60 protein-coding genes, 1 other RNA gene and 1 riboswitch (1 of these 62 only partly in view) are annotated in these 53,946 nt (G+C 71.6%); of the genes, 21 read left to right on the top strand and 40 right to left on the bottom strand.

Going from position 1 to position 53,946, the window contains the following annotated elements; all coding sequences use genetic code 11:
• Together Q1B24_RS19960 and Q1B24_RS19955 are read left to right on the top strand one after the other, a co-directional pair.
• Positions 1-487 carry the final stretch of an alkaline phosphatase family protein gene (locus tag Q1B24_RS19960; protein WP_299931980.1) on the top strand. It extends 563 nt beyond the left edge of the window, so 487 of the gene's 1,050 nt are visible here — the last part of the coding sequence; its start codon lies off the left edge, out of view; it ends in the stop codon at positions 485-487.
• A gap of 33 nt (positions 488-520) precedes the next feature.
• A complete protein-coding gene (locus tag Q1B24_RS19955; protein ID WP_299931978.1) occupies positions 521-2,080 on the top strand; it encodes a CotH kinase family protein in 1,560 nt (519 codons plus the stop codon).
• 19 nt (positions 2,081-2,099) lie between these two features.
• Here Q1B24_RS19955 and Q1B24_RS19950 read toward each other — a convergent pair whose 3' ends face one another.
• On the bottom strand, positions 2,100-2,741 hold the full coding sequence (locus Q1B24_RS19950) for a DUF3152 domain-containing protein (protein WP_299931976.1): 642 nt from the start codon (positions 2,739-2,741) through the stop codon (positions 2,100-2,102).
• Positions 2,742-2,772: 31 nt separating this feature from the next.
• Positions 2,773-3,720 carry a PLP-dependent cysteine synthase family protein gene (locus Q1B24_RS19945; protein WP_299931974.1) on the bottom strand — a complete coding sequence of 316 codons (948 nt, stop codon included), beginning with the start codon at positions 3,718-3,720 and terminating at the stop codon, positions 2,773-2,775.
• Positions 3,721-3,809: 89 nt separating this feature from the next.
• Between Q1B24_RS19945 and Q1B24_RS19940 the strand changes: the two genes are divergently transcribed.
• From Q1B24_RS19940 to Q1B24_RS19925, 4 genes are read left to right on the top strand one after another with little or no spacing between them, the layout of a single operon-like run.
• Complete coding sequence (locus Q1B24_RS19940) at positions 3,810-4,757, top strand: ABC transporter ATP-binding protein (protein ID WP_299931972.1); 948 nt, start codon at positions 3,810-3,812, stop codon at positions 4,755-4,757.
• A complete protein-coding gene (locus Q1B24_RS19935) occupies positions 4,754-5,503 on the top strand; it encodes an ABC transporter permease (protein WP_299931970.1) in 750 nt (249 codons plus the stop codon). Before Q1B24_RS19940 ends, Q1B24_RS19935 begins: the two co-directional genes overlap by 4 nt.
• A 28-nt stretch (positions 5,504-5,531) precedes the next feature.
• On the top strand, positions 5,532-6,683 hold the full coding sequence (locus Q1B24_RS19930) for a sensor histidine kinase (RefSeq protein WP_299931968.1): 1,152 nt from the start codon (positions 5,532-5,534) through the stop codon (positions 6,681-6,683).
• Positions 6,680-7,306, top strand: a complete 627-nt coding sequence (locus tag Q1B24_RS19925) for a response regulator transcription factor (RefSeq protein ID WP_299931965.1) — start codon at positions 6,680-6,682, stop codon at positions 7,304-7,306. The genes Q1B24_RS19930 and Q1B24_RS19925 overlap by 4 nt, the downstream gene beginning before the upstream one ends.
• Before the next feature lie 9 nt (positions 7,307-7,315).
• Here the strand turns inward: Q1B24_RS19925 and Q1B24_RS19920 are convergent, their stop codons facing one another.
• Both Q1B24_RS19920 and Q1B24_RS19915 read right to left on the bottom strand, forming a co-directional pair.
• Positions 7,316-7,606: a MoaD/ThiS family protein gene (locus tag Q1B24_RS19920; protein ID WP_299931963.1), complete on the bottom strand. Its 291-nt coding sequence runs from the start codon at positions 7,604-7,606 to the stop codon at positions 7,316-7,318.
• Complete coding sequence (locus Q1B24_RS19915) at positions 7,606-8,055, bottom strand: M67 family metallopeptidase (RefSeq protein WP_299931961.1); 450 nt, start codon at positions 8,053-8,055, stop codon at positions 7,606-7,608. The genes Q1B24_RS19920 and Q1B24_RS19915 overlap by 1 nt, the downstream gene beginning before the upstream one ends.
• Positions 8,056-8,142: 87 nt before the next feature.
• Between Q1B24_RS19915 and Q1B24_RS19910 the strand changes: the two genes are divergently transcribed.
• Complete coding sequence (locus Q1B24_RS19910; protein WP_299931959.1) at positions 8,143-9,396, top strand: MFS transporter; 1,254 nt, start codon at positions 8,143-8,145, stop codon at positions 9,394-9,396.
• A 1-nt stretch (position 9,397) separates the two neighbouring features.
• On the opposite strand, the gene Q1B24_RS19905 is transcribed toward Q1B24_RS19910, so the two are convergent.
• Genes Q1B24_RS19905 through clpS form a run of 3 tightly spaced genes read right to left on the bottom strand, consistent with a single transcriptional unit; the run spans position 9,398 to position 11,503 of the window.
• Complete coding sequence (locus tag Q1B24_RS19905) at positions 9,398-10,606, bottom strand: DUF429 domain-containing protein (RefSeq protein ID WP_299931957.1); 1,209 nt, start codon at positions 10,604-10,606, stop codon at positions 9,398-9,400.
• Positions 10,603-11,196 carry a DUF2017 domain-containing protein gene (locus Q1B24_RS19900; RefSeq protein ID WP_299931955.1) on the bottom strand — a complete coding sequence of 198 codons (594 nt, stop codon included), beginning with the start codon at positions 11,194-11,196 and terminating at the stop codon, positions 10,603-10,605. Before Q1B24_RS19900 ends, Q1B24_RS19905 begins: the two co-directional genes overlap by 4 nt.
• A 1-nt stretch (position 11,197) precedes the next feature.
• Positions 11,198-11,503 (bottom strand): ATP-dependent Clp protease adapter ClpS, encoded by a 306-nt coding sequence (gene clpS, locus Q1B24_RS19895; protein WP_299931953.1) that lies wholly within the window; start codon positions 11,501-11,503, stop codon positions 11,198-11,200.
• 18 nt (positions 11,504-11,521) lie between these two features.
• Here clpS and Q1B24_RS19890 point away from each other — a divergent pair, with 18 nt between their 5' ends.
• A complete protein-coding gene (locus tag Q1B24_RS19890) occupies positions 11,522-12,823 on the top strand; it encodes a nicotinate phosphoribosyltransferase (protein ID WP_299931952.1) in 1,302 nt (433 codons plus the stop codon).
• Positions 12,824-12,851: 28 nt separating this feature from the next.
• Positions 12,852-13,427 carry a nicotinamidase gene (locus tag Q1B24_RS19885; RefSeq protein ID WP_299931950.1) on the top strand — a complete coding sequence of 192 codons (576 nt, stop codon included), beginning with the start codon at positions 12,852-12,854 and terminating at the stop codon, positions 13,425-13,427.
• A gap of 21 nt (positions 13,428-13,448) precedes the next feature.
• On the opposite strand, the gene Q1B24_RS19880 is transcribed toward Q1B24_RS19885, so the two are convergent.
• Positions 13,449-13,985 (bottom strand): DUF1697 domain-containing protein, encoded by a 537-nt coding sequence (locus tag Q1B24_RS19880; protein WP_299931948.1) that lies wholly within the window; start codon positions 13,983-13,985, stop codon positions 13,449-13,451.
• Positions 13,986-14,037: 52 nt separating this feature from the next.
• Between Q1B24_RS19880 and Q1B24_RS19875 the strand changes: the two genes are divergently transcribed.
• Genes Q1B24_RS19875 through Q1B24_RS19865 form a run of 3 tightly spaced genes read left to right on the top strand, consistent with a single transcriptional unit; the run spans position 14,038 to position 16,423 of the window.
• Positions 14,038-14,823, top strand: a complete 786-nt coding sequence (locus Q1B24_RS19875; RefSeq protein WP_299931946.1) for a transporter substrate-binding domain-containing protein — start codon at positions 14,038-14,040, stop codon at positions 14,821-14,823.
• A gap of 38 nt (positions 14,824-14,861) precedes the next feature.
• The gene (locus tag Q1B24_RS19870) at positions 14,862-15,653 is read left to right on the top strand and encodes an amino acid ABC transporter permease (RefSeq protein ID WP_299931944.1); all 792 of its coding nucleotides are present in this window, start codon (positions 14,862-14,864) and stop codon (positions 15,651-15,653) included.
• Positions 15,653-16,423, top strand: coding sequence for an amino acid ABC transporter ATP-binding protein (locus Q1B24_RS19865; RefSeq protein ID WP_299931942.1), 771 nt, complete (start codon positions 15,653-15,655; stop codon positions 16,421-16,423). The genes Q1B24_RS19870 and Q1B24_RS19865 overlap by 1 nt, the downstream gene beginning before the upstream one ends.
• A gap of 22 nt (positions 16,424-16,445) precedes the next feature.
• Here the strand turns inward: Q1B24_RS19865 and Q1B24_RS19860 are convergent, their stop codons facing one another.
• On the bottom strand, positions 16,446-17,252 hold the full coding sequence (locus Q1B24_RS19860) for a hypothetical protein (RefSeq protein ID WP_299931940.1): 807 nt from the start codon (positions 17,250-17,252) through the stop codon (positions 16,446-16,448).
• A 120-nt stretch (positions 17,253-17,372) separates the two neighbouring features.
• On the bottom strand, positions 17,373-18,284 hold the full coding sequence (locus tag Q1B24_RS19855) for a LysR family transcriptional regulator ArgP (protein WP_299931938.1): 912 nt from the start codon (positions 18,282-18,284) through the stop codon (positions 17,373-17,375).
• Between the two features lie 72 nt (positions 18,285-18,356).
• Here Q1B24_RS19855 and Q1B24_RS19850 point away from each other — a divergent pair, with 72 nt between their 5' ends.
• Positions 18,357-18,956: a LysE/ArgO family amino acid transporter gene (locus Q1B24_RS19850; protein ID WP_299931936.1), complete on the top strand. Its 600-nt coding sequence runs from the start codon at positions 18,357-18,359 to the stop codon at positions 18,954-18,956.
• A 10-nt stretch (positions 18,957-18,966) separates the two neighbouring features.
• Here Q1B24_RS19850 and Q1B24_RS19845 read toward each other — a convergent pair whose 3' ends face one another.
• The 4 genes from Q1B24_RS19845 to hppD form a co-directional block, all read right to left on the bottom strand.
• On the bottom strand, positions 18,967-19,764 hold the full coding sequence (locus Q1B24_RS19845) for a hypothetical protein (protein WP_299931934.1): 798 nt from the start codon (positions 19,762-19,764) through the stop codon (positions 18,967-18,969).
• 13 nt (positions 19,765-19,777) lie between these two features.
• Complete coding sequence (locus Q1B24_RS19840; RefSeq protein ID WP_299932021.1) at positions 19,778-19,951, bottom strand: helix-turn-helix transcriptional regulator; 174 nt, start codon at positions 19,949-19,951, stop codon at positions 19,778-19,780.
• 80 nt (positions 19,952-20,031) lie between these two features.
• Positions 20,032-20,622 carry a DUF2975 domain-containing protein gene (locus Q1B24_RS19835; RefSeq protein WP_299931932.1) on the bottom strand — a complete coding sequence of 197 codons (591 nt, stop codon included), beginning with the start codon at positions 20,620-20,622 and terminating at the stop codon, positions 20,032-20,034.
• Positions 20,623-20,798: 176 nt separating this feature from the next.
• Positions 20,799-22,031 (bottom strand): 4-hydroxyphenylpyruvate dioxygenase, encoded by a 1,233-nt coding sequence (gene hppD / locus Q1B24_RS19830; protein WP_299931930.1) that lies wholly within the window; start codon positions 22,029-22,031, stop codon positions 20,799-20,801.
• A gap of 81 nt (positions 22,032-22,112) precedes the next feature.
• Here hppD and Q1B24_RS19825 point away from each other — a divergent pair, with 81 nt between their 5' ends.
• Complete coding sequence (locus tag Q1B24_RS19825) at positions 22,113-22,586, top strand: Lrp/AsnC family transcriptional regulator (protein WP_299931928.1); 474 nt, start codon at positions 22,113-22,115, stop codon at positions 22,584-22,586.
• Between the two features lie 10 nt (positions 22,587-22,596).
• Here the strand turns inward: Q1B24_RS19825 and Q1B24_RS19820 are convergent, their stop codons facing one another.
• The 4 genes from Q1B24_RS19820 to Q1B24_RS19805 are packed head-to-tail and all read right to left on the bottom strand — an operon-like array spanning position 22,597 to position 25,900.
• Positions 22,597-23,232, bottom strand: a complete 636-nt coding sequence (locus tag Q1B24_RS19820; RefSeq protein WP_299931926.1) for a helix-turn-helix domain-containing protein — start codon at positions 23,230-23,232, stop codon at positions 22,597-22,599.
• Between the two features lie 21 nt (positions 23,233-23,253).
• Positions 23,254-25,008, bottom strand: a complete 1,755-nt coding sequence (locus Q1B24_RS19815; RefSeq protein WP_299932019.1) for a DEAD/DEAH box helicase — start codon at positions 25,006-25,008, stop codon at positions 23,254-23,256.
• Positions 25,009-25,028: 20 nt separating this feature from the next.
• A complete protein-coding gene (locus tag Q1B24_RS19810) occupies positions 25,029-25,322 on the bottom strand; it encodes a DUF3039 domain-containing protein (protein WP_299931924.1) in 294 nt (97 codons plus the stop codon).
• 23 nt (positions 25,323-25,345) lie between these two features.
• The gene (locus Q1B24_RS19805; RefSeq protein ID WP_299931922.1) at positions 25,346-25,900 is read right to left on the bottom strand and encodes a YqgE/AlgH family protein; all 555 of its coding nucleotides are present in this window, start codon (positions 25,898-25,900) and stop codon (positions 25,346-25,348) included.
• A gap of 86 nt (positions 25,901-25,986) precedes the next feature.
• Between Q1B24_RS19805 and Q1B24_RS19800 the strand changes: the two genes are divergently transcribed.
• The gene (locus Q1B24_RS19800; protein ID WP_299931920.1) at positions 25,987-26,664 is read left to right on the top strand and encodes a TetR/AcrR family transcriptional regulator; all 678 of its coding nucleotides are present in this window, start codon (positions 25,987-25,989) and stop codon (positions 26,662-26,664) included.
• Here the strand turns inward: Q1B24_RS19800 and Q1B24_RS19795 are convergent.
• The 3 genes from Q1B24_RS19795 to fabG form a co-directional block, all read right to left on the bottom strand.
• On the bottom strand, positions 26,648-27,670 hold the full coding sequence (locus tag Q1B24_RS19795) for a DUF3048 domain-containing protein (RefSeq protein WP_299931918.1): 1,023 nt from the start codon (positions 27,668-27,670) through the stop codon (positions 26,648-26,650). The genes Q1B24_RS19800 and Q1B24_RS19795 overlap by 17 nt on opposite strands.
• A 141-nt stretch (positions 27,671-27,811) precedes the next feature.
• On the bottom strand, positions 27,812-28,366 hold the full coding sequence (locus tag Q1B24_RS19790) for a C40 family peptidase (RefSeq protein WP_299931916.1): 555 nt from the start codon (positions 28,364-28,366) through the stop codon (positions 27,812-27,814).
• 3 nt (positions 28,367-28,369) lie between these two features.
• Positions 28,370-28,574: riboswitch (cyclic di-AMP (ydaO/yuaA leader) on the bottom strand.
• A 64-nt stretch (positions 28,575-28,638) separates the two neighbouring features.
• A complete protein-coding gene (fabG, locus tag Q1B24_RS19785; protein WP_299931914.1) occupies positions 28,639-29,406 on the bottom strand; it encodes an SDR family NAD(P)-dependent oxidoreductase in 768 nt (255 codons plus the stop codon).
• 136 nt (positions 29,407-29,542) lie between these two features.
• Here fabG and Q1B24_RS19780 point away from each other — a divergent pair, with 136 nt between their 5' ends.
• A complete protein-coding gene (locus Q1B24_RS19780; protein WP_299931912.1) occupies positions 29,543-30,595 on the top strand; it encodes a phosphatase PAP2 family protein in 1,053 nt (350 codons plus the stop codon).
• 21 nt (positions 30,596-30,616) lie between these two features.
• On the opposite strand, the gene Q1B24_RS19775 is transcribed toward Q1B24_RS19780, so the two are convergent.
• Positions 30,617-31,033, bottom strand: coding sequence for an HIT family protein (locus tag Q1B24_RS19775; RefSeq protein WP_299931910.1), 417 nt, complete (start codon positions 31,031-31,033; stop codon positions 30,617-30,619).
• 152 nt (positions 31,034-31,185) lie between these two features.
• Between Q1B24_RS19775 and Q1B24_RS19770 the strand changes: the two genes are divergently transcribed.
• Positions 31,186-31,908 carry an excalibur calcium-binding domain-containing protein gene (locus Q1B24_RS19770; protein ID WP_299931908.1) on the top strand — a complete coding sequence of 241 codons (723 nt, stop codon included), beginning with the start codon at positions 31,186-31,188 and terminating at the stop codon, positions 31,906-31,908.
• 33 nt (positions 31,909-31,941) lie between these two features.
• Positions 31,942-32,814 (top strand): cobalamin-binding protein, encoded by an 873-nt coding sequence (locus Q1B24_RS19765; protein WP_299931906.1) that lies wholly within the window; start codon positions 31,942-31,944, stop codon positions 32,812-32,814.
• Here the strand turns inward: Q1B24_RS19765 and Q1B24_RS19760 are convergent.
• Entirely contained in the window at positions 32,805-33,311 is a 507-nt protein-coding gene (locus tag Q1B24_RS19760) for a GNAT family protein (protein ID WP_299931904.1), read from the bottom strand. The genes Q1B24_RS19765 and Q1B24_RS19760 overlap by 10 nt on opposite strands.
• A gap of 58 nt (positions 33,312-33,369) precedes the next feature.
• On the opposite strand from Q1B24_RS19760, the gene Q1B24_RS19755 reads away from it, so the two are divergent.
• Positions 33,370-33,939: a TerD family protein gene (locus tag Q1B24_RS19755; protein WP_299931902.1), complete on the top strand. Its 570-nt coding sequence runs from the start codon at positions 33,370-33,372 to the stop codon at positions 33,937-33,939.
• Positions 33,940-34,006: 67 nt separating this feature from the next.
• Here the strand turns inward: Q1B24_RS19755 and Q1B24_RS19750 are convergent, their stop codons facing one another.
• A complete protein-coding gene (locus Q1B24_RS19750) occupies positions 34,007-34,804 on the bottom strand; it encodes a MerR family transcriptional regulator (RefSeq protein WP_299931900.1) in 798 nt (265 codons plus the stop codon).
• 79 nt (positions 34,805-34,883) lie between these two features.
• On the opposite strand from Q1B24_RS19750, the gene Q1B24_RS19745 reads away from it, so the two are divergent.
• Complete coding sequence (locus Q1B24_RS19745) at positions 34,884-35,234, top strand: nuclear transport factor 2 family protein (protein ID WP_299931898.1); 351 nt, start codon at positions 34,884-34,886, stop codon at positions 35,232-35,234.
• Between the two features lie 18 nt (positions 35,235-35,252).
• Here the strand turns inward: Q1B24_RS19745 and Q1B24_RS19740 are convergent, their stop codons facing one another.
• Together Q1B24_RS19740 and Q1B24_RS19735 are read right to left on the bottom strand one after the other, a co-directional pair.
• Positions 35,253-35,762 carry an RDD family protein gene (locus Q1B24_RS19740; protein ID WP_299931896.1) on the bottom strand — a complete coding sequence of 170 codons (510 nt, stop codon included), beginning with the start codon at positions 35,760-35,762 and terminating at the stop codon, positions 35,253-35,255.
• Positions 35,759-36,439, bottom strand: a complete 681-nt coding sequence (locus Q1B24_RS19735) for a hypothetical protein (protein ID WP_299931894.1) — start codon at positions 36,437-36,439, stop codon at positions 35,759-35,761. The genes Q1B24_RS19740 and Q1B24_RS19735 overlap by 4 nt, the downstream gene beginning before the upstream one ends.
• Here Q1B24_RS19735 and Q1B24_RS19730 point away from each other — a divergent pair.
• The gene (locus Q1B24_RS19730) at positions 36,419-36,625 is read left to right on the top strand and encodes a hypothetical protein (RefSeq protein WP_299931892.1); all 207 of its coding nucleotides are present in this window, start codon (positions 36,419-36,421) and stop codon (positions 36,623-36,625) included. The genes Q1B24_RS19735 and Q1B24_RS19730 overlap by 21 nt on opposite strands.
• A gap of 19 nt (positions 36,626-36,644) precedes the next feature.
• On the opposite strand, the gene Q1B24_RS19725 is transcribed toward Q1B24_RS19730, so the two are convergent.
• From Q1B24_RS19725 to glgX, 14 genes are all read right to left on the bottom strand, one after another.
• Entirely contained in the window at positions 36,645-37,343 is a 699-nt protein-coding gene (locus Q1B24_RS19725) for a type 1 glutamine amidotransferase domain-containing protein (RefSeq protein WP_299931890.1), read from the bottom strand.
• 156 nt (positions 37,344-37,499) lie between these two features.
• Positions 37,500-37,870, bottom strand: a transfer-messenger RNA (tmRNA) gene (gene ssrA / locus Q1B24_RS19720).
• A gap of 69 nt (positions 37,871-37,939) precedes the next feature.
• Complete coding sequence (locus Q1B24_RS19715) at positions 37,940-39,304, bottom strand: hemolysin family protein (protein WP_299931888.1); 1,365 nt, start codon at positions 39,302-39,304, stop codon at positions 37,940-37,942.
• A 56-nt stretch (positions 39,305-39,360) separates the two neighbouring features.
• Complete coding sequence (locus Q1B24_RS19710) at positions 39,361-40,527, bottom strand: amidohydrolase family protein (RefSeq protein ID WP_299931886.1); 1,167 nt, start codon at positions 40,525-40,527, stop codon at positions 39,361-39,363.
• 124 nt (positions 40,528-40,651) lie between these two features.
• Entirely contained in the window at positions 40,652-41,527 is an 876-nt protein-coding gene (locus tag Q1B24_RS19705; RefSeq protein WP_299931884.1) for an amidohydrolase family protein, read from the bottom strand.
• Between the two features lie 43 nt (positions 41,528-41,570).
• Positions 41,571-42,050 (bottom strand): SsrA-binding protein SmpB, encoded by a 480-nt coding sequence (gene smpB, locus Q1B24_RS19700; RefSeq protein ID WP_299931882.1) that lies wholly within the window; start codon positions 42,048-42,050, stop codon positions 41,571-41,573.
• 31 nt (positions 42,051-42,081) lie between these two features.
• Entirely contained in the window at positions 42,082-43,326 is a 1,245-nt protein-coding gene (locus Q1B24_RS19695; protein ID WP_299931880.1) for a M23 family metallopeptidase, read from the bottom strand.
• Positions 43,327-43,448: 122 nt separating this feature from the next.
• Positions 43,449-44,357 carry a permease-like cell division protein FtsX gene (gene ftsX, locus Q1B24_RS19690; protein WP_299931878.1) on the bottom strand — a complete coding sequence of 303 codons (909 nt, stop codon included), beginning with the start codon at positions 44,355-44,357 and terminating at the stop codon, positions 43,449-43,451.
• A gap of 71 nt (positions 44,358-44,428) precedes the next feature.
• The gene (gene ftsE, locus Q1B24_RS19685; protein ID WP_299931876.1) at positions 44,429-45,118 is read right to left on the bottom strand and encodes a cell division ATP-binding protein FtsE; all 690 of its coding nucleotides are present in this window, start codon (positions 45,116-45,118) and stop codon (positions 44,429-44,431) included.
• A 207-nt stretch (positions 45,119-45,325) separates the two neighbouring features.
• A complete protein-coding gene (gene prfB, locus Q1B24_RS19680; RefSeq protein ID WP_299931873.1) occupies positions 45,326-46,441 on the bottom strand; it encodes a peptide chain release factor 2 in 1,116 nt (371 codons plus the stop codon).
• A gap of 138 nt (positions 46,442-46,579) precedes the next feature.
• Complete coding sequence (locus Q1B24_RS19675) at positions 46,580-47,362, bottom strand: hypothetical protein (RefSeq protein WP_299931871.1); 783 nt, start codon at positions 47,360-47,362, stop codon at positions 46,580-46,582.
• A 113-nt stretch (positions 47,363-47,475) separates the two neighbouring features.
• Positions 47,476-49,224, bottom strand: a complete 1,749-nt coding sequence (treZ, locus tag Q1B24_RS19670) for a malto-oligosyltrehalose trehalohydrolase (RefSeq protein ID WP_299931869.1) — start codon at positions 49,222-49,224, stop codon at positions 47,476-47,478.
• 13 nt (positions 49,225-49,237) lie between these two features.
• Positions 49,238-51,577 carry a malto-oligosyltrehalose synthase gene (treY, locus tag Q1B24_RS19665; RefSeq protein ID WP_299931867.1) on the bottom strand — a complete coding sequence of 780 codons (2,340 nt, stop codon included), beginning with the start codon at positions 51,575-51,577 and terminating at the stop codon, positions 49,238-49,240.
• Entirely contained in the window at positions 51,574-53,754 is a 2,181-nt protein-coding gene (glgX, locus tag Q1B24_RS19660; protein WP_299931865.1) for a glycogen debranching protein GlgX, read from the bottom strand. The genes treY and glgX overlap by 4 nt, the downstream gene beginning before the upstream one ends.
• Between the last annotated feature and the right edge of the window lie 192 nt (positions 53,755-53,946).

The raw sequence follows: 53,946 nt of genomic DNA, 5'->3' as shown, positions 1-53,946 counted from the left end.
TGACCTGCGCGACCACGAGCGCGCGTTCCGCTTCGTGCACCTCTCCCTGCCCGACGCCGTCGGCCACGACCACGGCTTCATGTCCCCGCGCTACCTGCGCGCGGTCGAGCAGGTCGACCGCCTGGTCGGGGTGATCGTCGACGCCGTGCGCTCCGACGCCGAGCTCGTCGGTCGCACCGCCATCATCCTGACCAGCGACCACGGCGGGCTCGGCGACGGCCACTCCGACTCCCGCAGGCTGGCCAACTACCGCGTCGCCTTCATGGTGGCCGGACCGGGCGTGCCCGCCGGCGCGGACCTCTACGAGCTCAACCCAGACGACTACCGCGATCCCGGCAAGCGGCGCACCACCTACCGCCAGTCGCCGCAGCCGGTGCGCAACGGCGACCTGGCCAACCTGGCGCTCGACCTGCTCGACCTCGGAGCCGTCCCGGGAAGTGAGCACAACTTCCGGCTCGATCTCGACGTCTCACCGCCACCTGCCTGACCCAGTTGCCCGCACGCCGGGCTGAGGAGACCCATGTCCCTGTTGACCAAGCCCGTCCTGAGACGCCTCGGCGTCGCGACCGCCCTCGTCGTCGCGGCGTCCACCGCGGCGCTCGCCCCGGCCACGGGCCGTGAGCCCGCGAGCACCGAGCGCGCAGCCGCAGTGATCGGCTGGCCGCCGGCCCCGCCGGCCCAGCTGGTGATCGACACCGCGGGCGTCACCGTGGGGCGCGAGGACTACGTGCCGGGCACGGTGACCCTCGACGGCGTCACCCGGGTCACCGAGGTGCGCGGACGCGGCAACTCGACCTGGGGCTGGGACAAGAAGCCCTTGAAGCTCAAGCTGGAGGAGGACGCCGCCCTCGTCGGGTCGCGCGACTACGACGAGTGGGTCCTCCTCGCCGGATACGCCGACCGCAGCTCGCTCCGCACGGCCGCGGCGTTCGCCGTCGCGGCGCAGACCCGCCTGAAGTGGACCCCCCGCTTCCGCTTCGTCGAGATGGTCCTCAACGGTCAGTCGCAGGGCCTCTACATGCTCACCGAGCAGGTCGAGGAGGGCAAGGGACGCGTCAACCTGCCCGACGACGGCTACCTGCTGGAGTTCAACAAGCGCTACCTGCGCGACGACGAGCCCGGCTTTCGCACCCGCTGGGGCTCCGCCATCGCGTTCAAGAACCCCGACGAGGTGACCAAGAAGCAGCGACGCGAGGTGCGGCGCGCGGTCACGCGCTTCGAGAAGGTCCTCTACGGGCCCGACTTCGCCGACCCGGAGACCGGCTACGCGGCGTACGTCAACGTCCGCAAGCTCATCGACTGGTACCTGGTCGAGGAGCTCTTCTCCAACCAGGACTCCAACTTCCAGTCCAGCGTCAACGTCAGCTGGGTGCCCGGCAAGCGCTTCGTCTTCGGCCCCGTGTGGGACTTCGACCTGAGCGCCGGCACCCGTTGGCGCGGCTCCTCGCAGCCCGACACCTGGCACACGCGGGTCGGGCGCCACTGGGTCGCCCGGATGCTGGAGGACCCGGCCTTCTCCGCCCGCGTGAAGAGCCGCTGGGCCCGCCTCAAGCCGATCGCGCGCCAGGTCGTCTCCGAGATCCCCGCCGCAGCGGCCACCCTGGCTCCCGTCGCCGACGCAGACTGGGCGCAGTGGCACGCCTCGGGCGACCTGGACTGGACCCACCGCGGGAGCACGCGGCAGGCGGAGGTCGACTTCCTCGGCGACTGGCTGACCAAGCGCATCCAGTGGCTGAGCAACAACGAGGTGCGGCTCGGCGGGATCCGGCAGCGCACGCCGGAGCGCGAGCGCACGGTCTGGGTGCCGGTGCGCCTGCAGTCGCCGGCGAACGGCACGGTCGACGTATCCTGGACCGTCCAGGCCGGCACCGCGACCGCGGGCGAGGACTTCGTGGCCGCGACCGGACAGGCGACGTTCGCCGCCGGGCAGGTGGAGCGCTACGTCCCGGTCCAGATCCTCGACGACCGGGTCACCGAGGGCCGCGAGACGGTGCTGGTCTCCCTCACCGGCGCCAGCCGCGACATCGTCGTCGGCTCGCCGTCGTCGACCACGGTGGTCATCGACGCCAACGTGCGGTGACGCCAACGTGTGGTGGCGCCTAGCGCCGCCTGACCGCCGTGGCCTCCCGGGCGAGCGGCCACGGGTTGAACCGGCACCCGCCGGTGCCCTTGGACTGCTGCATCATCACCGGCGCCCGGCCACGTCCGCGGCACGAGGTGTGGGGGCGCCCCAGCCAGTGGCCGGTCTCGTGGTTGACGACCATGTGCCGGTAGTCGCGCCGCGACCGACCAGCCGCGTTCCAGGCGGGCGAGGCGCGCGTCCAGCGCAGCTGGTTGATCACGACGTGCCGACCGACACGGCACGACCACTGCACCGAGCAGCCCGACGAGAACGACGGCAGCGTGCCCGCCGCGGCGAGCACGAGGGTGAAGTCGCCACCCCGGCGCACCCGGCGGAACTGCACGCCGGCGGCGCGCCAGCCGCGCGGGTGGTCGAAGGTCTCCCGGGCATGCCGGCGGAAGACCTTCATCGAGGCCGTCACCCGCCCCCGGGTGGTGACGGAGTAGGTGACGCGGCGGCTCACCGGGACGGCGTACGTCGCTGTCGTCCGTTGGACAGACGTGGCGCGCCGGTGCTCCCCGGCGTCCTCGACCGTCGCGTGGGCGGGTGCGCCCAGGAGCGTGAGGACGAGCGGCACCAGCACGACGAGACGTCGCAGGGGTCGGGGCACGCGGTCCACCGCACCAGCCTAGGCCCGGATCAGGACCGGATCAGGCCCAGAGCTGTCCGTCGAGCCGGTCCTCCGCCTCGTCGACGGTGCCCTCGTAGGCACCGGTCGAGAGGTACTTCCAGCCGCCGTCGCACACGACGAAGGCGATGTCGGCGCTCTCCCCTGCCTTGACCGCCTTCGCGGCCTGCCCGAGCGCCGCGTGGAGGATGGCACCGGTCGAGATGCCGGCGAAGATGCCCTCGAGCTCGAGCAGCTCGCGCACCCGGCGTACGGCGTCGCGCGGGCCGACGCTGAAGCGGGAGTCGATCAGCGAGGCGTCGTAGAGCTCGGGGACGAACCCCTCGTCGAGGTTGCGCAGGCCGTAGACCAGCTCGCCGTAGCGGGGCTCGGCCGCCACGATCCGCACGTCGGGCTTGGCGCTGCGGAAGTAGCGGGAGACGCCCATGAGGGTGCCGGTGGTGCCGAGGCCGGCGACGAAGTGGGTGATCCCCGGGAGGTCGGCGAGGAGCTCGGGACCGGTGCCCTCCTCGTGCGCGAGGGCGTTGGCCTCGTTGCCGTACTGGTAGAGCATCACCCAGTCGGGGTGCTCCCCCGCGACCTGCTTGGCGACCCGGACGGCCTCGTTGGACCCGCCGGCCGCGGGCGAGGAGACGATCTCCGCGCCCCACATCCGCAGCAGCTGGCGTCGCTCCTCGGAGGTGTTCTCCGGCATCACGCAGACGATGCGGTAGCCCTTGAGCTTGGCGGCCATCGCGAGCGAGATGCCGGTGTTGCCGCTGGTGGGCTCGAGGATCGTGCAGCCGGGACGCAGCGTGCCGTCCTTCTCGGCCTGCTCGATCATCTTGAGGGCCGGGCGGTCCTTGATGGAGCCGGTCGGGTTGCGGTCCTCGAGCTTCGCCCAGAGGCGTACGTCGGGGCTGGGCGAGAGCCGCGGCAGCCCCACGAGGGGGGTGTTGCCGACGGACTCCAGCAGGCTGTCGAAACGCATGGCTCCAGCATGACATCCACCGATCGATGGATGGACGACACCGCTGGTTGCCCGATGTGCGAGACGCGGTCGACCGCGAGGCTGGACGCATGATCGAGAACAGCCACGCGCCGGCCGTCGAGGTCGACGGCCTGAGAAAGACGTACGCCGACAAGGTCGCGGTCGAGGACGTGTCCTTCCGTGTCGAGCCCGGCGAGGTGTTCGGCATCCTCGGCCCCAACGGCGCCGGGAAGACCACGACCGTGGAGTCGGTGTGCGGCCTGCGCGTCGGAGACGCCGGAACGGTCCGGGTCCACGGGATCGACCCATGGACCGACCATGAGGCGATCACCCGGATCGTCGGAGTCCAGCTGCAGGAGAGCCGGATGCAGCCGAAGCTCACCGTGCGGGAGGCGCTCGAGCTGTGGACGGCTTTCTACGACGACCCGATGCCGTGGGCGGATCCGGCCGAGAGGCTGGGCCTCGTCGACCACCTCGACCAGCGCTTCGGCACTCTCAGCGGAGGCCAGCAGCAGCGACTCTCCATCGCCCTGGCCCTGATCGGCCGCCCGCGCGTGGCCATCCTCGACGAGCTCAGCACGGGCCTGGACCCGCGCGCCCGTCGTGAGGTCTGGTCCCTCGTGCGTGACCTTCGCGACCGGGGCACTACCGTCCTGCTCGTCACCCACGGCATGGAAGAGGCCGAGGCGCTGTGCGACCGGGTCGCCATCATCGACCGCGGGCGCGTGCGCGCGGTGGGCACCCCGTCCGATCTGGTGGGTGGGGCCGCGGCAGCGACTGTCACTTCGTTCGAGCCGTCTGAAGCGGTCGACCTGGTCGCGCTGCGTGAGCTGGAGGGCGTGGCGGACGTCCGGGCCGATGCCGGCCGGGTGACGGTGACCGGCGCCGAGGACGCGGCGGTCGCGGTGCTCACCCGCCTCGCGAGCCGGGGCGTCGTACCCCATCGACTCCGGGTCGTCGACGGCTCGCTCGACTCGGCGTACCTGGACCTGACCCTGGACAACCAGGGCGCCGCTCCCGAGGAGGTAACGGCATGAGCACGGCGAGTCCCACAGCCGCCGTCATCCGGACCGAGTCGCGGCTCTTCTCCCGCGAGCTCGGCTCCGTGTTCTGGATCGTGCTCTTCCCCACGATCCTGGTCGTGATCCTGGGGTCGGTGCCGAGCATGAACGAGCCCGACCCGAACCTGGGCGGGCAGCGACTGGTCGACGTCTACTCCTCGGTCGCGGTGCTGCTGTCGATCATCATGGCCTCGCTGATGGCCATGCCCGCGGTGATCGCGGGCTACCGCGAGGCGGGCATCCTGCGTCGCCTCCGCACGACGCCGGTGCACCCGGGCTCGCTGCTGCTCGCGCAGGCCGGGCTGCACGCGTTGGCCGTCCTGGCGTCGCTCGCGCTGGTGCTGGTCGTGGGCCGGGTGGCGTACGACGTGCGCCTCCCGCAGGACATCTGGTGGTACGCCGTGATCGTGCTCCTGGCGACCGCCGCCGCGTTCTCGATCGGCGCGGTGATCACGGCCCTCGCCCCGTCGGCCCGGCTGGTGCAGACGATCGGCACGATCGTGTTCTTCCCGAGCATGTTCGCCGCCGGCGTCTACTTCCCGGTGCAGGCCATGCAGGGCTGGCTGCACACCGTGGTCGTCTCGACGCCGATGGGAGCGGCCACCGAAGCACTCAACGACGCGGTCGTGGGCCGCACCCCTGACCTCGTCGACCTCGCCGTGATGGCCGGCTGGACCGTCGTCCTGTCGCTGGTCGCGGTTCGCTCCTTCCGCTGGGAGTGACATGGGCGCCGGCTGCGAGGATGTGTCCGTGACCGAGGACAAGTGGCTGACCTGGCTGCCCCTCGGGCTGCTCGGCCTGGCCACCGTCGTCTCCACGGCGGCGGCCCCCGCACTCGGTGACGCAGCGGCCGACGTCCGGTGGACGCTCGCGCTCACGGCCGTCACTGCGGCGTGGATGCTCGCGACCCCGCGGCCGGGACCGGTCAACTACACCGGCCGTACCGCCCTCGCGTTCGTGCTCACGTGGATGAACCCGTTCTACGCGATCTTCGGTGTCGCCGGCTTCTTCGACGTCTACGACTCCCTGAAGGGCCGTTGGGTCTACGTCGCGATGCTGGCCGTGGGCATCACCCAGGCCGGGTCGCAGTCCGGCGGCTTCCCACCCGACGACGCGGCGCAGGCATGGGTGTTCGTCGCCCTCATCGGGCTCAACGCCGGGCTCGCCACTGCGTTCATGAGGATCTCGCTCCGCACCGAGCAGCGCACGGTGGACCTCGAGCAGCTCAACGCCGACCTCGAGGCGGCGCTGCTGGAGAACCAGGACCTGCAGGAGAGGCTCGTCTCCCAGGCCCGCGAGGCGGGGGTTCAGGAGGAGCGCGCCCGGCTGGCGCGGGAGATCCACGACACCCTCGCGCAGAGCCTCGCCGGCATCGTCACCCAGCTCGAGGCGTCCGTGGGCGGCGAGCGGCAGGAGCGCGCCCTGGGCCTCGCCCGGCACGCGCTCGCCGAGGCGCGTCGCTCGATGCTCGACCTCTCCCCCGGCGACCTGGAGGGCGCCATGCTGCCCGACGCCCTGTCCTGCGTCGTCGCGGCCTGGTCGGCGGAGCACGCCGTGCGGGCCGACGCCGTCGTCGTCGGCGACCCGGTGCCCCTCCACCCCGAGGTCGAGGCCACGGTGATCCGCATCGCCCAGGAGTCGCTCACCAACGTCGCCAAGCACGCCGACGCTGCCCGCGTCGGCGTCACACTGTCGTACGACGGCGACGAGGTCGTGCTCGACGTGCGCGACGACGGTGTCGGCTTCGACGTCGACGCCCCGCCCGGGTCGAGCTCGTTCGGGCTGCGCGGCATGCGGCAGCGGGTCGCGCGGCTGGCCGGCGAGCTCACACTCGAGTCCTTGGCGGGGCGCGGCACGGCCGTCTCGGCGCGACTCCCGGCGCTCGCGAGGGAGGCCGCATGAGCATCACCATCGTCGTCGTCGACGACCATCCCGTCGTGCGCGACGGGGTCCGTAGCATGCTCGCAGGGGTTGCAGGCTTCGAGGTCGTCGGTGAGGCCGCGAGCGGTCCCGAAGCGGTCGAGCGGGTGCTGGCGACCGACCCCGACGTGGTGGTGATGGACCTCCGGATGCCGGATGGGGGCGGCGTCGACGCCGTACGCGCGCTGCGCGAGCGCGGCTCCCGGGCCGCGGTCCTCGTGCTGACGACGTACGACACCGACTCCGACACCGTTGCGGCGATCGAGGCCGGCGCGACGGGCTACCTGCTCAAGGACACGCGCGCCGAGACGCTCTTCGACGCGGTCCGCGCGACGGCCGCGGGTGAGACGGTGCTGTCGCCCGCCGTGGCATCACGCCTGGCCTCGCACGTACGCCGTCCGGCCACGTCGGGCGTGCTCAGCGCGCGCGAGCGCGAGGTGCTCGCGCTGGTGGCACGGGGCCGGTCCAACCGGGTGATCGCCGAGGAGCTGTTCGTCAGCGAGGCGACGGTCAAGACCCACCTCGTGCACGTCTACGAGAAGCTCGGTGTCGGCGACCGCGCTGCGGCGGTGGCGACGGCGTACGAGCGCGGGATCCTGGGGTGAGGGACCGGGTCAGCCGGCCCCGCCGGCGACGGCGGGGAGGACAACGACCTGGTCGCCGTCGGCGAGCTCGGCCTCGAGCCCACCCATGAAGCGGACGTCCTCGTCGTTGATGTAGACGTTGACGAACCGGCGCAGGTCGATCGAACCGGACTTGTCCTCGACGAGACGGTCCTTGATGCCGGGGTGGTTGCCGTCGAGGTCGTCGATCAGCGCGGACAGCGTGCCACCCGAGCCCTCGACCGACTTCGCGCCGTCGGTGTAGGTGCGCAGGATGGTGGGGATCCGGACGTCGATGGCCATCAGGGGGTGCTCGCTCTCTGGTGCTCGGGGGTCGGGGTGATCGTGACGTCCTCTTCGGTCACGACACCGTCGATGATTCTGTAGGACCTGAACTCCACCGGGCGCTCACTATTCCCGCGCTCCCGTGTGCTGACGAGCACGTAGTGGGCGTTGGGCTCGCTGGCCAGGCCGATGTCGGTGCGGCTGGGATAGGCCTCCGTGGCGGTGTGGGAGTGGTAGATCACCACCGGCTCCTCGTCGCGCGCATCCATGTCCTTGTAGAGCGCCAGCAGCTCGGTGGAGTCGAACTCGTAGAACGTCGGGCTGCCGGCGGCGTTGACCATCGGGACGAACCGCTCGGCGCGGTCGGTGCCCTCGGGGCCGGCGACGACGCCGCACGCCTCGTCGGGGTGGTCGCGCTGGGCGTGCGCCACGATGGCGTCGTAGATCTCCTGGGCGATGGTCAGCACGCGGTCAAGGGTAGGCAGGCGCCCGATGCGGTCCGTGCGCGTCTCACGACATAGTCTTGACGTCGAGAGAGTTCGGGGGTCCACCAGATGTCGTTGTCGCACGCGCAAGCGCCCCTGACCCGCCGCGGCATCCCCCTCGAGCGGGACCTGCGGGTCCTGGCGATCGGCTCCTTCGCCAACCGGTTCGGCGCCGGCGCCGTGATGACGACCAGCGCGCTCTACTTCACCCGGCAGGTCGGCTTCACCGCCGCCGAGGTGGCCCTCGCGCTGGCGGTGGCGGCCGTGGTCGGGATCCTCGTCCAGGTGCCGGCCGGCCAGCTCGGCGACAGCCACGGCCCGCGCCGGGTCCTGACCGTCTTCATGGTGGGCGCCGCCCTCACGAGCGCCCTGCCCGTCCTGGCTCGTACGCCGTGGCAGCTCGCGCTGCTGCTGGCCCTGCTGACCCTCTTCGAACGCTCGGCCGGCTCCGTCCAGCAGGGCGTGATCGCCCAGCTCGCGACCGGCGGGCGCGGCGTGCAGTTCAAGGCCTACCTGCGGGCGGTGACCAACACCGCGATCGGACTCGGCTCGGTCTTCGGCGGCGCCGCTCTCGTGGTCGACGAGTCGTGGGCCTACGTCTCGGTCTTCGTCCTCAACGCGGTGTTCACCGGCTTCGCCGCGTGGAACAGCACCCGGCTCCCGGACCTTCCGGCCTACGTCCGGCTGGAGGGCGAGCCGCGCCTCGCCGTGCTGCGCGACTGGCCCTACGTCGTCGTGGTGGCGCTGACCGGGCTCTTCTCGCTCCACTTCTTCGTGATGGAGCTGGGCCTGGCGCTCTACATCTCCGAGCGCACCGCCGCGCCGCCCGTGATGGTCGCGGTGCTCCTGATCGTCAACACCGCCTGCGTCGCGCTCTTCCAGGTGAAGCTCTCGCGTCGGGCCGACTCCGTGGAGGCCGGTGCCCGGGCGCTGGTCCGCGGCGCCGTCTGGATCGCGGCCGGCTTCGCGATCGTGGCGCTGGCCGACCGCGGCGACGCCACCTTCGCCGTCGTGGTGCTCGTCGTCGGGTCGCTCGTGCACGTCGTGGGCGAGATGATCGGCTCGGGCGGTCAGTGGGGCCTGCAGATGGGCCTGGCCCCTCACGAGCGGCAGGGCCAGTACCAGGGCTTTGCCGGGCTCGGCTTCAGCGTCATCGCCGTCGTCGGCCCCCCGGTCGTGACGCTGCTGTGCGTCGAGATGGGCGAGACCGGCTGGCTGGTGCTCGCCGGCCTGATGCTGGGCGTGGCGCTGGTCTCGGTCCCTGCCTCCCGGTGGGCGCTCGCCTCCCGCGAGCGCTACGGCGTGCTGACGCACTCGGGCTGACCTACACCCAGATCGCGGCGGGGATGCCGTCGGAGAAGACCTCCGGCACGTCGGGGAACGACTCGGAGACCCCGAGCGAATGACGTACGGCTGTCCAGGCGACGGCGCAGGCGTCGAGCAGGTCGTCCTCGCCGAACCCGGCGCCGCGGAACCAGGCCGGGGCCACGATCCCGTGGGCGGCGAGCGCCTCGCGGCGGGCGCGGACGCCGTCGGCGTCCTTCTTGCGCGCCAGCACGGGAGCCCCGGCCATCCGGGCGAAGCTCACCTCCGGGTGCACCTCGATCACCCGCGTCCCGGGCCGGCCGCGCACCCACGCGTCCACCTGCAGCACCTTCTCCCGCAGGGCGTAGGCCTGGGCGCTGACGCTGGTGCGCCCGCCGGTCGCGGCGAGGTTGGCCTCGCGCGCCTCGGCGTAGGTCGCGGCCTCGACCGCGGAGCGTACGGGCGTGGAGAACACCGAGGACGCCTTGCCGACCAGCGCCCGGCGTGCCTCGGCGTCCGCGAGCCGGCCGCCGCGGTCGGGCAGGCCGATCGGGATGTCGACGGCAACCACGGGTACGTCGTGCTGCTCGCGCACGAGCTCGATCAGCCCGGTGATGTCGGCGGCGACGAAGACGGACGCCCGCAGGCTGGGGTCGAGGACGACGCCGACCCAGCCGGCCGGGCAGGCGTCCACGCCGAGGACCGGGGCGGGCGGCCCGAGGACGGGTGGCGGCTCGACCTCGCCCTGGTCGGGCGGGGCCGTGAAGCGTGCCTCGCGCTCGTCGCCCAGCGCGGCGTCGATGCGGGCGAGCAGGACGTCGCTCATCGGGGGCAGCGAGGTCAGGGGCCACCAGCGCACGTCGCTGGACTCGTCGTCGGCGACGTGCGCCTCGCCCTCGAGCCACGTGCAGGCGAAGGTCAGGTCGAGGTAAGCGGCCCGGTCGCCGTTGGCGTGGACGACCTCGGGATGCACACCGGTCGACGCGAGCCGGTCGACCCGGACACGTACGCCGGTCTCCTCGGTTACCTCGCGGGCCGCGGCCAGCGCCGGCTCCTCGCCGGGGTCGACGATGCCGGTGACCGGGGACCACTCACCGTTGTCGGAGCGCCGCACCAGCAGCAGCTGGTCGCCGCGGCGTACGACCGCGGTGACACCGGGCAGCCAGAGCAGGTGGTCGCTGCCGATCTTGTCGCGGAGGGCGACGACGAAGTCGGGGACGGGCGTCATCCGGCCGTCAGCGCCTCGACCACCGTCTCCTGGAGGTAGCCGACCCACTCGTAGATGTCGTGCGCCTGCGCACGCGGGTCGTCGTCGGGCAGGGAGTGCCAGTAGTCCTCGTCGCCGGCCTCGACGCCGAGGCGGGTGGCCAGCGCGAGCCGGATGTCGGTGAAGGCGCGCATCCAGGTCTCGGCCTGGGCGTGGGTGAGCTCGACGTCGATGACGAGGCCGTCCTCGGTCAGCTCGGGCGGGAGGCCGGCCTCCTCCACCGCGTCGATGATCGCCGCGGCCGCCGCGGCCTTGCCGTCGCGCAGCCCGCCCTCGGTGAAGCGGCGGAAGTCGGAGGCGGCCTCCACGTCGTCGGGGTAGGCCGTGGGGAACAGGCGCGCGAGCACCGGGTCCTCGGGGATCGTCGTGGCGCCGGAGAACTCCGCCATCATCGCCTCGAAGGCGTCGGCGGTCGGCGCGGCGGGCTCGGCCCGCTCGTTGCGCAGCAGCTCGACCATCTGCGAGGCGAGCGAGCGCAGGAGGTCGGCCTCGAAGCCGGTGAAGGTCGCGATGACGTGGCCGGACCTGCGGTGTCGTTCGAAGCCGCTCACCTCAGGACGCCTTCTCCATCGTCGCCCAGAGCCCGTACTCGTGCATCGCCTGCACGTCGCGCTCCATCTCCTCGCGCGTGCCCGTCGAGACGACCGACTTGCCCTCGGTGTGCACCTCCAGCATCAGCTTCTCGGCCTTCGCCTTGTCGTAGCCGAAGTACTTCTGGAACACGTAGGAGACGTAGGACATCAGGTTGACCGGGTCGTCCCACACGAGGGTCACCCACGGCTTGGCCAGGAAGGTGATCTCGTCGGGGGTGAGGGTCGGCTCGACCTCTACGGGACTGGCGGCTGACACGAGGTCCATCGTGGCACAGTGTCGGTCGTGACGAGCCCACCCCGTAGGTCGACGGCGCTCCTGACCGACCACTACGAGCTGACCATGGTCCAGGCGGCGCGCCAGTCCGGCACGGCGGACCGCAGGGCGGTCTTCGAGCTCTTCCCGCGGCGCCTCCCGGCGGGTCGCCGCTACGGCGTGGTGGCCGGGGTCGGGCGGGCGCTCGACGCACTGGAGGACTTCCGTTTCGACGCCAGCGTGCTCACCGCGCTCGAGGGCGTCGTCGACCCCGACATGCTCGACTGGCTCGGCTCCTACATCTTCTCCGGCGACGTGTGGGGCTACGCCGAGGGCGAGGCCTACTTCCCCTACTCGCCACTGCTCGTCGTCGAGGGGACCTTCGCCGAGGCCGTCCTCCTCGAGACCGTCCTGCTGTCGATCTACAACCACGACTCCGCGATCGCCTCGGCGGCGTCGCGGATGACGCTGGCGGCCGGTGCGCGGCCGTGCATCGAGATGGGGGCGCGCCGCACCCACGAGGAGGCCGCGGTGGCCGCCGCGCGGGCGGCGTACGTCGCCGGGTTCGACGCCACCAGCAACCTGGCCGCGCGTGCCCGCTACGGCGTGCCGTCCACCGGCACCGCCGCCCACTCCTTCACCCTGCTCCACGACGCCGAGGCCGACGCCTTCCGCGCCCAGGTGCAGACCCTCGGGGTCGGCACGACGCTGCTGGTCGACACCTACGACGTCGCCGAGGCCGTCCGCCTCGCGGTCGAGGTGGCCGGCACGGGGCTCGGCGCCGTCCGTCTCGACTCCGGCGACCTGGGCGAGGTCGCCCGGGAGGTCCGCGCCCAGCTCGACGGGCTCGGCGCGAGCGCGACCCGGATCGTGGTGACCAGCGACCTCGACGAGCACGCCATCGCCGCCCTCGCCGCAGCCCCCGTCGACGCCTACGGCGTGGGGACCCAGCTGGTCACCGGCTCGGGCCACCCGACGTGCGGCTTCGTCTACAAGCTCGTGGCACGCGAGGACGCGACCGGCGAGCTGGTCTCGGTGGCCAAGAAGTCGACCGACAAGCAGTCCATCGGCGGACGCAAGTACGCCCTGCGCCGGCGTGGCCCGAGCGGCGTCGCGGAGACCGAGGTCGTCGGGATCGGCGCGGCGCCCGAGGACGACGGCGACGACCGGCCCCTCCTCGTCCCGCTCGTCCGCGACGGCGAGGTCGTCGGCCGCACCACGCTCGAGGAGGCCCGGGCCCGCCACCGCGCCTCGGTCGCCGAGCTGCCCCGCTCGGTCACGATGATGTCGGCCGGCGAGGCGGCGATCCCGACGGTGCACCTCGGTCCCTAGTGACCTCGGGCCCCGCTAACCTCGGACCATGGCCCGCGCCCTGATCGTCGTCGACGTCCAGAACGACTTCTGCGAGGGCGGCTCGCTGCCCGTCCCGGGCGGCGCACGGGTCGCGGCCGACATCAACGACCTCCTTCACCGCTGGCACGCGGGCGGCGACGACGCACCGGCCTACGACGTCGTGGTCGCCACCAAGGACCACCACGTCGACCCCGGGTCGCACTGGTCGCTGAAGCCCGACTTCGTCGACTCGTGGCCGGTGCACTGCAAGGTCGGCACCGAGGGCGCGGCGTTCCACCCCAACCTCGACCCGCAGCCCTTCGACGAGGTGTTCAGCAAGGGCGAGCACGAGGCGGCCTACAGCGGTTTCGAGGGTCGTACGACGTCGGGCGAGCCGCTGGCCGACTGGCTGCGGGCCCGTCAGGTGGAGGAGGTCGACGTGTGCGGCATCGCCACCGACCACTGCGTGCGCGCGACCGCCCTGGACGGCGCGGGCGCGGGCTTCACGACCAGGGTCCTGACCGCGCTGTGCGCCGGGGTCGCGGAGGAGTCGACGGCCGCCGCGATCACCGAGCTGGCCGGCGCCGGCGTCGAGATCGCCTGAGCAGTTGAGATCGGGTGGGCATCAGCACCACTTCTCGGTGACGGTGCGCAGCACCTTGACCGTGCGCGCCGTGCCCAGCCCGAGTGCCGCCAGCTCCTTCGAGGCGAGGAGCCTCGAGGTGTGGATGTTGCCGTCGAGCAGCACGTAGGCCGCGCGCCCGTCGACGACGACCACCTCGCCGTCGTGCTCGAGCGCGCGGGCAGCCTCGACGGCCGCGGCGGGCGGCGCGGCGGCGTACAACGTCACGTAGTGCTGCCCGGCGGGGTCGTGCTCGGCGTGCAGCTCCTCGGCGCGCGCGGTGAGCGCGGTGAGGTCGCGGGTCGTGAACACTATCGTCGGGACGTCGAAGCCCGCCTCGGCGGCGTACGCCTCCTCCAGTGCCTCCCGCACCTTCGCCACGGAGCGGGCCGGGTGGGTCAGGCGCACGTTGCCGGTGTTGATGTAGGTCGCGACGTCCGTCCCGCCGGCGGCCTCGGTGGCCGCCCGGATGGCGTCCTTGGGGAACTTGCGCTTCGCGCCGAGGTTGATGGCGCGCAGGAAGGCGACGTAGGTGGGCACGCGCCGATCATGCCTGTCGAGGTCGGGGCGCGGCAGGTCTAGGGTTGACGGCATGAACACTCGTGCACGTGCCATCGGAACCAGCCTCGCCGCCCTCACCCTGCTCGCGTCAGGGTGCGCCAAGGACGACACCGCGACGACCACCGAGTCGGGCGCCTCGCTCGTCGAGGGCGGCACGCTGACCATCTGCACCCACCTGCCCTACGAGCCCTTCGAGTTCACCGAGGGCGGGGAGGTCGTCGGCTTCGACGTCGACGTGCTCAAGATCGCCGCCGACGCCGAGGGCTGGGACACCAAGGTCGTCGACATCGGCTGGGAGACCATCGTCTCCGGCGAGGCGCTCAACACCGGGCAGTGCGACGTCGCCGCGGGCGCCATGTCGATCACGCCCGAGCGCGAGGCCGTCATGGACTTCTCCGACCAGTACTTCGAGGCCAAGCAGGCGCTGCTGATGAAGGCAGGCGCCGGCTACACCACCCTCGACGACCTCGCGGGCAAGACCATCGCGGTCCAGGACGCCACCACCGGCGCCGACTACACCCGCGAGAACGCCCCGGAGGACGCCAAGATCGTCTCCTTCGAGGACTCCGCCCTGATGCAGCAGGCCGTCAAGACCGGCAAGGCCGACGCCGGCGTCAACGACAACGGGCTGCTCAACTACTTCGCCAGCCAGAACCCCGACGTCGAGGTCGGCGCGGAGTTCGAGACCGGCGACGTCTACGGCTTCTCGGTGAAGAAGGACAGCAACGACGAGCTCCTGAGCATCGTCAACGACGCCATCGCCAGCGACGACTACGACGCCGCGTACGAGGAGTGGTTCGGCACCGCTCCGGAGTGACCCCGGCCCGCCCGTCCGTGCCCTGACAGGAGTGATCCATGGCGAGTCCCCGCCAGCGTGCAGCGAGGCTGCGCTACGTCCAGTACGCCGTCCTCGTCCTCGTCCTGCTGGCGATCGCGCTGCTGGCCGACTGGGACCAGCTCAAGCGCGCGTTCTGGGACTGGGAGGTCGTGAAGGCGCAGTTCCCCGACGTGATCACGATCGCGTTGAAGAACACGATCATCTACACCGCGTGCGGGTTCGCGTTCGGCCTGGTGCTGGGGCTCGTGCTGGCCCTGATGCGCCTGTCCAGCGTGGGCCCGTACCGGTGGATCGCCACCGGCGTCATCGAGCTCTTCCGCGGCCTGCCCGCCCTCGTGGTGTTCATCGCCCTCAGCGTCGGCTTCAACCTCGCCTTCCCCGACCGGCAGATCCCCTTCGGCAACCTCGGCATCGTCACCCTGGCGCTGGGCCTCGTCGGCGGCGCCTACATGGCCGAGACGATCCGCGCCGGCATCCAGGCGGTGCCGAAGGGGCAGATGGAGGCCGCCAGGTCGCTGGGCATGTCCCACAGCCGCGCCATGATCAGCGTGGTCGTCCCGCAGGCCTTCCGGATCATCCTGCCGCCGCTGACCAACGAGCTGATCCTGCTCACCAAGGACTCCTCGCTCGTCTACATCCTCGGCCTCGCGCTGGAGGACTACGAGCTCACCAAGTTCGGCCGCGAGGGCATGAACACCGCCGCCAACCTGACCCCGATCATCGTGATCGGCCTGTGCTACCTGCTGATCACGGTGCCGCTGTCGATCGTCGTACGCCGCATGGAGAGCCGCGCGGAGAGGGCCCGCTGATGACCACCCACCCCACCCCCGACGGCGCCACCGACCGGTCCGCCGCAGCGATCGACGTGCAGGACCTGCACAAGAGCTTCGGCGACAACGAGGTCCTCAAGGGCATCGACTTCCACGTCGGCCACGGTCAGGTCGTCTGCGTCATCGGCCCGTCCGGATCCGGCAAGTCGACCCTGCTGCGCTGCGTCAACATGCTCGAGACGCCGACCAGCGGCCGGATCTTCGTCGAGGGCGACGAGATCACCGATCGCGACGCCGACGTCGACAAGCTGCGCTCGCGGATCGGGATGGTCTTCCAGCAGTTCAACCTGTTCCCGCACATGACGGTCCTGCGCAACCTCACGATCGCGCAGCAGAAGGTCAAGGGCCGCAAGAAGGACGAGGCGGTCGAGGTCGCCCGCGCCAACCTGGCGAAGGTCGGGCTGGCGGAGAAGGAGTCGGCCTATCCCGCGCACCTGTCGGGAGGCCAGTCGCAGCGCGTCGCGATCGCGCGCGCGCTGTCGATGAGCCCCGACATGATGCTCTTCGACGAGCCCACGTCGGCGCTCGACCCGGAGCTCGTCGGCGACGTGCTGGCGGTCATGAAGGACCTGGCGTCCGAGGGCATGACGATGATGGTCGTCACCCACGAGATGGGCTTCGCGCGCGAGGTCGGTGACAACCTCGTCTTCATGGACGACGGGGTGATCGTCGAGGAGGGCGACCCGCGCCACGTGCTGGGCGACCCCCAGCACGAGCGGACGCAGTCGTTCCTCTCGAAGGTGCTCTAGCGCGGGCGCCGGGGCCGGCGCCTCAGCCCCGCTTGCACTGGCTGGGCGGGGTGACGGCGGGGTCGAAGACGTGGCGGGGCGGCGTGATGCTCGAGCCGTCCGGCGACTCCTTCATCGTCATCGCCCACCAGCCCGCCTTGCGGGTCTCGATGGCGGCGAGATCCTCCTCGGGGAGCGCGTTCCACATGTTGAGGACGTCGACGCCGACCTCGATCAGGGGGCCGTGTGGCGTGACGACCGCCCTGGCCTCGATGTCGTCGAGCGCTGCAGGCACGGTCGGGAAGAGCCCCCGCGGCATGCCGGTCAGCACGGCCTTGGCGGGCACGCCGACGGCGACGCCGTCCCCCGCCAGCCGGACCGCCCGTGCCGCGGTGACCGGCCAGGTCGGGTCGAGGTCGGTCGGCAGCGCCCAGCTGCGGGACTGGTCCTCGGTGATGTCGGCCCAGCAGTCGGCGGCGTTCGGTCCCCACACCTCGCTGTTGAAGTAGGTACGTCCGGCGACGACGAGGTAGTCGACCTGCTGCACGTTGCCGTCGATCGCGGAGTCCATCGACAGCTCGCTGTAGCCCGTGGAGGGGCTGTAGCGGCCGTCGAGGTCGAAGATGCGCCTGCCGCCGTTGTCCGGGTTCTTGGTGAGGAGCTGGCCGTGCCACTCCACGATGCCCATCTTGGCGACCTGGCTGTTGATCGCCTCGAGCTGCTCGCCCTCGAGCAGGAAGTCGTCGCCCTTGGTCGCGGCGGCCTCCCCCGAGCCCCCGCACGCACTGAGGGTCAGCGCCAGACCGGCAGTGAGCGCGGCGGCCCACGATGCGCTTCGACGACGTGCCACTGGGGTTTCCCCGATCAGGTCGTGACGAGCTCCGTGCTCGATCTCGCTCGGAGCCTAGGACCGGCTCGGGGGCCTGTCAGGGGAATCACGGATCTCGTCGCGCCGGCCGGAGCCGGTGCGTCAGCCGGACATCCAGCCGCGGGCCGCGCCCACGACCGCGTCGGTGAGGTCGTCGACCAGTGCCGACCCCAGCCGCCAGTGCTGCCAGAACAGCGGCACCTCGGGCCGCCGGCCCGACACGAGCTCGACGAGCTCGCCGCGGTCGAGCTCGTCGACGACGTCGGACTCGGGCAGCAGGCCCCACCCCATGCCGACCCGGATCGCCCGGTCGAACTCGCGCACCGACGGCACGTACGTCACCGGGGGCGCGAGGTGGCGGCGGGTCACCCGGCGGATGAAGTCGTGCTGGAGCGAGTCGCTGCGGTCGAAGGCCACGATGGGCGCCTCCCCCAGAGCACCGGACCCGACACCGTCGGCGAAGTGGGTGCCGTGGAAGTCGCGGGTCGCGACCGCGGCGTAGCGCAGCCGGCCCAGGCGCACCACGCGGCACCCCGGCACCGGCTTGGGCTCGCCGGTGATCGCCGCCACCACCTCACCGCGCCGCAGGCGCTCCGCGGTGCGGGTGTGGTCCTCGCGCACCACCTCGAACACCACGCGGTGCCGCGACTGCACCTCGGCGAGCGCGTCGACGAACCAGCCGTAGAGCGCGTCGGCGTTGACCGCGATCGGGAGCGAGGCGTACGTCGTGCCGCCGACGTCGGGCTCCTCGACGAGCTCGGCGACGGCCTCCCGCTCCAGGAGCTCGGTCTGGGTGGCGAGCCGCACCAGCACCAGGCCGGCCTCCGTGGGCTCCAGCGGCTTGACCCGGTGCAGCAGGACGCGGCCGATCCGCGTCTCGAGCGCCTTGATGCGCTGGCTCACCGCGGACGGGGTGACATGGAGCTCGCGCGCGGCCGCCTCGAACGTGCCGAGGCGCACCGCGACGGCCAGTGTGCGCAGGGCCACAGGGTCCAGCTGGGTGATGTCTTTCATACTGAGAGATTCTAATGATTCCTCAGAATCGTTCGCTGGATTGAACACACTCAGCGACCTAGCGTTGTCTTCATGTTCCAGGTTGCTCTCACCGGTCTGCTCACCGGACTCGCCCTCATCGTCGCCGTCGGCGCACAGAACGCCTTCCTCCTCCGGCAGGGGATCCGCGGCGAGCACGTCCTGCCGATCGTGCTGACCTGCCTGGTCTCGGACGTCGTCGCGATCACGGCGGGCGTGGCCGGCCTCGGGGTCGTGCTCGAGCGGTGGCCCGCCGTCCTGCCGGTGGCCCAGGTGCTCGGTGGGCTCTACCTCATCGCCTTCGGCGTGCACGCCGCGATGCGGGCATGGCGACCGACGGCGCTGGAGGCGGGCGAGGCGACGGCCCTCACCCCCGGCCGGGCGGTGCTGCTGACGCTGGCCCTGACCTGGCTCAACCCGCACTTCTACCTCGACGCCGTCCTCATGCTGGGCACCGTGGCCAACAGCTTCGCGGCCGACCGCTGGTGGTTCCTCGCCGGCACGCTCGTCGCCAGCGTGCTGTGGTTCTTCGGGCTCGGCTACGGCGCTCGGCTGCTGCGCGGCCTGTTCGCCCGCCCCAAGGCGTGGCGTGTGCTCGACTCCGCGATCGCCGTGGTGATGGGCGCCCTCGGCGTGGGGCTGCTCGTCCACTGAGCCCGCGCGGTCACTCCCCCGTCAGGGCAAGACCCCGCTCGGCCAGCGCCTCGCGCAGCCGGCTGATCGCCATCGGCCCGACGCCGTGCATCGCGGCCAGGTCCGCTGCGGAGTAGGACACCACCTGCTCGAGCGTCGTCACCTCCACCGCGCGCAGTGCCCGGGTCGCGGGCGCACCGATGCTCCTCGGCAACGGCGTGCCCGCCTCCCGGGGCTCGCGCACCCGGGGCTCCGGCAGTCCGGCATCGACGACCGCCTCGCCGCGTGGCGAGAGCAGGTAGCCGATGGCGAGCGACTCGGTGAGCCCGAGCTCCTTGAGCTTGCGCACGTCCTTCTTGAAGTCCGCCGTCTCGCGCCCCACCTGGGCGGCGAGCTCGGGCGCGCGGACCGTCGGGTTGAGGTCGATCAGGTCGAGCGTCTCCCGCGTCCACGTGCCGTACGACGAGGCCGCGTCGAGGCGGTCGAGCCGGGCGTTGATCGCCGCGATCTCCGCAGCGTCCGGCACGGCGGCCCGCAGCGCCTCGCGCGGGTCGGGACCGGCGTACGCCAGGCCGATCCGCCAGAGGGGGTCCTCCGGGCGGGCTGCCAAGGCCTCCCTGAGCGCCGCCAGCGAGGGCGCACCGGCCCGGCGTGCGTCCTCGGCGCGCAGGCTCGACACGCTGACCTGCTCGAGGCTGGTCACCTCGATCACCCCGACCCCCGTGCGCATCCGGGTGCCGACGACGACGCGGGGCTTGGCCCACCGGCGGAACGCGAGGTCGACCACCCCGGCCTTGATCGCGGCCAGCTCGGCCGGTCGGATCATCATGGCGCCCAGCCTGTCAGTCCACCCGCAGGATGTCTCCCGGCTGGCACTCCAGCGCCCGGCAGATGCCAGTGAGCGTGCTGAACCGCACCGCCTTCGCGCGACCGTTCTTCAGCACGCTGAGGTTGACGACGGTGACGCCCACCCGGTCGGCAAGCTCGGTCAGCGTCATCCCCCGGTCGGCCAGCACCGCGTCGAGGTGCACCGTGACACCGTGCGCCTCGTCGGCCTCGGACTCGGTCTCGGGCTCGGGCTGCGCGCGCCGCGCCATCAGATGGTGGCTTCCACGTCGCGGCGCATGCCCACGGCCTCCCCCATCACGCGCGCCAGCGCCAGCAGGGAGATGCCGAGGAGCACCGGGAGCCACGGCACCGTCGCGGTGAGGATCAGGGTGCTGTCGGTCATCCGGTTGAGCAGCGCTGCGTTGACCCACCCCGACAGCACGAAGTCGAGCGCGGGCCACATGAGGAGGATTCGCCCGAGGGTCCTCAGCTGACCGGGCACCCGGTCGGCGAAGACCCCCTCGCGCCGGGCCCGCCGCAGGAAGAGCCACAGCATCACGAAGAACACCATCGGACCGCCGACCCAGACCACCAGGCCGGCACCGGCCAGGGCTCGGGTGGCGCCGTCGGGGTCGGGGTCGCAGACCTGGACCTCGTCGACGCGCCAGGTGATGCCGTCACGGAGGCCGACCGGCCCGGTCGTGTCGCCGTCTCCCCTGCGGAAGGCCGCTTGGTCCCCCGAGCCGGTGGCGCAGACCTCGGCGTTCAGCCCGGGCACCGTCCCGCTCCCGAGCACGGTCCCGGCCAGCGTCGCGGCGGCGAGGACCGCCATGACCGCGACCACCAGCCCGACCAGCACTTCGAGGATCCTGAGCGGATCGTTGCTGCGCGAGCGGTGCGTGAGGCAGGTTCTGCAGCGGCAGAAGCTGCTCCACGCACCGCTGGTCCGCCAGGAATGGGTCGAGCGGTGAGTGAGACAGGTTTTCGGCTCACGGAACCTGCCTCACTCACCGCTCGGGCGCGGGGCAACTCGGGTCAGAGGTTGCCGCGGGCGTCCTGCTCGCGCTCGATGGCCTCGAAGAGCGCCTTGAAGTTGCCCTTGCCGAAGCCGAGCGAGCCGTGTCGCTCGATCAGCTCGAAGAACACCGTGGGCCGGTCGCCGAGCGGCTTGGTGAAGATCTGGAGGAGGTAGCCGTCCTCGTCGCGGTCGACGAGGATGCCGCGCTTCTTCAGCTCCTCGATCGGCACCCGCACCTCACCGATGCGAGCGCGCAGCTCGGGGTCCTCGTAGTAGGAGTCGGGGGTGTTGAGGAACTCCACCCCGTTGGCGCGCAGGGCGTCGACGGTGGCGAGGATGTCGCCGGTCGCCAGCGCGAGGTGCTGCGCGCCGGGGCCGTTGTAGAACTCGAGGTACTCGTCGATCTGCGACTTCTTCTTCGCGATGGCGGGCTCGTTGAGCGGGAACTTCACGCGGTGGTTGCCGTTGGCGACGACCTTCGACATGAGCGCGGAGTAGTCGGTGGCGATGTCGTCACCGATGAACTCGGCCATGTTCACGAAGCCCATCACCTTGTTGTAGAAGGTGACCCACTCGTCCATCCGGCCGAGCTCGACGTTGCCGACGATGTGGTCGAGGGCCTGGAAGAGCCGCTTCGGCTGGTCGGCCTTCTTGTCCCAGCGCGGCTCGACGGCCACGTAGCCGGGGAGGTAGGGGCCGGCGTACGTCTCGCCGTCGACGGTGCGCTGCACGAGCGTGTGGCGGGTCTCGCCGTAGGTCGCGATGGCGGCGATGCGGACCTTGCCGTGGTCGTCGGCCACGGTCTCCGGCTCGACGAGGACCGTCGCACCGGCCTTGCGGGCCTGGGCGATGCACTGGTCGACGTCGGGCACCTCGAGGGCGATGTCGACGACGCCGTCGCCGTGCTTGGCGTGGTGGGCGATCAGGTCGCTGTCGGGCGCGACGGCGCCGCTCAGCACGAACTTGATCGAGCCCGACTTGAGCACGTACGACTTGTGGTCGCGGTTGCCGTTCTCCGGGCCGGAGTAGGCGATGAGGTCCATCCCCCAGGCCGAGGCGTAGTAGTGGGCGGCCTGCGTGGCATTGCCGACCACGAAGCAGATCGCGTCCCACCCGGTCACCGGGAACGGGTCGGCATCGGCGTCGTACTCCACGAGGCCGACGAGCTGGCGCAGCTGCTCGAGGGAGAGGTCGGCCTTCATCTCGTCCACGGTCAGGGCGCCACCGGTCGAGGCGATGTCAGTCGTCATGGGGAAAACCCTGCCCAGTCGCGGCAAGATGTGCAACAGTACGTCGAAACGTCGGACAATCTGCACAGTCGAGGAGCCCCGATGGACGAGATCGACGGCAAGGTGATCGACCTGTTCGCCAGCGAGCCCCGCCTGGGCGTGCTGGAGGCGAGCCGCCGGCTCGGCATCGCCCGGGGCACCGTGCAGGCGCGCCTGGACAAGCTCACCGCGGCGGGCGTGATCACCGGGTGGGGGCCCGACCTCTCCCCCGAGGCGATCGGCTACCCCGTCACCGCCTTCCTCACCCTCGAGATCCGCCAGGGCTCGGCCGACCGTGGCGGCCACGACGCGGTCGCCGCCCACCTCGCCGGCATCCCGGAGGTGCTCGAGGCCTTCACGATCACCGGCGCCGGCGACATGTGGGCCCGCGTCGTCGCGCGCTCCAACGCCGACCTGCAGCGAGTGATCGACCTGGTGCTCACCGAGCCGGGCATCGATCGCTCGACGACCGTGATCGCGCTCGCGACCCAGATCCCCTACCGGGTCGTGCCGCTCGCCCGCGCCGCCCTCACCTGAGCCGCGGCCCTCACCTGAGCCGCTGGGCGACCTCGGCCGCGGCGGCGATCACCTGCGGCGCGACGACGTCCTCGTCGATGACGCCGTCGAGGGTCACGATGCCCACACTGGCGCGGAGGCCCTCGACCCCGCGCACCGGGGCGGCCAGACCGCGGGCGCCGGTCTGGAGCTCGCCGCTCGTGACGGCGTACGCCGCCTCGTCCACGTCGACCAGCCCGATCGCCTTGCCCGCCGCACCCTGGGTCAACGGGTGCCGGGCGCCGACCCGGTAGGAGACGTGGAAGTCGGTCCAGGACGGCTCGACGACCGCGAGCGCGAGCGCCTCCTCGCCGTCGGCCACCGTGAGGTGGGCGGTCGAGCCGAGCGACTCCGCGAGCCTCCGCAGCACCGGCATGGCGAGATCACGCAGCAGCGGCTGCACCCCGCTGGCCAGGTGCAGCACGCCGAGACCGACGAAGAGCCGTGAGCGCGCGTCGCGGCGGACCAGCCCGTGCTGCTCCAGGGTGCTGACCAGTCGGTAGACGACCGTGCGGTTGACCTGGAGCCGATGCGAGAGCTCGGTGACCGTCAGCCCCTCGGGGCTCTCCGCCAGCACGCGGAGCACCCGCAGACCGCGGTCGAGCGTCTGGGAGGTCTCGGAGGGCACGCCCTCAATATGGCAGGAAGGTCAGGAGGTCTTGCGCACGGCCCACTCGCGGATCCGGTTGATCCGCTCGTGCAGCTGCTCGGCGTTGGCCACCGCGGCCGGCGGGCCGCCGCACTCCTTGCGGAGCGCGTTGTGGGTGATGCCGTGCGCCTGCCCGGTGCGGTGGTGCCAGGCGGCGACGAGTCCGTTGAGCTCGCGCCGGAGCACCCCCAGCTGCTGGTGGGTGCTGAGCTCCTGCACCGAGTCCACGACCCGGTCGCCCACGCCGTCGGCCTTCTGCTTGCGAGCGCGCTCGCTCTGGCGCGAGTGCAGCAGCTCGCGCACCTGGTCGGGCTCGAGGAGGCCGGGGATGCCGAGGAAGTCCATCTCCTCCTCGGACCCGGACACGACCTCGCCGGAGTGGCCGAACTGCGCGCCCTCGTAGAGCACGTGGTCGAAGGACGCGGTGGAGCCCAGCGCCTCCCACGACATCTCGAGCTCGTCGGAGGCGCCCTCCTCGGAGTTGGCTGCGGCGAGGAGGTCGTCCTCGGCCGCGAAGATGTCGTCCTCGTCCTGCACGCGGCGCCCGAGCACGTGGTCGCGCTGGGCCTCCATGTCGGAGGCGAACTCCAGCAGGTGCGGGACCGACGGCAGGAACACCGACGCCGTCTCGCCGCGGGACCGCGCGCGGACGAAGCGGCCGACCGCCTGGGCGAAGAAGAGCGGCGTCGAGACGGTGGTCGCCCACACGCCGACGGCCAGGCGCGGCACGTCGACACCCTCGGAGACCATCCGGACGGCGACCATCCACCGGTCCTCGGAGGCGGTGAACTTCTCGATCTTCTTCGAGGAGCCCTTCTCGTCCGACAGCACGACGGTCGGCGACTCGCCGGTGATCTTCTTCAGCAGCGCGGCGTAGGCGCGCGCGGTCTCCTGGTCGCCGGCGATCACCAGCCCGCCGGCGTCGGGCACGTGGCGACGTACCTCCGACAGGCGCTTGTCGGCCGCCTCGAGCACCGCGGGGATCCACGACCCGCGGGGGTCGAGGGCCGTACGCAGCGCCTGGGCGTGCATGTCCTTGGTGAGCGGCTCCCCCAGCCGGGCGACGACCTCGTCGCCGGCGCGGGTGCGCCACTGCATCTCCCCGGAGTAGGCCATGAACAGCACCGGGCGCACGACGTGGTCGGAGAGGGCGTGGGCGTAGCCGTAGGTGAAGTCGGCCGCCGAGGTGGGGATGCCGTCCTCGCCCGGCGCGTAGCTGACGAACGGGATGGGGTTGATGTCGGAGCGGAACGGCGTACCGGTCAGGGCGAGCCGCCGGGTGGCCGGGTCGAACGCCTCGCGCACGCCCTCGCCCCACGACAGCGCGTCTCCGGCGTGGTGGATCTCGTCGAGGATCACCAGCGTCTTGAAGCGCTCCGTGCGGATGCGCATGGCGAGCGGGTTGACCGCGACACCGGCGTAGGTCACGGCGATGCCGACGTAGTCGTCGGAGGTGCGGCCCTTGCCCGCCGAGTAGGTGGGGTCGATCGGGATGCCCGCACGCGCAGCGGCCTCGGCCCACTGGGTCTTGAGGTGCTCGGTGGGCGCGACGACGGTGATCCGGTCGACGACGCGGCGGCTGAGCAGGTCGGCCGCCACCGTCAGCGCGAACGTCGTCTTGCCGGCGCCCGGGGTCGCGACCGCGAGGAAGTCCTGCGGCTGCGCGGCGCGGTACTTGTCCACCGCCGCCTGCTGCCAGGCACGGAGGGAGGGCGCGGTGCCCCAGGCGGCCCGGTCGGGCCACGCGGGGGGCAGCGGCGCGTCAGGCCGCGCCGTCACGCCTCGGGACCCGAGCCGTCCGAGCCGGACCCGCCGCCGGGCTTGTCGCCCGACTTCATCGAGTCCCAGATCTCCTTGCACTCGGGGCAGACCGGGTACTTCTCCGGGGCCCGTGACGGCACCCAGACCTTGCCGCACAGCGCGATGACGGGCGTGCCCATGACCATCGCCTCGGTGAGCTTGTCCTTGGGCACGAAGTGCGAGAACCGCTCGTGGTCTCCCTCGTCCGTCGGGACGGTCTGACGCTCTTCGATCGTCTGGGTGCCCGGGGAGAATCCGATGGTGCTCATGATGGGCAAGCCTAACGCGGAGATCAGTTCATGTCGGGATCGACGGGGCGGTTCACGTGCCAGGCGAGCATGCCGGGCTGGCGCCGCATCACGTCGCGCCACAGCTCGCCCGGGTCGTCGCGGAAGGCGTCGGCGGCCTCGCTCGTGACGACGTACCAGCTGCCCTCCTCCACCTCGCCGTCGAGCTGACCAGCGCCCCAGCCGGCGTAGCCCGCGAACACCCGCATCGCGCTGAGCGTGCCGTCGACGAGCTCGGTCGGGGTGTCGAGGTCGACCATGCCCAGCAGCCCGGCGACCGGACGCCACCCCACGGGCGGGTCCTGCGGGTCGCGCAGGGCCCCGACGGCCAGGGCGCCGTCGGTGCCGACCGGTCCCCCGCGGAACAGCACCTCCGGCTCGGCCACCACGTCGCGCCACGGCTCGAGGACGTCGGCGACCATGATCTGCGAGGGGCGGTTGAGGACGACGCCCAGCGCGCCCTCCTCCGTGACGTCGAGCAGCAGCACGACCGTGTCGGCGAAGTTGGGATCCTGCAGTGCCGGCGTCGCCACCAGCAACATCCCCGAAGCGAGCTGCATGCCTCCACTATGGCCGACCTCGGGTCATGGCACACCACCCCGGCGACGCCCCCTCGACCGCGCCGGGGTCACCTAGGCTGCGGGCCATGGAGAACCGCGGCCGGCAGCGCTACTCCGACGCGACCAAGCGGGCGCTCGTCGAGGTGGCCGAACAGCTCTTCACCGAGCACGGCTACGCCGCCACCTCGCTCGACGCGATCGCGGCCGGCGCCGACGTCACCAAGGGCGCGCTCTACCACCACTTCAGCGGCAAGCAGGCGATCTTCGAGGCCGCCTTCGAGCGCGTGGAGTCACGGGCGACGTCCGGCATCGCGCAGGCCACCGAGGGACACCGCGACCCCTGGGACAAGGCGCGAGCCGGGTTGCGCGCCTTCCTCGCCGCGGTCCAGGAGCCGGGCTACCGCCAGGTCGTGGTGTCCGACGGACCCTCGGTGCTCGGCCACGAGCGCTACCGCGAGCAGGAGGAGCGCTCGACGTACGCGATCGTGGACGAGATCGTGCGGTCCGTGCTGACCGCCGACGACGGCACCCTCGGCGACGCCCGGCTCGACGACACGATGCTCGACACCTTCACCCGCATCTTCTTCGGGGCGATGTCGGCCGCGGGCGGCTCGGTCGCCGTCAGCGACGACCCCGCGGCGGCAGCCCAACGGGTCGAGACGGCGGTCGGCGTCATCCTGGCAGGCCTCCAGCGCCTGCTCGACGAGGACGCCGGAGCGCTGCGGGCGACCCCGTCCGCCGCCGGGACTACTTCGCGAAGGTGACGTTGCCGTTGGCGGCCGGGACGAGCTCGACCCACACGCGCCCCGCGGGCACGGTGAGCTCGCCTCGCTTGGTCGAGAGCTCGATCGGGCCCTTGAGGCCGTCCTTGCTCCACGTGCCCTTCACGACGCGACCGCCGTGGAAGAGCAGCGCCGAGCCCTTGCCCTCGAACTTGGTCTCGGGCACGGGGTAGCCCGCCGGGTCGCGGTAGCCGGCGTCACCGACGCGCACCCGCAGCACGAGCACGGAGTCGGCGGGGAACTGGTCGCCCTCGGCGGCGTAGGAGTCGGTGTTGACGTAGCCGCCCTTCTGGAACTGCCAGCTCGTGGAGTGCGCGCCGAAGTCCGCGGTGAGCGTGCTGGCCTTCGCACCCTTCGGCAGGTCGGCCTCGTCCCCCCACGGCAGGTAGGGGGGCGGCTCCTCCTCGGCCTTGAGGCGCTTGGCGATGTCGCCGAGGCGGGCGAAGAGGTTGTAGGGGGCCGAGCGCGTGGTCTCGCGGTAGACACCGGCGTCGCCCTCGGTGATCCAGGGGATGCCGGCACCGTTGACGCGCTGGATCGTGACCGGGGCCGCGCCACTGGTCACGACGGTCGCACCCTCGGGCACGATCCCGATGTCGCTGGCGCGCATCGAGCGGACCGGGCCGATGCTGGCGGGAACCTTCGAGTAGTAGAACGCGGCGAGACGCGTGTAGCCACCCTCGACGAGCTCCTCGACGACGAGGTCGGCCGAGCCGAGACCCACCTGAGGGGCGCTGGACGAGGTGTTGTCGACCTTGGTCACCATGACGGGGTGCCGGGGGGCGTCGGCCTTGCGCTCGAGCCCGGTCAGGGGCCAGTACGTCGGCTCCGGCGGCTCCTCGGTGGGCTCCGAGGCGGTCGGCTCGGAGGACGCAGAGGCGCTCGGGGCCGGGTCGTCGTCCCCACCGCTGCACCCGGCGAGGAGCAGCGTGGCCGCCGCCAGGGTGGCGACGATCGCGCGGGACGAGGGGTGGCGACGGTGACGCACGGGGGACTCCGATCGAGCGGGGGTGTCGAGCCAAGGAAAGTCTGGGGGCGCGCCCTCCCCGATCGGGGAAGGCGCGCCACAGGGTAGATCAGCAGGAACGACCTACCAATCCTGCCCTGTCACCCGGCATCCGGGCACCGTTCAGGCGCGGCGGAGGGTCCCGGCGAACCACGCGGAGGTCCACGGAGCGGCGACGTGCACGCGCGAGCCCGGCCGCGGGGAGTGCACCATCAGCGCGTGCCCGCGCGACCAGCGCAGGAAGATCGCGGCGTGGTAGATCCCGCCGCCGTCGTAGAAGAACATCAGGTCACCGGGACGCATGTCCTTCTTCGCGATGCGACGAGCAGCACCGGCCTGGGCGCTCGAGGTCCGCGGCACGGCGATGCCCGCTCGACTGTAGGCGTAGCGGATCAGGCCGGAGCAGTCGAAGCGATCCGGGCCGGCGGCGCCGTACGCGTAGGCGTCGCCCCGCTGGGCCATGGCGATGTTCCGCGCAGTGAGCACCCGGTTGGCCACCCGACGCTTGGCGCTGACCCGCGCCGTCTTCTTCGTCGTGGTGGTCGTGGCGGAGGTGTTGTCGGACGTGCTGCCGCTGGGCGCGGCGTTGGCGGGCAGGGCGCTCATCGTCGATGCGGTGAGGCCGAGCCCGGCGAGGGCGAGCGCGGAGGCTCGCACGATGCGAGGGGTCGCAGGCATGGTTGGTCCTTTCCCACGCCTGTGAGGTGAGCTGTCGGGCTAGGGCTGGAAAGTGCCCTGCCACCGCGCTCCCGTCATGCTGACGGAAGCTGGGCGGCTTCGCCCCGAGCCGGTCGATGACCGGCAGTGGAACCTGTGGGTCCCCCACTCCTGCCCCGGTGTGTCTCGGGGGTCGTCCCGGCCGGGCAGGACTCGGCGTAGTCCGGGACGGTTGGGTCTCTCGACCGCCATCCAAGGTGACAGACGACCCCCCGACACGCAAACCGGCGGGCTCAGCCCAGCTTGCGCCCGCCGTCGACGTACAGCGTCTGACCGGTGATGAACGACGCCTCGTCGCTGCACAGGAACGCCGCGGCCGCAGCGATGTCCTCGGGCTGGCCGACGCGCCGTACGGGCGTCGCCTCGGCGTTGAGCCGCTGCAGCTCCTCGGGCTCCATCTTGAGGCGGCGCGCGGTGGCGTCGGTCATCTCGGTGGCGATGAAGCCGGGCGCGATGGCGTTGGCGGTGACGCCGAACGGGCCGAGCTCGATGCCGAGGGTGCGGGTGAGGCCCTGGATGCCCATCTTGGCCGCGGAGTAGTTGGCCTGGCCGCGGTTGCCCAGCGCGGAGACGCTGGAGAGGTTGAGGATCTTGCCGTACTTCTGCTCCACGAAGCGTGACTGGGCCGCCTTGGTCATGTTGAAGACGCCCTTGAGGTGGACGTTCATCACCAGGTCCCAGTCCTCCTCGGTCATCTTGAAGAGGAGGTTGTCGCGGGTGATGCCGGCATTGTTGACGAGCACGTGGATGCCGCCGAGCTCGTCGACCACCCGCTGCACGGCAGCCTCGGCCGCGGCGGCGTCGACGACGTCACAGCCGATGCCGACGGCGCGGGCGCCCTCGGCCAGCTCGAGCCGGCCGGCCGCCTCCTGCGCGGCGGCCTCGTCGAGGTCGAGGACGGCGATCGAGGCACCCTCGCTCGCGAGACGCTGCGCGATGCCGAAGCCGATGCCTCGCGCTGCTCCGGTGATGACGGCGACGCGGCGGTCGAATCGACCCATTGCGATGACTCCTCAGGCTCGGTGACGTCTGGCCTTGGTGAGGGTAGTGCGTGCGCGAGGAGGGGCGTCACCCGACTTGTGGAGATCCCGCGCAGGACGCTCGCGCCGGCGCCTCAGGTGGCCTAGCGTGCCAGTCATGGGACGGGGGTATTTCCGTGGCGCGATGGGCGTCGCCGCCGCCATGGCGGTGGTGACGTGCGTGGTCGCGGCCGCCTACGACCTGCCGGTGCGCGACCCCGACGGGGTCTCCGTGCCGACCTGGGTGCGGCTGCCGCTGATCGTCCTGGCCGCTGTGCTCCTCGACCTGGTCGCGCGGTGGACGGCGTACACTCGCACGACGCCGCGTCCCGGCGCCTGGCAGGCGCTGCGCACCGTGCTGCGCGAGCGGTGGACCCGGGAGCAGGTGTGGTTCACGGCCAGCGGTCTCGTGGCCTGGTACGTCGCCTACGTCGCGTTCCGCAACCTCAAGGGCTACCTGCCCTTCGTCAACGACCGCCTCTGGGACACCGAGCTGCACCGGCTGGACCGCCTGCTGTGGCTGGGCCACGACCCGGCCGTCGTCCTCCACCACCTGCTCGGCACCGGCTGGGCCGCCTGGCTGCTGTCCGGGGTCTACGTGCTGTGGATCGGGCTGGTCCCGGCCGCGCTCGCGATCGCGCTCGTGTGGACCCGGCGCTCGGTCACGGGCGCCCTCTACGTCACGGCCGTCTCCTTCAACTGGCTGCTCGGCGCGGCCGTCTACTACCTGGTCCCCTCCCTCGGACCGATCTACTCCCGGCCGCAGGACTTCGCCGACCTGCCCCGCACCTTCAACACCGCGGTGCAGGAGGTGCTGCTGCGCGACCGGGTCGCCGTGCTGACCGACGTCTGGGACACGCGCGCGGTCCAGACCGTCGCCGCCTTCGCGTCGCTGCACGTGGCGATCACGATCACCACCTGCCTCGTCGCCGAGCTGCTCCGGCTCCCCCGGTGGGTACGGCTGTCCGGCTGGGTCTTCGCCGGGCTCACCTGCCTGTCGACGGTCTACCTGGGGTGGCACTTCTTCGTGGACGTGCTCGGCGGGGTCGTGATCGGCACGCTGGCGCTCGTGCTCGCCGCCTGGACCACGGGCCACCCCCTCCGGCGCCGGGACCGGACGTGGACGTTGCGCGGGGCCCGGACTCGCGAGGAGGAGCAGGTCGGCTCCTGACTTGCTGCGTCCGTCGCCCGCTCAGCCGGACGCGAGCGCGTCGCGCAGCTTCTCGGCGTACGCCGCCGCCTCGCCGTCGGCGTACTTCGTGCGGGGCCAGAAGAAGCCGCGCAGCCCGTCGCCCCTGGTGCGCGGCACCACGTGGAGGTGCAGGTGCGGGACGGACTGGCTGACCGTGTTGTTGATCGCGAGGAAGGACCCCTGGGCGCCGAGCGCGTCCTTCACCGCCGTCGCGAGGCGCTGGGCGGCGGCGAGGAACCCGTCGCGCTGCTCCGCCGGGAGGTCCGGCAGGGTCTCCAGGTGCGTACGCGGGACAAGCAGGACGTGGCCCTTGAAGAGCGGCCGGGTGTCGAGGAAGCCGACCAGGTCGTCGGTCTCGAGCACGAGGTGACCGGGCAGGTCACCCGCGACGATCTGGCAGAACACGCATCCGTCCACGTCACGGATCGTGCCACGCCGTCGTGTCGGGCACCGGCGGTCGGGGCGGGGCGTGCCTGGCCTCGACGGCGACTTGGCCCGTTCCGCCCACATGCAGGCCCCGCCGGTGTGAGGCTTCGGTGTCAGCACCGAGGACTTCCGTGGGGGAACACATGCACCACCAGCTCATCCGCGCGCTCACGCTCGCCATCATCGCCCTGGGCCTCGGCGTCTCGGTCCAGGCGCCGGCGTCCGCCGTCATCGACCGCGACTGCGGCGACTTCGCCAGCCAGGCCGCCGCCCAGAACTTCTACCTGAATGCCGGCGCAGGTGACCCGCACCGCCTCGACGACGACGGCGACGGCGTCGCGTGCGAGTCCAACCCCTGCCCGTGCATCGGTCGGGGCAACACGGCGCCGCAGCAGTTCGCCAACACCGGCACCACCCAGACCCAGCCCCAGAACCAGACCCAGCAGGGCCAGCGGACCTACCGCGAGACCGGCAACGTCGTCCGGGTCACCGACGGTGACACCCTGCGCGTCCGTCTGCGCGGCGGGGCTCACGTCTCGGTCCGCATGCTCGGCATCGACACCCCCGAGCGGGGCCGTTGCGGCGCGGACGCCGCCACCGCCAACCTGCGTCGCCTCGCCCCGGTCGGGTCGACCGTGCACCTCGTGTCCGACCGGACCCAGGCCGCGAAGGACCGCTACGGCCGCCTGCTGCGCTACGTCGGACGCAAGGGCGGCTACGGCGACCTGTCCTTCCGGCAGGCCTGGGACGGCTACACCCGCCCCTACGTCTTCGGCGGCAAGCCCGTCGCGCGGCACCGCGAGTACGTACGCGCCATCGGCCACGCCAGCAGCCACGCACGCGGTGCGTGGAAGGGCTGCTGGTGACGCCTGCCTGAGCAGTCCCTCTAGGCTCGCCGGATGCGCATCGTCTCGCTGATCCCCTCCGCCACGGAGATCCTGTTCGCGATCGGGGCGGGTGACGACGTCGTCGGGGTGACCTTCGAGTGCGACCACCCGCCGACGGCGCGCGAACGGCGCGTGGTGTCGACCTCGGCGATGCCGGAGGGCCTCGCTCCTCAGGAGATCGACGACTTCGTGGCCGCCGCGATGACCGCGGGTGAGGACCTCTACCGGCTCGACTCCGGGGCCCTTGCCGAGCTCGACGCCGACCTCGTCGTCACGCAGGACCTCTGCGCGGTCTGCGCGGTGGACGTCGGCACGGTCGACGAGGCGCTGGGCTACCTGGGGTGCCGCGCCGAGGTGGCGACCCTCGACCCGCACTCCCTCGACGACGTGCTGGCCTCGATCACCGAGGTCGGGCGCCTCACCGGCAAGGCCGAGGAGGCGGACGCGGTGGTGGCCAGCCTCGAGGCGCGCCTGGCGGCGGTCGCCGACCGGGTCGCCGGTCTCGAACGACCCCGCGTGCTCGTGCTCGAGTGGACGGACCCGCCCTTCGCGCCCGGGCACTGGATCCCGGAGATGGTCGCCCGCGCCGGCGGCGAACCTGCCCTCGGTGTGGCGGGCACCCGTTCGGGCCGCATCACCTGGGAGGAGGCGGTGGCCTCACGGCCGGACGTCGTGGTCTGCGCCCCGTGCGGCTTCGACCTCGAGGGCAGTACGACGCTCGCGCAGGACGTGCGCGACCGGTTCCCGGGCGTGCCGGTCTGGGCGGTCGACGCCGACGGCCACTTCGCCCGCCCCGGCCCGCGCCTCGTGGACGGTGTCGAGGTGCTCGCGGGGATCCTGCACCCGGACGCGGTCGCGCCGTCGACCCACTGCCGTCAGGTCTGAGGACGCTCCACCCGCACCAGGACGTCGAACATCCGCCCGTCCCGCAGCGCGGCGAACGAGCCGACCTGTTCGAAGCCCAGCGACTCGACGGTCCGGCGCGCCCGGGCGTTGAACGACGCCACCGTCACCCGGAACGCCGCGGGCGCGAACGTCGTACGCCCGAAGTCGAGACCCGCCGCGATGACCGCGCGCCCGAGCCCCACCCCCTGGCCGGTGAGCGAGGGCCTGATCCCGCCGCCGGTGTCGAGGGCGGTGTCGTCGTAGTCCCAGCCGGGGACCTGCCCGTCCGGGCCGAAGGAGCGGAAGCCGATCAGTCGCTCCCCGACGAGCACGGCGTGGAAGCCGAGGGCCGGGTCGAGCAGCTCGTCCGGGTCGGCGCCGGCGAGGTCGTAGACGGCGTACGGCGGGTCGTAGCGCCAGGTGGCCAGGTCCTCCGCGTGCTCCCGCGTCAGAGGGGCGATGCGGATGGCGGCGGCGTCGATGTCGTCGTGGCGCATGCGCGCAGTGTGCACCCGCCGCTACATTCGAAGGGACGTCGACCGGAGGAGCGCGCCCGTGATCGAGCTGGCCAAGGGGCAGGAGCTCACCCTCACCCACGAGGACGGGTCGAGCCTGACCACCGTGCAGATGGCCGTCGGCTGGGACCACTCCCCCACGGCCGGCTTCATCGGCAGCGGCGCACCGCCGATCGACCTCGATGCCTCGGCGGTGCAGTTCGCCGGCGACCAGTTCTTCGACCTGGCGTACTTCAACCACCTCGCCACCCGTGACGGCTCCGTGGTGCACCTCGGCGACAACACCACCGGCAAGGGCGAGGGTGACGACGAGGTGATCACCGTGGACCTGGGTCGGGTCTATCCCCGGGTCGACTCGATCCTGCTCATGGTCAGCAGCTACCAGGGCCACTCGCTGGAGTTCATCCGCAACGCCTACTGCCGCCTCGTCGACCACGACGACACCGAGCTGGCGCGGTTCACCCTGACGCTCGGGGTCCGCGAGACGGGCCTCGTCATGGCGCGGCTGTTCCGCGACGGACCGGTCTGGAAGCTCCGCACGATCGGGACGGGCATCGCGCTGAAGACGCCCACGGACTCGCTCGAGGCGCTCGTGCCCTTCGTCTCGTGAGGGACGGGCCGCCTCGTCCCACCGAGGCTCGCAGATCGGGGGTCCACCGTCCCAGTGAGTGCGGAGGTCAGCCGCCGGCCACCCGGAAGACAGGCCAGCCGATCTCGGTGCGCCAGGCGGACGCATCGGCCGTGTTCCGTGGTCCGACCAGGTAGGTCTCCCGGATCGGGCCGGCCACGGCGAGCGCGTTGGTCACCACCCACGTGCCGACCTCGCCGTAGGTGACCTCGATGTCGTCGTGGCTGCCGACGTGGGTGGCGACGGCCAGCTCGACGGCCGGGAGCACCACGGGGTGCACCCGCCCGACACGTGGGGCGTCCTTCGTGGGCACGTGGACCAGCACGTGGCCCCGGCCCTCCTCGAACAGCGCGTTGTCGTAGACCCCGCCCGGGGCACCGATGGGGTCCACGACCACGGCGTCGAGCTCGGCCATCGCTCCGGCGTACCAGCCGAGGACCTCGTCGTGCGCCACGTCGGCCTCGACCGCAGCGACCTCGGTCGCCGGGACCGCGCGCAGCTCGACGTCGACGGGAGCGGGTTCGGGAGCGAGCAGCCGGCGCAGGGACGCCACGGCGGCGCGCGTGCGGTCCAGCTCCGACTCGAGGCGGTGGAGATGGTCCGCGACGAGCCCGGCGCGCGCTCCGGGGTCCGCCGACGACACGATGCGCCGGACGTCCGGCAACGGGACGTCGAGCTCGCGGAGGCGGTGGATGACCTGGGCGGTCGGGATCTGGTCGACGCTGTAGTAGCGGTAGCCGCTGGCGGGATCCACCGTGGCGGGGACCAACAGGTCCGCGTCGTGGTAGCGGCGCAGGGTTCGCACGCTCAGGTGGGTCAGTCGTGAGAACTCGCCGATCGCCAGCATGCGCGAAGTGTGCACCCTCCCCCCGAGGGAGAGTCCAGCGCTTGACCCTCCCGCGGGCGTACGCCGCACCGTGATCGGCATGACCACCACTGATGTGACACCCGACCAGCTGCCGTCCGCAGTCCGGACCTACCTTCGCGCTCACGCCGCTCGCGACGTCGACACCGCCCTGATGGTGTTCGCACCCGACGCTGTCGTCCGGGACCAGGGACAGACGTTCCGCGGCACCGACGAGGTGGGCGACTTCCTGCGCCACGCAGGGGCTGAGTTCACCTACACCACCGAGCTCATCGGCGCACGGCGGGTCGACGACACCCGCTGGGTCGCCGTCAACAGGCTCCAGGGCGACTTTCCCGGCGGCCTCGCCGAGCTCGACTACCGCTTCACCCTCGCCGACGACCTCGTCACCGAGCTGGTCATCGGCTCCTGACGCGCGACACCCGAGGTCCTAGCCGGCTGACCGCCCTGAGCCCTCTCGGGCGGAGGGGTGGGGCAGCCAGTCGTAGACGACCGAGGTGTGGAGGGCCAGGTCCTGGAGCGACCGACGGTCGCGGTCGACGGCGCACCACAGCAGGCCCACGGGGAAGAACGCGCACGTCACTGCTCGGGCGAACGACCGGACCAGTCCCAGCCGCCCGCCGTTCCTGGACGTCACCCGGACCCCCCAGACGTGGTCGCCGATGCTGCGACCCGCCATCCACCACGCGACGGTCAGGTAGAGCACGAGGTAACCGATGAAGAGGGTCACCGACCACAGGAGCGACGGGTCGGGCATGCGAAAGCTGCGTGGCTCGAGCACGAACCGGACGCCGACCAGGGCGGCGTACGAGCCGACGAGCGCGGCAGCGACCACGAGGGCGTCGACGACGGCAGCTGCCACGCGCGTGACGACACCGGCACTGGCTCCCTGGTAGGAGCGTGCCTCGCGGGGGACGCTCAGCATCTCCGGATCGCTCACGGCGGCGCCTCGGGAGGGACGCGCTTGCGTCGGAGCCGGAAGAGGTGGTTCTCGAGGCTCCTGCTGACGGCCTCGTCGGCCGATATCCCCGTCATCCGTGCGCCACGGATGGTCTCCGACGCCATGGAGCCGCTCGAGTCACGGATGATGGCGGGCAGGTCGATGGCGTCGATCACCTCCTCGACCATCGCGACGAGGTCGACGCGAGCGATCACTGCGTCGATGTCGAGCCGGGCGGCGATGGCGTCGATGTCGACGCCGGCCACCGCTGCGTCGAGGTCCACGCCCGCCACGGCCGCGTCGAGGTCGACCCGTCCCACGATGGCGTCGAGGTCGATGGCGTTGATCACCTCCTCGACCATCGCGACGACGTCGATCCGGCTGATCACGGCATCGATGTCGAGCCGGGCGGCGACCGCGTCGACGTCCACTGCTCGTACGACCTCGTCGAGGGCGACGTGGTGGAGGACCAGCCCGGTCAGGTCCAGGCGGGAGACCACCCGCTCCACGACGACGGGCGCCCACTGGTCGAGCAGCGCCTGCGCCGCCCGCACCAGGTCGGCGCGGCGGGCGGCGCCGTGCCGGGCCGCATCCTCGAGCAGCGTGGCCGGCTGCCACCGCTCGGGGACGAAGCGGGGGCGCCAGATCATCCCCTGGTGCAGCAGGGGCAGGTCCACGACGGCGCGCCCCAGGGCCACGCCGGTGCCGACGACCGCACCGGCCACTCCCAGGGCGACGTCGACGACCTGCTGAGGCTCGTGCAGGACAGCGCCCTCGACAGGCACTCGTGGCGCTTCCGCCAGGCGTGTCATCCCACCAGCCTGCTGCTGCGCCGCCGGGGCCGCCTCACCCGTTCGGGATGAGTGAGGCGGCCCGGCGGTGTCAGGACGTGAGCAGTCCGACGACCTTCTGCGCGGCCTCGGTGCTGGAGGCGGGGTTCTGACCGGTCACCAGCTTGTCGTCGACGACGACGAAGGGCTCCCACGATCCTCCCGAGGAGAAGGTCGCACCGGCCTCACGCAGACGCGACTCGAGCAGCCAGGGCGCCTTGTCGGCCAGACCGGCCTGCTCCTCCTCCTCGTCGGTGAAGGCGGTCAGGTTGCGCCCGGCGAACAGCCAGGAGCCGTCGGCGCGCGTGGCGGGGAGGAGACCGGCCGGGCCGTGGCACACGGAGGAGACGACCTTGCCGCCATCGAGCATGGTCACGAGGATGCGGCCGAGGTCGTCGCTGACGGCGAGGTCCTCCATCGGGCCATGACCGCCGGGCACGAAGACGGCGTCATAGGAGTCGAGGTCGACATCGGCGAGGACGAGCGTCGACTCGAGCCGGCCTGAGAGGGCCTCGAGGGCCTTGCGCTGCTTCGCCGACTCCTCCTCGCCGATGGCGTCCGGAGCCAGGCTGCCCTCGTCCACGACGGGCGTCCTGCCCTCGGGGCTGGCGAGGTCGACGTCGATCCCGGCGTCGGAGAACACCTGAAGGGGAGACAGCAGCTCCTCGGCCCAGAAGCCAGTCGGGTGCGTGGTCCCGTCGTTGAGGGTCCAGTGGTCGGAACCGGTCAGGACTACCAAGATCTTCGGCACGTGCGTACTCCTCGAGGTCGGGGGCTCGGACGCCGTGCGGCGCCTTCGACGACGCTACCCACGAGGTGGTCGGTTCGATGCGCACGCACGAGAGCCGCCCCGACGGGTGTCGGGACGGCTCTCGTCAAGAGGGCTGTGCGCGGTGGATGCGTACGTGCGTGGAGCTGCGGGGAATCGAACCCCGGTCCTCGAGCGTCGATCCAGGTCTTCTCCGGGTGCAGTCAGTGATGTCGCTTTTCTCGGCCTCGGCGCTCCCACAGACAGGTCGCCGACAGGCCCAGTCAGGATCAAGTCCCGGTCACCCCTCCTGACAGAGAGTGACCAGCAAGTCTCCTAGATGAGGCCTGGGTCCGGGACGGAGACGGGTGCCCGGTCAGACCCTTCGATCACTGCTCAGGCAGCGAGAGCGAAGTCGTTGCGATTGGTGTTGGCAACTATGGATTTCCAGCGGTCGTTTACGAGATGACGCTGGCTTCTCGACCCGCTTCCCCTGGAACTAACGTCCCAAGTCGAAACCGATCAGCCCCTCTTGTGTTGTCAAGCAGGCCCGAGCCCACGGCTCCAGCCTACTGGTCCCAACCGACAACCGGCGAACGCTATTCCTTGAGGGCGTCCGCGTCCTCACGGCCCGGGGCCCTGCTGGCCTGACCGTCCCCCGTCCCGTCGGACTCCCCGTCCGGCTCCTCCGCCGCCGGCACGGGCGCGGCGTGGAGGCGTACGCGCATGATGCGGTGGCCGTCGATCTCGACGACCTCGAGCCGGCGGCCCTCGACCACGACGGAGTCGCCGAGGTCGGCCATCCGGGCGAGGCGGTGGAGGACGTAGCCGGCGACGGTCTCGTAGGGGCCGTCCTCGAGGCCGACGCCGGTGCGCTCGGCGAACTCCTCGATCGTCACCCCGGCGTCGACGGTCGTCGGGTCGGCGGCCGCGGCGACCTCGGCGTCGGTGTCGTACTCGTCGTGGATCTCGCCGACGAGCTCCTCCATGAGGTCCTCGAGGGTGACGATGCCGTCGGTGCCGCCGTACTCGTCGACCACCAGCGCGATGTGGGCGCCGAGGCTGCGCAGCTGGTCGATGGAGGGCAGGACGCGGTTGGTGCGGGGCAGCACCGGCAGCTCGCGGGTGATGTCGGCGACCGTCGTGGAGCGGTCGTCGGCGCGGCCGAGCACGTCGCGCAGGTGGAGGTAGCCGAGCACCTCGTCGAAGGACTCCCCCGTCACCGGGTAGCGGGTGTAGGGCTGGTCGACGATCACGGCCACCGCCTCCGCGAGGGTGAGGTCGCCGGCCAGGAAGACGACGTCGCCGCGCGGCTTCATCACCTCGCTCAGCGACCGGTCGCCCGCCTCGAAGACGTCGTCGACGAGCCGTCGCTCACCCTCCGGGATGTCCTCGTGGCCGGAGATCATCATCCGCAGCTCCTCCTCGTCGACCTCGTCGCCGGCGGCGTCGGGGTTGCCGCCGAGCAGGCGGACGAGCAGGTTGGTCGAGAGCGACAGCAGCCAGATCACCGGCGTCATCACGGTGGCGAACCTGCCGAGCGGCGGTGCGAAGAGCTTCGCCACCCCGACCGAGCGCTGCAGGGCGAGCCGCTTGGGGACGAGCTCGCCGAGGACCAGCGAGAGGTAGGACACGACCAGCGTGGTGACCACCAGCGAGACCGTGTCCGGGGCGGGCAGGCCGAGACCCTCGAAGACGGGAGCGAAGGACGGTGCGAGCGTCGAGGCGCCGAAGGCGGCGGAGAAGAATCCCGCCACCGTGACGCCGATCTGCACCGCGGAGAGGAAGCGGTTGGGGTCACGGGCGAGCGAGGCGACCGCGTGCCCGCGCCCTCCCCGAGCGTCCAGCCGCTCCACCTGGCCGGAGCGCAGCGACACCAACGCGATCTCGGTCGCCGCGAACACACCGCCCACCAGGATGAACGCGAGGACGAGCAGGACGTCGATCCAGGTACCGGCTTCCACGGCACCAACGTAACGAGCGGCTGGGAAGCAAGCGGCTGGGAACCCTCAGGACGCCGTCAGCAGACCTCCTCACGCCCCCTGCGGTCGTGGACGACGCGACCCCCGACGACGGTGACGACTGGCTGCAGGTCGGCGTCGACGAGGGTCAGGTCGCCGCGCAGTCCGGGCTCGAGACGGCCGCGGGTGGGGTCGCCGACGAGGTCGGCCGGCGTGGTGGTCACGGTGGCGACAGCCTCCTCGAGGGAGCACCCGGTCGTGGCGTGCAGCAGACGCAGGCAGTCCATGACGCCGGCCGCCGAGCCGGCCAGCGTGCCGTCGACCAGCCGGACGGTGCCGGCGGAGACCACCACCTCCTGGTCACCGAGGCGCGCCCGCCCCTCGGGCAGCCCGAGGCCGGCGGTGGTGTCGGAGACGGTCAGGAACCGCGACGGGCCCAGCGCCCGCCACATCGCCGTCACCACGTCGGGGTGCAGGTGGTGACCGTCCACGATCACGCCGGCCACGAGCCGGGTGACGTCCGGTCGCGTGCCGCCCAGGGCGACGCCGACCGGTCCGGGCTCGCGGGCGAGCATCGGGGGCATCGCGTTGCCGAGGTGGGTGAGGCTCGTGGCGCCGGCGTCGACCGCGGCCACCACGTCGTCCGCGGTGGCGTCCGTGTGCCCGATGGCCACGCGCACCCCGCGCCCGACCAGCTCGCGGACGAGCTCGATCGCGCCCGGCAGCTCGGGTGCGACGGTCGCCATCAGCACACCGGCGTCCCGCGACCAGCCCTCGACGAGCTCCGGCGAGGGCAGTCGCAGCCACTGCTCGGGGTGCGCGCCCTTGCGGGCGGGCGCGATGAACGGGCCCTCGAAGTGCAGCCCCAGCGGCGCCGAGCCCCGCCAGCCTGCGGGCGGGCCGGCGGCGTACGTCTCGAGTGCAAGGTCGCGGGCGTCCGGGTCGGAGGTGATCACCGTGGGCAGCCATGCCGTGACGCCGTACGACGCCAGCGCGGCGCCGGCCTCCCAGAGCCGGGCCGGCTCGGCCGTCAGGTCGATGCCGGCGACGCCGTTGACCTGGAGGTCGATGACGCCGGGGAGCACCGTGAGGCCGCTGGCGTCGAGCACGGGCGTGTCGCCGGGCACGGTGGGGGCGACCAGGCCGCCCGCGATCGCGACGTCACGCGAGCCGCCCCTCACCAGCAGGTCCGGCTTGGGGCCGGTCATCGGCTCATCGTCGTACACCGCGCTCATCCTGTCACCGCGCCCGACGTGAGTCCGCTCGCCACCCGGCTCGGGGTGCGTGGCGCAGCTTTCCGAGCGCCAGAACGTGCCTCACACACCGCTGGGGGGCGGAAGTCCGGGCGGTTCAGCCCAGCAGGGCGGCGGAGCTGTCCCAGCACACGGCGCGCAGCCAGTCCTCCCCCAGCCCGAGCCGTTCGAGCGCCTCGAGCTGGACGACGTAGGGGTAGGGGATGTTCGGGAAGTCGCTCCCGAGGTGCACCCGCCCCGCCATCCCGAGGTCACGCAGCCGGGGCAGCAGGTCGGCGGGGTACGCGCCGCCCATCTCCTCGAAGAACGGCGTGAAGGCCATCGTGGTGTCGAGCGCCACCCGCTCGTGGGACTCGGCGAGCGCGAGGAAGTCGGCGTATTCCGGGGCGCCGGCGTGCGCGATCACCAGGCGCAGCCGTGGGTGCCGGGACAGCAGGTCGGCCACCGGCCCGGGGCCGGTGTGCTCGGTGGCGACGGGCCCGCTCCCGGCGTGGAGCACCACGGGCGTCCCGGCGTCCGCGACGATCCCCCACGCCTCGTCGAGCAGCGGGTCGGTGACGTCGAACGCGCCGACCTGCACGTGCACCTTCCAGACCTCGACCCGGTGGGGCGAGTCGGCCGTGCGGGAGGCGACGTACGCCGCCACACCGGGCTCGGGGAAGAAGGTGCCGCACACCGCCGCCTCGGGCACGCGCTCCGCGAACCCGGCCGCCCAGTCGTTGAGGAACTCGGCCATCCCGGGTTTGTGGGCGTAGGGCAGCGCGGTGAAGCGGCGTACACCGAAGGAGCGGAGCACGTCCACGAGCGCGTCGTCCTCGTCGCGGTAGTGAAGCGGCCACGGCCGGCCGATGAGCGGGCCGGCGGCGTCGAACTGAGCGCGCACCTTGGCCATCACCCGCGGCGGCAGGAAGTGCGTGTGCAGGTCGATCAGGCCGGGCAGGCCCAGGGCCCGGGCGAACTCGACGGGGGTCACCCCGCGCTCAGCCCCGGCCTCAGTCCCCGCCTCACTCCCGGCCTCAATCCCGGTGGCCCTTGAGCCGCCGCTGGACCGCCTCGACCTTCTCGCGGTTGGCCGTGCGCTCGGCGAGGGTGTGGCGCTTGTCGTAGGACTTCTTGCCCTTGGCGAGGGCGATCTCGACCTTCGCGCGACCGTCCTTGAAGTAGAGCGAAAGCGGCACGACCGTGTAGCCCTTGTCGGTGAGCTTGCGCTCGATCTTGTCGATCTCGGTGCGGTTGAGCAGCAGCTTGCGGCGTCGGCGGGCCGAGTGGTTGGTCCACGTGCCCTGGCTGTACTCCGGGATGTGCACCCCGAGCAGCCACGCCTCGCCGTTGTCGATCTCGGCGAACCCGTCGACCAGCGACGCGCGACCCTGGCGCAGCGACTTCACCTCGGTCCCCATCAGGACGAGGCCGGCCTCCCACGTGTCCTCGATGTGGTAGTCGTGGCGCGCCTTCTTGTTCTGCGCGACCATCTTCTGGCCCTGCTCCTTCGCCATGGAGTCATTCTCTCAGGCGGTGTCCAACGCCCTACATCCAGTTCATCGGGTCCACGGCCTGGCCGTTGGCCATCACCGTGAAGTGCAGGTGGCACCCGGTCGACCAGCCGGTGCTGCCCTCGAAGCCGATGACCTGCCCCTCCTGGACCTGGTCGCCGACGCCGACGTTGTAGCCACTGGCGTGGTTGTAGATCGTGGCGATGCCCTTGCCGCCGAGCACGCCGTGGTCGATCACCAGTCGGTTGCCGTAGACGCCGCTGAAGTAGGAGGAGACGACCTTGCCGGGCGCGGAGGCGCGCAGCGGAGTGCCGCAGCCACCGCCGAAGTCGATGCCGTCGTGCAGGCCCCAGTACTGGTAGATCGGGTGGGTGCGGAAGCCGAACGGCGAGGTGACGTAGCCCTCGACCGGGTAGGCGAGCAGCCCCGGGCTCGGCGTGGACGCCTGCGACCGGGCCTGCGCCCTGGCCTGCGCGCGCTGGCGGCGGAGGGCGGCGAGCGCGCGCTTGCGGAGCATCTCCTCGATCTGCTGCTGCTCCTTCTCGAGCTTGCGCAGCTTGGCGAGGTCCTTCGCTCGGGCCGCACTCGCGCTCGCCCGGGCGTCGCGGCGCTCGATCACGAGGGAGACGACGGAGTCCTTGGCCGCCTGCTCCTCCGCCTCCAGGGCCTGCATCAGCTCGAGGTGCTCGGCGGCGGCCTCCCGCTTGGCAGCCACGACGTCGCGCGCCTCGGCGACCTGGTCCTGGCGCACCTCGAGGAGCACCTCGGAGGCCTTCAGCTCGTCGTACTCGCGAGCCTCCTGGCCGATCACGACGTCTCGTACGCCGTCACGGCGGGTGAGCTCCTCGGTCGACTCGGCGTCGAGGAGGGACGAGAACGCGATCAGCTCGGGATCGCCCTCGGCGTACATGTCGGCGACGGTGCCGGCGACCTTCTCGCGCTGGGCGTCACGGTCGACCTGACCCTGCGCGAGGGCGGCCTCGGCGGCAGCGAGCTCGGCCTCGGCGTCCACCAGCTCGGCCTGCATCTGGGCGTCGCGCTCGCGGGCGACCTCCACCTTGCCGCGAGCCGTGGCGAGTCGGGTCTTGGCGACGCCGAGCTGCTCCTGCGCGGCATCGAGGCGCGCCGCGGCCTTGCGCAGCTGCGCGCTGGACGCGTCGAGGTCCTGGCTGGCGCCCTTGAGCTCGCGCTCGACCTGGTTCTTCTTGTCCTTGAGGTCGTCGGCATGAGCGGCGGCGGACACGCCCAGCGCCATGACGGCAACGAGAGCTGCGGCCATGCGGCGATGGGCGGCACGGGGGAAGGTACGCACCGGGGGAAGCCTTTGCGTCGGGGAAGCGGGGAAGGGTGCCCCTCCCGACGTGGTGCCGAGCGAGACGCCTAGACGCTAACCCCCGATGCTCAGACTTTGAGGTATTTGCGCGTCAACACGAGTGTCGGGACCACCGTCAGCACCGGCCCGAGGATCGCGACCGCGCCGGCGGCGAGCCAGAACTCGTCCCAGCTGATCCACGGGACGAATCTCAGGTTGTTCGCGAGGTCACCGATCGCGAAGCGCAGGAACGCCGCCAGCGCCCCGACCGCGAGGGCGACGCTGATGAGCGCGGTGACGAGCGCCTCGAGGAGGAACGGCAGCGCGATGTAGAGCGTGGAGGCACCCACCAGGCGCATGATGCCGATCTCCTTGCGGCGCGCGAAGGCCGCGAGCCGGATCGTGTTGGCGACCAGCAGCAGAGCGGCCAGCACCAGCAGGCCGGCGGTGCCGAGGGCGTACGTGCGCATCTTGGTGATCGTGGTCAGGATCGGACCGACCTGCTCACGGAGGTCGCGCACCCGGGACACCCCGTCGAGGCCCTGCACCGCGCTGCTGATGCCCTCGTACTCCTCGGGGTCCTCGAGCGTGATCCAGATGGTCTGCGGCATGTCCTCCGCGGTCAGCGCGGGGTTGTCGCCGGAGAAGAGCTCCTCGCCGTAGAGCTCCTTGGCCTTCTCCAGGGCCACCTCGCCGGACTCGAAGCGATAGCTCGCGACCTCCGGGTTGGCGTCGACCACGGCCTCGATCTCCGCCTTCTGCGCCTCGGTCACCGGGTTCGGGCAGACCGGGTTGGAGTCGTTGAGCCGGCAGAGGTAGACGGTGATCTGGAGCTGGTTGCCGAAGTGGTCGGCCGCTCGTGTCGCCTGCTGCTGGAAGAGCAGGCCGATGCCGACCAGCGTCAGCGACACGACGAGGGTGAGGATCACCGCGAGGTGCATCGTCAGGTTGCGTCGCAGGCCCTGGCCGAGCTCGGAGTAGACGTAGCGCAGCTGCATGGGGTCGGGATCTCGATTCGTTCGGGGTGGCGGATCGGGTGTGGCGGGTCCGGAGCGGTCGGGGCCCGGTGTCAGTTCTGGTGGCCGTAGACGCCCTGCGCCTGGTCACGCACGACGTGCCCGTTCTCGAGCTCGATGACGCGCTTGCGCATCTGGTCGACGATCCCGGCGTCGTGGGTGGCCATCACCACGGTCGTGCCGGTGCGGTTGATCCGGTCGAGGAGCTTCATGATGCCGACCGAGGTCGTGGGGTCGAGGTTTCCGGTCGGCTCGTCGGCGATGAGGATCATCGGGCGGTTGACGAACGCCCGGGCGACGGCGACGCGCTGCTGCTCGCCGCCGGAGAGCTCGTCGGGCATCCGGTCGCCCTTGCCGCTCAGGCCGACCAGCTCGAGCGTCTCGGGGACGACGTCGTTGATCTCCTTGCGGGACTTGCCGATCACCTGGAGCGCGAAGGCGACGTTCTCGGTGACGGTCTTGTTGGGCAGCAGGCGGAAGTCCTGGAAGACGGTGCCGATGTCGCGGCGCAGCCGCGGCACCTTCCAGCCGGCCAGCCGGTTGATCTCCTTGCCGGCGACGTAGACGCGACCGGTGGTGGGGCGGTACTCCCGGAGCACCAGGCGCAGGAAGGTCGACTTCCCCGATCCCGACGAGCCCACGAGGAAGACGAACTCCCCCTTCTCGATGTCGACGGAGATGTTGTCGAGAGCGGGGTGGGGGTGGCCGGGATAGGTCTTGGTGACCTTCTCGAAGCGAATCACGGCGTCGAGGCTACGTGAGGGGTGGACGCGACGCCGAAACCCGCCGTGCGCCCGACCCAGCGTCCGGCCGGCACCGAGGAGAGGACCGAGCCGTCGGGTGGCCAGGCGACCGCGCCGGAGTCTTCGGTGTGGCCGGTGAGCTCGCGCGGTCCCGCCGTCAGCGTGTCAGTGCCTGACCTCTACCCCGGGGTCACCGTGCGAAACGCCTCAGGCGTCGACCTTCTCGGCCCCCCGGCGCCAGCGGATGCCGGCCTCCATGAAGTCGTCGAGGTCGCCGTCGAAGACCGCGCTGGGATTGCCCGACTCGTGGCCGGTGCGGAGGTCCTTGACGATCTGGTAGGGGTTGAGGACGTAGTTGCGCATCTGGTCGCCCCAGCTCGCGGCGACGTCGCCCTTGAGGTCCTTCTTGAGCGCGGCCTCCTCGGCCTTGGCCTTGGCGAGCAGCTTGGCCTTGAGGACGACCATCGCGGACGCCTTGTTCTGCAGCTGCGACTTCTCGTTCTGGCAGGACACGACGATGCCGGTCGGGATGTGGGTGAGACGGACGGCGGAGTCGGTGGTGTTGACCGACTGGCCACCGGGACCGCCGGAGCGGAAGACGTCGACGCGGAGGTCGTTCTCGTCGACCTCGATCTCGTCGGTCTGCTCGAGGACGGGGACGACCTCGACCGCGGCGAAGGAGGTCTGGCGGCGGCCCTGGTTGTCGAAGGGGCTGATCCGCACGAGGCGGTGCGTGCCGGCCTCGACCGACAGGGTCCCGTAGGCGTAGGGCGCGTGGATGGCGAACTCGGCGGACTTGATGCCCGCCTCCTCGGCGTAGGACACGTCGTAGACCTCGACGCCGTACTTGTGCTGCTCGGCCCAGCGCGTGTACATCCGCATCAGCATCTCGGCGAAGTCGGCGGCGTCGACGCCACCGGCGCCCGAGCGGATGGTCACGATGGCCTCGCGCTCGTCGTACTCCCCCGCCAGGAGGGTGCGGATCTCGAGGGACTCGACGGACTTCTTGATGCGCGCCAGCTCGGCCTCGGAGTCGGCAAGCGTGTCGGCGTCACCCTCGTCCTGGGCCATCTCGACCATCAGGCCGAGGTCCTCGATGCGGGTCTCGAGACCGGTGAAGCGGTCCAGCTCGCCCTGGAGGGCGGAGAGGCGGCCCGTGATGCGGGTGGCGCTCTCGACGTCGTCCCACAGGTCGGGGGCAGCGACCTGCTCGCCCAGGTCCGCGATCTCGTCGCGCATGCGGTCGAGGTTGAGCACCTGGCCGACGGTCTTCATGGTCGCCTGGAGCTGCTTGATCTCTTGGTCGAAGTCGATGCCTGCCACAAGGAGCAACAGTACGGCTCGCGCGGGAAAGGTGTCGAAAGCAGCGGTCGGCACGGCAGTGATCCGGACAGCAGCAGCGGCGAGCACTCCCGGGCCTGTGACCCCGGTCGTGCCCGCCGCTGCCGGATCGGGCGCGCGTCAGCGCGTGCAGAGCACCTCCGGCGTCGCGACTGCGGCCACGGCGGCGGGCGTGGCGGTGGTCGACAGGTCGACCTTCAGGCGGAACACGTCGGAGACGTCGAGGACCTCGTCGGCGACGACCGTGCCGACCGACAGCGAGTGCGTGGCCAGGACGGCGCCGTCGGCGCTGACCGTCACGGCACCGCTGGAGCCGGTGGCGGCGCTGTCGGTGAGGGCGTACGTCGCACGCAGGTCGGTGCACTTGCGACCCAGGGTGTACTCCACCGAGGACGGCGTCCCGGCGATCGTGGTGGCCAGGCTCTGGCCGTAGTACTCCGCGCCGATGAGGACGCCCGCGGGCTCGACGTTCACGCGGGGGCCGCTGGGCCGGTAGACCAGCTTCTCCCACTTGTAGACCTCGACCGGCATGGTCTTGCTGTAGCCCTTCTTGATGCCGCGGCTGCCCGGCTTGAGCACGCGGTACTCACGCGCGCCGGGAGTCGTCGGCTTGTCCTTGAGCACGTAGCTGCCGTTGCGCTTGACCTTGGCCTTGTCCGTGGACTTCCACTTCTTCTTGTTGCCCACGCGCTGCTGGAGGACGACCTTCTCGCCGGCGGCCTTGGGCTTGACGCGCCCGCGGATCTTGACGACGTCCTCCTTGGCGACGGCGACCTCGGTGCTGGCCTTGGCGGTGACCTTGTAGGTCCGGGCCTTGGCAGGAGCCGCCTGCGTCGGCGTGGCGAGCGCCAGCGAGCCGGCGGTCAGGGCCAGGGTGGCGGCGAGTGCGGTGATGCGGTTCATGGTTCTGTTCCCCGTCATGTGGGGCCCGGGAACGGGCCGTTCACGAGGGAGACGGGGGTGGGCGGCAAAAAGTTGTCGGCGGATCCCCGAGGATCCGCCGACCAGGGTGTGGATCAGCGCAGCAGCGCGCCACCGTGCGGCGGGAGCGCGAGCGTGCCGCCCTCGAGCGCCGAGCCGGAGGGGGTGTCGAAAAGGACCTCCCGCTCCCCCACCTCGGCCGTCACTGGCTCGTCGCCCGCGTTGACCACCACGAGGAGGTCGCCGCGGCGCATGGTGAACAGACGGCCCTCGACGGTGCAGGAGACCGCGTCGAAGGCGGGATCCGTGAGCTGCGGCAGCTCGCGGCGCAGCCGGCCGAGCCGCCGGTAGCAGTCGAGCACGACCGCGTGGCGGCCTGTGGCCAGCTCGTCCCAGTCCAGCTTCGAGCGGCGGAACGTCTCGACGTCCTGGGGGTCGAGGACCTCGTCGGGGTCCCAGCCCATCCTCTCGAACTCCGCGATCCGGCCGTCGGCGGTCGCCTTGCCCAGCTCCGGCTCGGGGTGGGAGGTGAAGAACGCGAAGGGCGTCGAGGCGGCCCACTCCTCCCCCATGAAGAGCATCGGCGTGAACGGGCCGGCGAGCGTCAGGAGTGCCCCGCACGCGAGCTGGTCGTCGTCGAGGTGCTCGGCGAGCCGGTCGCCGCGGGCGCGGTTGCCGACCTGGTCGTGGTTCTGGTTGGCGACCACGAGCCGCCAGGTCGGCATGTGCTCGGTGTCGACCGGCGCGCCGTGGTCACGCTCGCGGAACGAGGAGAACGTCCCGTCGTGGAAGAAGCCCCGCTCGCACACCTTGGCCAGCGCCTCGAGCGGCTCGAAGTCGGCGTAGTAGCCGGTGGTCTCGCCGCTCAGCGCGACGTGGACCGCGTGGTGGAAGTCGTCGCTCCACTGGGCGTCGAGGCCGTAGCCACCGGCTTCGCGCGGACGCACGAGCCGGGTGTCGTTGAGGTCGGACTCGGCGATCAGGGTCAGCGGGCGGCGCAGGTGCGCCGACAGCGCGGCGGTCTCGATGGCCATCTCCTCGAGGAGGTGGACCTCCGAGGTGTCGTGCAGCGCGTGCACGGCGTCGAGGCGCAGCGCGTCGACGTGGTAGTCCTCGAACCACATCCGCACGTTGTCGAGGATGTAGCGCCGCACCTCGTCCGAGTCCTCGCCGTCGAGGTTGACCAGGTCGCCCCAGGTGTTGCGGCCGGCCTTGAGGTAGGGGCCGAACACGGGGAGGTAGTTGCCCGAGGGGCCGAGGTGGTTGTGGACGACGTCCTGCACGACACCGAGGCCCGCGGCGTGGCAGGCGTCGACAAAGCGCTTGTAAGCGTCGGGGCCGCCGTACTGCTCGTGGACGGCGAACCAGGCGACGCCGTCGTAGCCCCAGTTGTGGGTGCCGTTGAAGGCGTTGACCGGCATCACCTCGACGAGGTCCACGCCGAGGTCGACGAGGTGGTCGAGCCGCTCGATGGCCGAGTCGAGGGTGCCGGCGGGCGTGAACGTGCCGACGTGCAGCTCGTAGATGACCGAGCCGGCCAGCTGGCGTCCGGTCCAGGCCGCGTCGCCCCACTCGTAAGTCGTCGTGTCCCGTCGCGACAGCCCGTGCACGCCGTCGGGCTGGCGGCGCGAGCGCGGGTCGGGGCGCGGGTCGGGGTCGTCGTCGACGAGGTAGCCGTAGTCGACCGGACCGTCCGTCGGCACCGGACCGGCGGGCGTCCACCAGCCGTCGGCGTCGCGGGTCATGTCCACGACGCCCTGCCCACCGGGGACCGCCACGCTCAGCCGTACGCGCTGCGGGCGCGGCGCCCAGACGTCGAAGGGTCCCCGAGAGGGCGTGGTCATCGTCAGTCCTTCCTCAGTTCTTCTGCACCAGCAGGGCGACCGGGTGGACCGCGAGCAGGGTCTCGAGCCGGCCGTCGGTGTCGAGGCCGGTGAGCACGTCGTGCCAGCGGCCCTCGGGCAGGTCGAGCGACGTGTCGCCCCAGCCGTCGGCCGCCAGGCCGACGGGGAGCCGGGTCGCGACGGTGATCGCGCCGCCGCGGTCGAAGGCGACCACGTGGCCCGCGGCCGACCCGGTGGCCCGCACCGGCGCGTAGGTCGTGAACAGCTCGGGCCGCTCACGGCGCAGGGTGAGGGCGGTGCAGGTGACGTGCAGCTTGGTCGCCGCGTCGTCCTCGGCGGTGCCGGCGAGCACGGCGGCCCGGTGGTCGAAGTCCACCGGGCGGCGGTTGTCGGGGTCGACGAGCGAGGTCTCCCACAGCTCGCTGCCCTGGTAGACGTCGGGCACGCCCGGCATCGTGATGGCGAGCAGCTTGGCCGCGAGCGAGTTCGCCTGCGCGGGTGCGTCGACGCGGGTCGCGAGGTCGAGCAGCACGGAGCGGACGTCGTCGGAGTCGAAGACCGCGTCGACCGCGGCGTGCACCTGCGACTCGTACGCCTCGTCGGGCTCGGTCCACGTCGTCCGGTCGCCGGCCTCGCGCATCGCCTTCTCCGCGTAGCCGTGGAGCCGCTCGCGGAGGTCGGGCAGGTGGTCGGGCGTCCACGCGCCCAGCACGGCCTGCCAGAGCAGCGAGCCGAAGCCGGGGTCGGGCACGGGCGCGAGCCGGAGCAGCTCGTCGAGCGCCCGCTCCCAGTGGCCGGGCTCCTCGGCGAGCACGGTGATGCGGGCGCGGACGTCCTCGCCGCGCTTGGTGTCGTGGGTCGACAGGGTGACCATCGCGTCGGGCCAGTCGCGCTGGCGCGCGGCCATCGCCTCGTGCCACTCGTCGACGCCGATGGCGAAGATCGACGGGTCGCCGCCCACCTCGTTGAGCGACGTCAGTCGTGACCAGCGGTAGAACGAGCAGTCCTCGACGCCCTTGGCCATCACCATGCCGGAGGTCTGCTGGAAGCGCCGGGCCGGCTGGCTCCACTCGTCGTGCAGCAGCGGCTCCAGGACGTCGTACGTCGCTGCGAGGTCGGGGCGCGTCTCCCGCGCGCGGGCGAAGGCCTGGTCGAGGTGGTCGCGGCCCTCGGGCAGGTAGGAACGGTAGACCGGGAAGCAGGCGATGAGCTCGGCGATCGCGTCGGCCACCTCGTCCTCGTCCGCGCTCTCGTCCACCTCGGCCTGGCCCGCGTGCAGGACGCGCTCGACCTCGCGGGTGATGCGCCGGACCTCGGAGTGGAGGATGCCGTCGGCGACGGCGCGCTTGTTGTCGTGGACCATCTGCTCCCAGTCCACGGACGTGCCGCGGAGCCGGTCCTCGAGCGCGGTCAGCGGCGCCTCGCCGGCGGGGTCGGTGAGCACCCGGTCGATGAGCGCGAGCGCGTCGTAGCCGGTGGTGCCGGCGGTGGCCCAGTCGGTGGGCAGGAGCTCGCCGGGCTCGAGGATCTTCTCGACCAGCACGTAGGCGCCGCCGGTGAGGGCGGCGAGGTCGTCGAGGTAGCGCTTGGGGTCTCGCAGGCCGTCGGGGTGGTCCACCCGCAGGCCGTCGACGAGGCCCTCGTCGAACCACCGCTTGACCTCGACGTGGGTCTCGGCGAACACCTCGGGGTCCTCGACGCGCACGGCGGCGAGGGTGTTGACGGCGAAGAAGCGGCGGTAGTTGAGGTCCTCGTCGGCCGCGCGCCAGCTGACCAGCTCGTAGTGCTGCTCCTCCAGCGTGGACGTGCCGGGAGCGAGCGGGAAGCGCTGGTCGTGGTAGCGGACCTCGCCCTCCCCCTTGCCCGGGCGGACGACGCGGATCGCGCCCTCGTCGTCGTCACCGATCACCGGGATCACGATGCGCCCGTCGCCGGCCGCCCAGTCGACGTCGAAGGCCGATGCGTGCTCGGACCCGCGCCCCAGCTTGAGCACGTCCCACCACCACGGGTCCTCCGACGGCGTCGCGACACCGACGTGGTTGGGGACGATGTCGACGAGCACGCCCATCCCGAGCCGTCGCGCCTCGGCCGACAGCGCGGCCAGGCCCTCCTCGCCGCCCCGCTCGGGGTCGACGTGGTCGAACGCGACGACGTCGTAACCGTGCGTGCTGCCGGGCTCGGACGCCAGCAGCGGCGACAGGTAGACCCAGTCCACGCCGAGGTCGTGCAGGTAGGGCAGCACCTGCGCGGCGTCGTGCAGCGTGAAGTCGGGGCTGACCTGCAGCCGGTAGGTGCTGCGCGGCGTACGTCGCTCGGGCTGCTCGGGCCGGTCGGACGGGGAGGCGTCGGTCACGTGAGGTCCGTACCCGAGCGCGCCGCGAGCGATGCAGCGACGGAGTGGTCCGGGCTGACCTCGGGCTCGGTGTGCTCGCGGAGCACGACGAGGCTGTGCGTGCCGAGGTCGAACGTCCCCCCTGCCTCGAACGTCGGGCCGGCGTCGGCGTCGCCTCCGGTGTCGATCACGACGTCCCACGCAGCGGCGTACTCCTCCGTGGGCAGGGTCACCTGCGCCGGGCCGTCGGCGTTGAAGTAGAGCAGGAAGTGGTCGTCGGTGATGGCGGCGCCGCGGGCGTCCTTGCCGGCGATGCCGTTGCCGTTGAGGTACATCCCGATGGCCTTGCCGCCGGCCCAGTCGGCGTCCTCCATCGGCTCGCCGTCGAGGTCGAGCCACACGATGTCGTTCAGTCGCTCGCCGTCGCCGGTGCGCACCGTGTTGCCGGTGAAGAAGCGCTTGCGGTGGAACGTCGGGTGGTCGGCGCGCAGCTTGGCCACCGCCGCGGTGAACTCGATCAGCGGCTTGTCGGCGTCGTCCCAGTGGACCCAGCTGATCTCGCTGTCCTGGGCGTAGGTGTTGTTGTTGCCGTCCTGGGTGCGGCTCAGCTCGTCGCCGTGCAGCAGCATCGGCACGCCCTGGCTGAGCAGGAGGGTCGCGATGAAGTTGCGCTGCTCGCGGGCACGCGCCTCGAGGATCTCGGCGTCGTCGGTCGGGCCCTCGACGCCGTGGTTCCACGAGCGGTTGTGGCTCTCGCCGTCGTTGTTGTCCTCGCCGTTGGCCTCGTTGTGCTTCTCGTTGTAGGACACGAGGTCGCGCAGCGTGAAGCCGTCGTGGGCGGTGACGAAGTTGATGCTGGCGAACGGGCGGCGACCGGAGTGCTCGTAGAGGTCGCTCGAGCCGGAGAGGCGGGAGGCGAACTCGCCCAGCGACGGCTCGCCGCGCCAGAAGTCGCGGACGGTGTCGCGGTAGGCGCCGTTCCACTCGGTCCACTGGGGCGGGAACCCGCCGACCTGGTAGCCGCCGGGGCCGATGTCCCACGGCTCGGCGATCAGCTTGACCTGGCTGACGACCGGGTCCTGCTGCACCATCTCGAAGAAGGTGGACAGCTTGTCGACGTCGTAGAACTCGCGGGCCAGGGTGGCGGCGAGGTCGAAGCGGAAGCCGTCGACGTGCATCTCGGTGACCCAGTAGCGCAGCGAGTCCATGATCAGCTGCACTGAGTGCGGGTGGCGCACGTTGAGGGTGTTGCCGGTGCCGGTGTAGTCCATGTAGTAGCGCTGGTCGTCCTCGACGAGGCGGTAGTAGGCCGCGTTGTCGATGCCCTTGAAGCTCAGCGTCGGACCGAGGTGGTTGCCCTCGGCGGTGTGGTTGTAGACCACGTCGAGGATGACCTCGATGCCGGCGGCGTGCATCGCCTTGACCATCGCCTTGAACTCCTGGACCTGCTGACCGAGGCCGCTGGCGGAGTAGTCGGCGTGCGGGGCGAAGAAGCCGAGGGTGTTGTAGCCCCAGTAGTTCCGCAGGCCCTGGTCGAGCAGGGTCGAGTCCTGGACGAACTGGTGCACCGGCATCAGCTCGATCGCCGTGACGCCGAGCTTCTTGAGGTGCGCGGTGATCGACGGGTGCGCCAGGCCGGCGTAGGTCCCGCGCTGCTCCTCCGGCACGTCGGGGTGCAGCTGGGTCAGGCCCTTGACGTGCGCCTCGTAGATGAAGGACTCGTTGTAGGGGATGGCCGGGCGGCGGTCACCCTCCCAGTCGAAGAACGGGTTGATGACCACGCCGTGGGTCATGTGCGCCGCGGAGTCGTCGTCGTTGCGCGAGTCCTCGTCGCCGAAGTTGTAGGCGAAGAGCGACTGGTCCCAGTCGATCTCCCCGGCCGTGGCCTTGGCGTAGGGGTCGAGGAGGAGCTTGTTGGGATTGCAGCGCAGCCCGTTGTTCGGGTCCCACGGGCCGTGCACGCGGTAGCCGTAGCGCTGGCCGGGCTGCACGGTCGGGATGTAGCAGTGCCAGACGTAGGCGTCGACCTCGGTGACCTCGAGCCGGGTCTCGGTGAACGAGCCGGGGTTGTCCGGGTCGGGGTCGAACAGGCACAGCTCGACTCGCTCGGCGACCTCGCTGAACAGGGCGAAGTTGGTGCCGGTGCCGTCGAAGGTGGCACCCAGGGGGTAGGCAGTGCCGGGCCAAGTCTCGGTCATGCGAAGAAACTACCGGCGAGGGGTGGGTAGCCGTTCTTCCTGACCATCCACCGGGGTGGGGGTGGTGACGACCGTCACCGGACCTGACGTCATGGCAATCCGAGGTTCGGACCGACTGTCGAGTCTCAGGACATCGGTAACGGGATATGTCTCAGGACATCGGTAACACCTGATCGGTTCTCGTCCATGCTG

This window comes from uncultured Nocardioides sp. (genome assembly GCF_947488025.1).
Lineage (GTDB): Bacteria > Actinomycetota > Actinomycetes > Propionibacteriales > Nocardioidaceae > Nocardioides.
This window is presented reverse-complemented; position numbering and strand designations above follow the sequence as displayed.

What these genes read in the sequence shown, in the direction of transcription:
- Q1B24_RS19955 (WP_299931978.1), top strand. Translation starts at nt 521, where the DNA reads ATGTCCCTGTTGACCAAGCCCGTCCTGAGACGCCTCGGCGTCGCGACC.
- Q1B24_RS19945 (WP_299931974.1), bottom strand. Translation starts at nt 3,720, where the DNA reads ATGCGTTTCGACAGCCTGCTGGAGTCCGTCGGCAACACCCCCCTCGTG.
- Q1B24_RS19940 (WP_299931972.1), top strand. Translation starts at nt 3,810, where the DNA reads ATGATCGAGAACAGCCACGCGCCGGCCGTCGAGGTCGACGGCCTGAGA.
- Q1B24_RS19935 (WP_299931970.1), top strand. Translation starts at nt 4,754, where the DNA reads ATGAGCACGGCGAGTCCCACAGCCGCCGTCATCCGGACCGAGTCGCGG.
- Q1B24_RS19925 (WP_299931965.1), top strand. Translation starts at nt 6,680, where the DNA reads ATGAGCATCACCATCGTCGTCGTCGACGACCATCCCGTCGTGCGCGAC.
- Q1B24_RS19920 (WP_299931963.1), bottom strand. Translation starts at nt 7,606, where the DNA reads ATGGCCATCGACGTCCGGATCCCCACCATCCTGCGCACCTACACCGAC.
- Q1B24_RS19910 (WP_299931959.1), top strand. Translation starts at nt 8,143, where the DNA reads ATGTCGTTGTCGCACGCGCAAGCGCCCCTGACCCGCCGCGGCATCCCC.
- Q1B24_RS19905 (WP_299931957.1), bottom strand. Translation starts at nt 10,606, where the DNA reads ATGACGCCCGTCCCCGACTTCGTCGTCGCCCTCCGCGACAAGATCGGC.
- clpS (WP_299931953.1), bottom strand. Translation starts at nt 11,503, where the DNA reads ATGGACCTCGTGTCAGCCGCCAGTCCCGTAGAGGTCGAGCCGACCCTC.
- Q1B24_RS19885 (WP_299931950.1), top strand. Translation starts at nt 12,852, where the DNA reads ATGGCCCGCGCCCTGATCGTCGTCGACGTCCAGAACGACTTCTGCGAG.
- Q1B24_RS19875 (WP_299931946.1), top strand. Translation starts at nt 14,038, where the DNA reads ATGAACACTCGTGCACGTGCCATCGGAACCAGCCTCGCCGCCCTCACC.
- Q1B24_RS19870 (WP_299931944.1), top strand. Translation starts at nt 14,862, where the DNA reads ATGGCGAGTCCCCGCCAGCGTGCAGCGAGGCTGCGCTACGTCCAGTAC.
- Q1B24_RS19865 (WP_299931942.1), top strand. Translation starts at nt 15,653, where the DNA reads ATGACCACCCACCCCACCCCCGACGGCGCCACCGACCGGTCCGCCGCA.
- Q1B24_RS19855 (WP_299931938.1), bottom strand. Translation starts at nt 18,284, where the DNA reads ATGAAAGACATCACCCAGCTGGACCCTGTGGCCCTGCGCACACTGGCC.
- Q1B24_RS19850 (WP_299931936.1), top strand. Translation starts at nt 18,357, where the DNA reads ATGTTCCAGGTTGCTCTCACCGGTCTGCTCACCGGACTCGCCCTCATC.
- Q1B24_RS19845 (WP_299931934.1), bottom strand. Translation starts at nt 19,764, where the DNA reads ATGATGATCCGACCGGCCGAGCTGGCCGCGATCAAGGCCGGGGTGGTC.
- hppD (WP_299931930.1), bottom strand. Translation starts at nt 22,031, where the DNA reads ATGACGACTGACATCGCCTCGACCGGTGGCGCCCTGACCGTGGACGAG.
- Q1B24_RS19825 (WP_299931928.1), top strand. Translation starts at nt 22,113, where the DNA reads ATGGACGAGATCGACGGCAAGGTGATCGACCTGTTCGCCAGCGAGCCC.
- Q1B24_RS19810 (WP_299931924.1), bottom strand. Translation starts at nt 25,322, where the DNA reads ATGAGCACCATCGGATTCTCCCCGGGCACCCAGACGATCGAAGAGCGT.
- Q1B24_RS19805 (WP_299931922.1), bottom strand. Translation starts at nt 25,900, where the DNA reads ATGCAGCTCGCTTCGGGGATGTTGCTGGTGGCGACGCCGGCACTGCAG.
- Q1B24_RS19800 (WP_299931920.1), top strand. Translation starts at nt 25,987, where the DNA reads ATGGAGAACCGCGGCCGGCAGCGCTACTCCGACGCGACCAAGCGGGCG.
- Q1B24_RS19790 (WP_299931916.1), bottom strand. Translation starts at nt 28,366, where the DNA reads ATGCCTGCGACCCCTCGCATCGTGCGAGCCTCCGCGCTCGCCCTCGCC.
- fabG (WP_299931914.1), bottom strand. Translation starts at nt 29,406, where the DNA reads ATGGGTCGATTCGACCGCCGCGTCGCCGTCATCACCGGAGCAGCGCGA.
- Q1B24_RS19780 (WP_299931912.1), top strand. Translation starts at nt 29,543, where the DNA reads ATGGGACGGGGGTATTTCCGTGGCGCGATGGGCGTCGCCGCCGCCATG.
- Q1B24_RS19770 (WP_299931908.1), top strand. Translation starts at nt 31,186, where the DNA reads ATGCACCACCAGCTCATCCGCGCGCTCACGCTCGCCATCATCGCCCTG.
- Q1B24_RS19765 (WP_299931906.1), top strand. Translation starts at nt 31,942, where the DNA reads ATGCGCATCGTCTCGCTGATCCCCTCCGCCACGGAGATCCTGTTCGCG.
- Q1B24_RS19760 (WP_299931904.1), bottom strand. Translation starts at nt 33,311, where the DNA reads ATGCGCCACGACGACATCGACGCCGCCGCCATCCGCATCGCCCCTCTG.
- Q1B24_RS19750 (WP_299931900.1), bottom strand. Translation starts at nt 34,804, where the DNA reads ATGCTGGCGATCGGCGAGTTCTCACGACTGACCCACCTGAGCGTGCGA.
- Q1B24_RS19745 (WP_299931898.1), top strand. Translation starts at nt 34,884, where the DNA reads ATGACCACCACTGATGTGACACCCGACCAGCTGCCGTCCGCAGTCCGG.
- smpB (WP_299931882.1), bottom strand. Translation starts at nt 42,050, where the DNA reads ATGGCGAAGGAGCAGGGCCAGAAGATGGTCGCGCAGAACAAGAAGGCG.
- Q1B24_RS19695 (WP_299931880.1), bottom strand. Translation starts at nt 43,326, where the DNA reads ATGGCCGCAGCTCTCGTTGCCGTCATGGCGCTGGGCGTGTCCGCCGCC.
- ftsX (WP_299931878.1), bottom strand. Translation starts at nt 44,357, where the DNA reads ATGCAGCTGCGCTACGTCTACTCCGAGCTCGGCCAGGGCCTGCGACGC.
- Q1B24_RS19675 (WP_299931871.1), bottom strand. Translation starts at nt 47,362, where the DNA reads ATGAACCGCATCACCGCACTCGCCGCCACCCTGGCCCTGACCGCCGGC.
- treZ (WP_299931869.1), bottom strand. Translation starts at nt 49,224, where the DNA reads ATGACCACGCCCTCTCGGGGACCCTTCGACGTCTGGGCGCCGCGCCCG.
- glgX (WP_299931865.1), bottom strand. Translation starts at nt 53,754, where the DNA reads ATGACCGAGACTTGGCCCGGCACTGCCTACCCCCTGGGTGCCACCTTC.